This is a genomic window from Pararhodonellum marinum, assembly GCF_015354735.1.
Classification (GTDB): domain Bacteria; phylum Bacteroidota; class Bacteroidia; order Cytophagales; family Cyclobacteriaceae; genus Pararhodonellum; species Pararhodonellum marinum.
Window position 1 is genome coordinate 1 of sequence record NZ_JACEFJ010000016.1, and the last position, 57,671, is coordinate 57,671.

The following is a 57,671-nucleotide window of genomic DNA, read 5'->3' on the forward strand; positions in this document are numbered from 1 at the left end:
CTCCAAAATCCGTAAATCGTAAATCGTAATTCAAAATTCTACATCCCCCTTTCCCTCAGTCATAAATGATGATTTGCGATTTAAGAATTACGAATTAATCAATCGGATTTGATATGATCGAAACTTGCTGAAAACCCGCACTTTATTTCAGATTTGGGGAATCTAAACTGGAAAAAGAATTTATTTGGATAATTTTTGTACCTAAAAACCAATTATTTTACGCCCCATTTGCATCAGCATATTTGTATTTCAAAAAGGCAAATTTGATTTTTATCAAAATATAAATTCTTTTCTACTATTATATATTTATAAAACCATATTTTGTTCCAAAAAAAGGCCTAAAAAAAATTGTTCATTCGTTTTTGAAACTAATCAAAAACCTTTACTTTCCCGTATAGTTCGGATTTTTCAACTACCAATTATGTATATTTACGGAGCTTCCGGTCATGCTAGAGTGATGATAGATTTGATTGAAGACAACGAAATCATTCACGGCATTTTTGACGACAATCCAGATATTTCCACCATCCTAGATTATCCTGTTTTGGGACCTTTTTGCTATGACAGGATTCTTGATGCCCCTTTGTTCATTGCCATTGGAGACAATGTGGTTCGCTACAGAATCGCAAATCGACTCAGCAAGGAAACTTGGTATGGAAAAGTGGTGCACCGCAGTGCCATCATTTCCAAAAGAGCAGTGATTGATAAGGGTACCGTGGTGATGGAAGGAGTGATCATCAAAGTCAACTGTGAAATCGGCAAACAAGCCATCATCAATACAGGCGCATCCATAGACCATGATTGTATCATAGGAGATTTTGTGCACATCGCTCCCCAAACCACCCTTTGTGGTGGCATTACCATAGGTGAAGGTTCCCTTATTGGCGCCAATTCCATCATTCTACCGGGTGTAACCATCGGTAGTTGGTGCAAAATCGCAGCAGGCAGTACCGTTCACAAAGATGTTCCGGACGGAAATGTTTGGATAGGTAGAGACCTCAAGTCTGCAAACCTGATGGTAAATTCCAGATAATTTTCAAATCCCTTCAAAAAGTCCCAAAAAGGCTGATTATGAAAGTATTGACGCAGGATGAACAAATTATTAAACTTGATAATTTGAAGTAATAATGTCATTTATTCATTATATTTGTCCCTAAAGTAGGAACCATTGAAAACTAAGTTTATTTAACCAACCTCAATTTGAACATTTTTACCATGAACTTTTTGAAAAATCTAAATATCCTTCCGAGATGGATTATCATCGTCTTGGATGGGATAATCCTATTGAGTTGTGCCATCTTTGCCAACTTCATCCGCGTCAATTTAGAACTCTCCAAATTCAGTCAGGAAAACGTACTGCTTTCCTCCCTGGTATTTATGCTGGGTGGATTGCTCGTCATGATTTTTACCAAGAGTTACATTGGTATCGTCAGGCATACGGGCATCCGGGACGGACAAAATATCGTCCTGACCATTTCGATTAATTTCATTCTCCTTGCCATGGTCAACCTGATTGCGGTGCATGTGTTCGGGGAAAAATTCCTGATGCCCACTTCGGTGTTGATCATTGCGTCGCTGCTGTCCCTGATCGGATTGGTTTTTTACCGGCTTTTGGTCAAACAGTTATTCCAAACCATCAAAAAGGACCCGAGGAAAGAGGCCAAAGTCATCATTTTCGGAGCAGGGGAAGCTGGATTGCTGACCAGTTCCGTGATCGAAAAAGACCGACAGATCAAATACAAAGTAGTGGCCTTTTTGGACGACGATCCGAAAAAAAGCGGAAAATTTATCCAAGGCGTAAAAATACTTTATGGCACTGAGGCCCTGGAAAACCTGGTGTTGGAGAAAAAGGTGACTGACCTTATCATTTCTGCCCAAGACCTCTCGGTCAAAAGAAGAAGAGAAATCATCGATGAGTGTCTTCGCTTAAAGATCAATCCAAGGATTGTCCCCCCTGTACATCAGTGGGTCAATGGTGACCTGAACAGCAAACAGATCCGGGATGTCAAGATTGAGGATTTGCTGAGTAGAGAGCCTATCTGTCTCAACAATCCTTTGATCAAAGAAGAATTGGAAGGCAAGGTGGTCTTGGTGACCGGTGCAGCCGGATCCATAGGCAGTGAGCTTTGCAGACAGATCGTTCATTACAACCCATCCAAACTGCTGCTTTTGGATCAAGCTGAATCAGCACTTTATGACATCGAACAGGAAATTCATGCACTGGAATTAAATACCCCGATAGAGGTTTTGCTTGCAGATGTAAGAAATGAAAAGCGGATCGGCGAAATTTTCAAGGCCTTCGGTCCCCAGGTGATTTTCCATGCGGCCGCATACAAACATGTGCCCATGATGGAAAAGTATCCGGAAGAAGCCGTAAAATGCAACATCATCGGAACCAAAATCGTGGCCGACATGGCCGTTTTCCATAAGGCTGAAAAGTTTGTTTTGGTAAGCACAGACAAGGCCGTCAATCCCACCAATGTGATGGGTGCGACCAAAAGAGCCGCTGAAATGTACGTGCAATCCCTCAACCAATACCTTGAGCTGACCCATAAATCCGGATACCCCAAATTCATCACCACCCGTTTCGGCAATGTGTTGGGATCCAATGGCTCTGTCATTCCCCTGTTCAAAAAACAAATCAAAAAAGGAGGTCCCATCACGGTGACCCATCCCGACATCACGCGCTATTTCATGACGATCCCTGAGGCCTGCGAACTGGTTCTCGAAGCGGCGGTCATGGGACATGGGGGTGAAATCTATGTGTTTGACATGGGTGAACCGGTTAAAATTGTGGATTTGGCCAAGAAAATGATCCAATTGAGCGGTAAAATGCTGGACAGAGACATCAAGATAGTATTTACAGGTCTTCGGGACGGTGAAAAACTCTATGAGGAGCTCCTCAATGACGAAGAGCAGGTGAAAGTAACCCACCACCCCAAAATCAAGATTGCGAAACTCAGTTGTGGATCATATGAAAGGGTAGATACCCAGATATTGATCTTCCACGATATTTTAAGGAGAAATTCCGAAACTGACCTGGTCCGCCACATCAAGACGCTGGTACCGGAATACATCAGTAATTCCTCCAGGTTTGAGGTGTTGGATAGGATGAATTAGGTTTGTTCTTTCTCCCTTTGCCAAGCAGGCAGGTACTTTCATGGTGCCTGCCTGTTTTTTTATTTACGAATGTCGAATTTGGATTTACGAATGCCGAATTTGGAATTACGGATTTTGAGTTAAAAATTACGAAGCTTTCAGCTTTGAGCTTGTCATCAAAAATTGATTCTCTGTATGTATAATCTAATACCTTTAACAATTTTTACCTCTTAGCTCTGTTTTCCGATTCTCTGTTTTCTGATATCCTGTTTCCCTAACCCATTAGCTTCCAAATTCAAGCCCACAATTTTTACCATTTACATCCCACCTACAACCTATAACCTCTTACCATTTTAACATCCGTCATCCGACATCCGTCAAGTTTTTCCCAACTTCCTACTACCAGCTTCCAACTTCTAACCCACAATTTTTACCTTTTACTGACGGCCGGGCAGGTATCTCTTTGTACATACGGATAATTCTCGCTCCGAAAGGAAGAAGACTCCCTCCTTTGGCGGGCAGGCTTCACTCCGCTCAGAGTGACGGTAATTGGGGCGTCATGTAGCATTAGGACAGATCGTCCCATTGCATCATGCTGAGCCTGCCGAAGCCCGCCTGTTCTTTCGGGCAGGCCCGCCTGAAGGCCGGGCAGGTATCTTTTCGTATATACAGAGGATTTTCGCTCCGAAATGACGAAGACCTTTCGGCAGGCTCAAGGTGACGGTAATTGGGGCGTCATGCAGCAGTTTATGACAGTTCGTCCCAATACGTCATGCTGAGCCTGCCGAAGCCCGCCTGACGGCTGGGCAGGCCCGCCTGAAGGCTGGGCAGGCATCTCTCCGAAATTTCTAAGACTCCCTCCTTTGGCGGGCAGGCTTCGCTGCGCTCAGAGTGACGCAAAAAATGGTTTTTCCTTTGGTATTCCGTTTTTCTGTTCTTCTGTTTATCTATTTTCTATTCTCCCCACTTTCAGCTTTCAGGTTTGAGCTTTGAGCTTTAAACTCACTAATTCCCAAATCGGAACTCCCAAATCGAAACAAGCAATTCGGAAATTCCAACATAAAACACATTAATCAGTTTATATAATGCAAATTTAATTTTACCATGAGGCATTTCTTGTTATATTTGATTTGTTAGCAATACCTGTAAAACCCCGAGTATGAAGTCATTATACCCAATCGCCCTCTTACTGTACCTTCTTCCGTCTATAGCATGTTTTGGTCAGGACCTATATAGGGAAGCTTTGCCCAGAAAGCATACCGTATCATTTTACTTGGGTTCAGGCTTTATGTACGCAGACAATGGAGGCAGTCCAAGGACTTTTGACTTGAGGTTTCAACCCATGATGGCCTTTTCTTATGGCAAACAACTTACGCCAATGGTAAAGTTGACGGCTACCTTGGGTTTTCAGGGGGTAAGAAGCAATGAGGGTGTATTTTCAGAATCCATCTATCGGCAATGGGCAGAAGAGGGACAGGCCTATAAATTTACGGGCAATGCCACCATGTTTGACATCGTACCGGTCGCCTACCTATATCCGTTTGAAAACCACATGTTTCGAAAGCGGATCAACCTTTATGGAGGATTTGGTCTTGGCGTCATGAGCGTAAGCCGTACCCAATATGTATTCAATGAAACTGGCGACATCAGCCAAAACGCCTCCAATACTGCCCCTTACATTCCTGTAAGGATAGGCTTGGTCGTGCCATTCAACGGAATTTTTGACCTCGGCATACAAGGATCACTGATGTATACCTTTTCGGATGAACTGGATGGCAATGTGGGTTACAACAACCGCAATGACCACCTGGCACAGATACAGCTTACAGCCACCCATTACATTTCTACCACCCCATTTTGGAAAAAGTGGTTTATTCGACTTTAGGAACATGGCTTATGAAATTCTGTAATTTATAAAAACCTCAATTACTTCCTCCCCTTCTGATCCTCCGATTTTCAGTTCTTCGTATATCCTGTTTTCCTTTCTTTTAGCTTTCACCTTTGAGCTTCCAGCCATTTAATTTTATCTGAAATCCTATCCATTTCACCCACCTCTTACCTTTCACTTGCTACCTTTCACCCAATTATCACTGCTTTCACCTTTGAGCTTCGAGCTTTCCATCTGTTACTCTGTTTTTCAGTTCTTCTGATATCCTGTTTTCTTTCTTTCAGCTTTCACCTTTGAGCTTCCAGCTATTTAATTTATCTGAAATCCTATCCAATTCACCCACCACCTCTTACCATTTTCACATCCGTCATCCAGCATCCGACATCCGTCATTTCCCTACTTCCAGCTTCCAACTTCAAACCCACAATTCTTACCACTTACATCCCACATACAACCTCTTACCATTTTCACATCCGTCATCCAGCATCCGACATCCGTCAAGTTTTCCCAACTTCCAGCTTCCAACTTCAAACCCACAATTCTTACCACTTACATCCCACCTACAACTTCCTACCATTTTCACATCCGTCATCCAGCATCCGACATCCGTCAAGTTTTCCCTACTTCCAGCTTCCAACTTCAAACCCACAACTCTTACCACTTACATCCCACCTACAACTTCCTACCATTTTCACATCCGTCATCCAGCATCCGACATCCGTCAAGTTTTCCCTACTTCCAGCTTCCAACTTCAAAACCACAATTCTTACCACTTACATCCCACATACAACCTCATACCATTTTCACATCCGACATCCGTCAAGTTTTCCCAACTTCCAACTTCCAACTTCAAACCCACAATTCTTACCACTTACATCCCACCTACCACCCCTTACTATTTTCACATCCGTCATCCAGCATCCGACATCCAGCAAGTTTCCCTACTTCCAGCTTCCAACTTCAAACCCACAATTCTTACCACTTACATCCCACCTACTACTTCCTACCATTTTCACATCCGTCATCCAACATCCGACATCCAGCAAGTTTTCCAGCTTCCAACTTCAAACCCACAATTCTTACCACTTACATCCCACCTACCACCCCTTACCTTTCACTTCTTACCATTTTATCATCCGAACATCCGACATCCGTCAAGTCCTCTCCACTTTCAGCTTTTATAGGGTCCGAAATTTATTAAACACCCCAATTCCCTGAGCATCAAACACCTATTTATCAAAAAAAACAATTTTTTTTTCAAAAAGACCCTGTCCATCCCTTTTCAGTAAAAATCCCTCCAAATAAGCAGAAATACGGGTTTTTTGAGTAATTTGATATGCGTTAAAGACTTTTTTATAATTACGAAATGCATTTTTTATAAAACAAAATACACTTTTTATTTTGTATTATACATTTTATTGCTAAATTTGGATCATTAATCATCCACTTTTACGCTATACTTATGAATAAGCATTATTTAATTACCCTGGTGATTTTGGTTTTTTTGACTTCGATCACCCACGCGCAAAATTTCTACAAAGAAGGATTGATCCGAAAACATACCATTTCCCTACACATGGGACCATCCATGATATTTGCCGATAATTCCGGCGATCTATCCAATTTCGCTTCCAAAGTGCAGCCGGCAATGGCCATCGCCTACGGCAAACGGATCACGCCCACCGTAAGATTGAACGCCACTTTGGGCGCTCAGCGGGTGAGAAGCAATGAGGGCAATTTCTCTCAGGAAGTTCACCGAAACTGGGGTGAAGAAGGGCAGGCCTATAGTTTCAGGGGCAACGCCTATACCTTTGACATTGTGCCTACTGCTTACCTATTTCCTTACGAATGTCAGATGTTCCGCAAAAAATTCAATCTTTTTGCGGGCCTAGGTTTGGGGGTAGTGCATGTAGATAGAAAGCAATCCGTTTTTAGGGATGCCGGAGATTTGATGGAAGAAGTCAGCACTACGGCGGCTTATGTACCTGTTCGGATTGGATTTACCTTACCGATCAATGGCACCTTTGACGTGGGCATGCAAGGGACTTTGATGTATGGCCTTTCTGACAACTTAGACGGAAACATCGGCCACAACAGAGGAAATGACCACATGGCTCAGGTCCAATTGACCGTAACCCATTACATATCTACTTATCCATTTTGGAGAAAGTGGTTCTTTAATCTTTAAAATTTAGGTTGTGAGTTGAGTATGAGAATAAACTTTTTATGATTTTTTGTCGGATAATATGATCATTTTTTAATCTATTTTTTTTCTGTGATTTGAGTGACCCTAAAGGTCAAAAAGAAAAACCCTTGTCTGAATGTGGACAGGGTTTTTTTGTTCTATGGAGGGCAAAAGTAGGCATTGATCATTTTCCCCATATCCTGTCCCAGGCCCTTTGGGCGAGGGCTGAAACAGGATGTAGGGGCAAGCTGGAATGGTTGACTTCCTTATCCCGAAAGGTGGAAAATTTGAGGAGACTCAGTTTATAGGACATATTTGGAAAAAGTCTCCATTTGTATTGCAGATGTTTTCTGAAACTGTGAATGTCATGGTAAGGCAGTTCATGTTCACTTAGTAACCTTTCCTGGCAAAAGACAAATGTGGAATGATCCAGATACTTCTGGAAACCCAAATTGGTTCTATTCTGAAGCTGATCCTCCAACAAAGCCGCTGCCAAGGCCACAATTTTTTCTGCCTTAAAATCTCTGACCAACTTTTTAAATTTTCCCACATCAATCAATCCCAACCTCAGAAAGACCTGAATATCCACGAGCCACTTCAGCCTAAACCAGGCATGCAATCCACCGTGAATGATCAGATACAATAATTCGAATTCAGGAGAAAGCACTTTAAATTGAATACCGGATAGGGTAAGCTCCTCTGTGTTTGAAAGTATATGCTCCCTCATGGCCGAAGGGGCTACCACTTTCCAATGAAAAAGTTTCCAATGAAGCTCAATAGAAAGGCCTGTTTCTTCATTCACCAGGTTGATTTGGTTTAGATAGCCAAGCACCTTGTTCTGTTGGCTGATGGACTTTGGCCAATGGAAGTTCAGGGGCTTCAACCCTGCCTGTTCCAGCAATTCAATGGCCTGTGTAACATCCTCCGGGTTAAGCAGGAAATCGAAATCCTTGTAATACCGGTAAGTAGGATCTTTGTATAGCCTTTGGGACAGTAGGGGGCCTTTCAAAACAACAAACCAAATGTTGGCTTTTATTAAATCCTGAGCTACCTGAAAAAAAAACCGGAGTTTTTCCAGTTGTGTCACTTTCTCTGCCATTTCATCCCCCTGATGTGCCACCCCCAACAAATCATCAATCTGTCTGTGGCTGAGTCGGTGGCGGTGATACAGTTTTTCACGGGTCCAGGTCATTCTACAAAGCTAATTAAAAACTGGTATTTGGTTCAATCTAAGTAGAATGTGATTTGCTTAGATGATATATGGCCTTTGGACGAAAAAAGCCCTTTCCGGTTAAATTCGGCATTTGGCCGAAATATGCCTTACGGCGAAATATGGGCTGACGCTCGATAGGATCAGAAAATGGATGTAAACGAAAAGGTTTGAGATTTTTCTATTTTTCTGAGGATATATGGGCTGTCGGCCGATATACAGCCTTTGGCTGATATATGGGCTGTCGCCCGATATAGGATTTCGATACAGAGATCGGTTTCGATTTAAATATTAAGTAGGGTATTCCAAATATGTTTTTTCATTCATTATTCATTATTCAAAATTCGACATTCATCATTCCAAACCCGTAAATCGTAACTCGTAAATCAAAATTCGACATTCATCATTCCAAACTCATAATTCGTAAATCGTAACTCGTAATTAAAAATTCAAAACTCTGAAAAGTCCGAGCTTTACAGGCTGGATAAAAAACAAATTTGACTTACCCCAGGCATTGCTTGGGGCTTTGCTGTAACAGGCCTTCAGCCTGTTTTTTACTGCTTTCAGCTTTGAGCTTCACACTTTGAGCTATTCTAACTGTTCTTTAGAAATCCCGTCATTCTGTTTTTTCAATTTCAGCTTCCGGCTTTGGGCTTTTCTTGCATTCAGTTTTGAATCAGGAATCCCAAATAAATTTGGACATAAAAAAAGGGGTTAAACAACCCCTTTCTCATAATTTTATAGCAAATTAATAATCTATCTCAACTGTATTTTCTTCCGTAATTCCAAAATATTTAACCACTGCATCGTAATCAGAAAAATCCATTCTTCCGGGAACATTGATGAAATTATCAGTGGGAATGACCAAAACCCTATAAACTAAATCATCCCATAATACTGGCTCATTATCTATGTCAAACCCTGTAGGATCCCCTATAGTTTCCAAGAAAAAAGTTACTCTTCTGCGGGAAGTTTCTGTTGTATAATTTATACTCGTCTCGGGCGTCGCAAAAGTAGAAATAGGAATAGGTCGCCAAACAGGACCAGAACTACTCTCATACCATTGCATGTACACCAGCGTCATTTCATCATTTCTTAACCTTCTTCCAAACTGTGGAATGGCATCAAATTCATAAGGCTTTGAATAAATTATCGCAAAAGGATTATCATCCTGTTTTTCCAAAGTCACATTATTGAATTGCAATATGGTAATACCATCATTTTCTTGAAGTACACTAAAGAGCACATCACTTTCCATGTCATCTTTCTCGGACATGCACCCAACCGAAAAAAGAACCAAAATAAATAGTAAAGAATAATAAAAGTTCGGTTTCATAATAATCAAATTAATTGTTTACGACACAATTTTAGATAAAATTAATCAAAGAAAAAAGAAGAATTCTCTTTATTTTTTTTCAAAATTGTTAGAATATGATAATCTGTATTTCCTATATTCATATTTGAATTTAGATTAAAATTGATTTCTCTTTTCAATTTTTCAAAATCTATAAAATCAAGAAAATCGCAATTTTCAATATCCTTGAGTTCATTAATTAAAACTTCGTTTACCTTACTCTCCAATTCAATTAGTCCTGTTAACATGCCACTGTCTCTTTTGGAAAAAAACTGAAGTTGCTCAGGTTTAAAAAAATGGTTCAACATGTCCCTAACAAAACCTCTTCCCTTACAATCCTTTGAAACCAGAATGGCACTCGGAACCGCAAACATGTATTCAACTATTCTTTTGTCTAAAAGAGGATACCTATACTCCAATCCGTGAAGTTGACCATTGATATACCAATCTTCCAGCCTTTCTGCAATATGGCCATTGTAGAGGTAAAACCGGTGCAAATCATTCCTCGTTTTCCACTTGTAAAGCTTATTTTTGGGTACAGCCCGATTGATTTTGGCTTTTTTGAAAAACTCATAATATTTGTCATGAATTAATTTTCTTGGAACACGAAACCCAGTGGAAGCCACTATAACATGATAATAAATCATCCAAATAAATCTGGGGAAATTTGAAATTGGATAACATTGCAACAATGATTTCCAGTTTCCGGAAAAAAATAAATCCGTAAAAACTGCTTTATTGTCTATGCTGATAAATTCATCCCCTCCCCAGCCACTTAAAATTACTTCTACTCCATTTTGATCAGCCTTTTGCCTAACTCCCTCCTCTAAAATGGTATTGGACATATTCCATGGGTTTTTCAAAAATTCAACGTAGTCATGGGGAGATAGCTCATTTCCCATAAGGTCAATATTTAAGATTCTAGCAGATTCTTTCATCCAATCAGCCTCAAACTGCCCCGAATCTAAAAGTGATTGATCAATCCATGCAAAAGCTTTTGGTTTTGTACGTGGATAAAGCTTTTTTGTGATCGTAGCAATCAAGGCTGAATCTATGCCGCCACTGTAATGTACTCCAAATTCCGCGATGTGTTGAGACCTCACTTTGACTGCATTTTCCACTAAAGATCGAATTTCGAAAAAGTGTTGATCATAAGATTTGCCTTCAACCAAACTGATGGATTCAGGTTCCCAATACTTGATCAACCGGGATTTTTTGAAATCGTATTCCAAAAAATGACCCGGTAAGATACGGAAGACTTTTTTGGAGGGAAGTAAATGGTAATCTTTGGTGTAATGCTGATACTGCTGGACCAAATATTTCTTGAGCAAATTTTGGTTTATTCCAAGGATCTTGGATATGGAAACCCCGTCGTTTCCGAAAAGAAAACCCTCTGATAAAATCGCACAGCTTAAAGGTTTTGTTCCCAAATGGTCTCGAATCAGGAATAATCGATGTTTTTTTTTATCATAAATAAAAATAGCAAACTCCCCCAATAAATTACTTGCGAAATCAGTCCCTTCCCTTTTAAACAGTTCGAAAATCAATTGAGCCTCTGATTCTAATTTATCCTCCAAAAAAGGCAATAATTCAGGTCGGTTATAAAGGTTACCCTGAAAAAAAACAAAGACACTTTCATGCGTACCTTGATAAAAAGATACATTTTCCTTCAATTTAATTTTATCCTTTTGTTTTGAAAGGGGTGATTGAAGTAATGCAATATGGCCACCTGAAAAACTTACATCTTGTATATCAAATCCACGGTCGAGGTATTTATTTTTTAATTTTAAAAATATTCCTGAATTAGATGGAATTTCTTCAGAAACAAATCCAATAAACATCAATCAAACTATATTTAGGAAAAAAATCTTGATCCAGGTGCACCCTCGTTGGAATTTATATTTTTAGCAGGAGGGGGCCCTTCCATGGGATCCATAGGTACAAAGCCTTTAGTTTCCTTTTTTATGTCCAAAATTGTCACTTTTGGTTTATCCCAATGTTTCATGTCAAATAGAATTAATTTTTTACAAAGATATACATTTAATTAATATAAAAATTATAGTACTCCATTTTTAGATAAATTTTAAGCTAAGTTTATATCATAATAAAACATCAATAAACAAATAAAATTATAAAATCTCCTTCTTTTTTTACAATTTCTCCCTCATTTACTTCAAGCCAGGCATGTGCCAAAAATTCTCCTTTCTTATCTTTTCCAGCTCCGATATACAACTTTGAAGGGATTTTTTTTCCATTCAAAATCCACCTTACTGCCAACGAGGAAACTATACAAGAATTGGACCAAAAGGCAAACTTATTGGCACGGTAAATAGATTTTGATAGCTTTATCAGATACCCTTTATCCAAAGGATCAGTACTTCCTTCAATCTTTTTTGTTCTCTTCACCAAGAATTTTAAGGAAAACAGAATAAGCATTAACTTTGTTAAAAATAAGTACACTAAAGTTTTTAAAAACAACGCTATTTCTCCATTTTCCCATTTCCATATCTTATTGAACTGCTTCATTTTTCCTTGAAGGTTTGTAGGCAACTGCATGTCCATATTCTTCTTCACTATATTTCACTACTTTCAAACCGGAAAGTTGCAATTCCAATTCTATTTCCTCCTGCTTATAAAAATGGCAAAATTCCGGCATCAATGCATCACCCAACTCTACCTTGTTATTCCCACTTAGCCTAGAAAAAAAATTTCCAATTTTATGGATCCGATTTAAATTTAAGTAACGATGACTCCATGGCCAAAAGGAAATCATCAGAAATCCTTCAGGATTCAGCAATTCGTAAGCCTGCTTCAGGTGGGTAATTCGAAGATCCCTTCCTTTTATATGGGTATAAGCCCCCCATCCAATGATGATTCCATCAAATGTAAGGGTAGTATTTGGAAAAGCATCTCTTTTTACGTCTCCAATTGTAAGGGGCATCCCCTCCCTTAGAAAAAAATCATTGCCAAATTGCCTCAGCTCTTCATTATATTCGTAAGGATGAACCTCATAGCCTAACTTGAAAAGATTATAGGCTTCTCTTCCCCCTCCCACGGCTATTATCAAAATCCTGCTCCCTTTGGAAAAATATTCTTGAATGGCTTCCCGTTCCCAATTAAACAGAGGGGCCTTGTTGTGTTTATCCGATCGGTAGTGCTTTCTTTTGGTATAAATTTTTACATCGATTTCATGCAAGTCCTTAAGATCTAAAATTCCAAGGAAAAAACCAATGACCAAAGTTTGAAAAAAATAGATTGGCTTGTTTAGATAATGTATGGCCTTATATATGTATTTGAAAACCGAATTAAAAAATATAAATAAAGTAACCATAAGGAGATTAAATTTCAGAAAACCCGATTATACGGTTGATATTAAATTTTTTACAAATTTAGTGAAATTTAAAGGTAAGATACAATGAAGGTTCAAATTACCTGACTATTCAGTTTGTTTAAAAAAATATGCACCCTGCTTAGGTCTATAAATTTTATTAAAATCTGATATTAAGGCAATAATTTTACGTCTTATAATACCTGATAATAAGTAGATAAGGTAAGAAAAGGAGTTACCGTAAAATGAAATATCAAATTACCTGATCATTGGACCCTATTTATTTTTCATCAAATGTAAAAACAACTTGAACCTGTATTTAATGGGAATAGGTAACCCATTCAATTTTGATCTGTAAAAACTCCTTTCTGAAAAGTCATATTCTATCATTTCCTTCTTGAACTTTTCAATTAGTTTAACTATTCTGTGGTAATAAATATTGCATTTTGGGAAATGATCAATATGTTTTAAAATGGCATCGAAAAACAATCTGAATGCATTTGATTTCTCAAAATTATCTAAACTGGACCAGTTTCCATTTTTATGGATGCGATAGGTTGCCCATACTTCGTCCACATAATGCATTTTACCTTTTTCATTCAATAAAAAATATATTCCTAAATCGAGAAATGGTAAAGAAAAAATCCAATCTGGCAATTTCGACCCCAGAATATTTCTATGAACAATGGAAGGGGCATAAAATGGATTTTGATTCCCAATCAATAGATCTGTAGAAACTTCTCCCTGAAGTCCGAGTTCATTGATGTGGTCCAAAAAAGTTTTTTTTATGAGGTCCAATCTTTTTACGCTATGGCTGCTTAAAACAAAATCCGGATTCTGATCCAAAAAATCTACCTGGGTTTGAAGTTTTTGAGGATCTGTCCAATAGTCATCTCCATCCAACCAAGCCAGGTATTCACCCTGACACAGGGCATAGGTAGCTTCAAACATTTTGGCCATGCCAAGGTTTTTTTCGGGTAAAAACAATCGGATTTTTTCCGGGTAATTTTGCTTGTACCGAAGGACGATGGCCCTGGTCTGATCGGTGGAGCAGTCTTCACCGATGACGATTTCAAAATCAAAATCAGTTTGCTGCATCAACACACTGTCCAAGGCCTGGGCAATAAATGCTTCATGGTTGTAGGTGGTGATCCAAACACTGAGTTTAATTCTTTCCAACGGTTATTTTGATTTAGTGCCAAAATACATCCCACGTCCAAAAAGGCCTTTTTGATCATAATGCGCTTCAATACCCGCCTTTTGAAATGCATCTCTATATTCCTGATCCGACCAAAGGCCCATTTGGTGAATTTCCTGAAAATTCTCTATTCCGTCCTTTGTGCCCACCTGATAATGGATGTCGAATAAGGAGGTGTCTCCTTCCCTTTCCTGAACATACATCCATGCTATTTTAAGGTCAGGTTGGTCTGCATAATTGGCTACCAGATGCTTTTCCCAATATTGATCAGGATACAGCCATGGCTCAATCAACAAAAAACCGCCGGATACCAGATGGTTCACCATATTTTGAATGGCTTTGCTTAGGTTTTCTTTGGTTTGCACATATCCAATCGAACTGAAAAGGCAGACCACTGCATCATATTGCTGATCCAACTGAAATTGGCACATATCCCCATGGTAAAAAGTCAGATCAGGACAGCGCTTCCGGGCCACTTCCAATAAACCTAGATCCAAATCCAGCCCTTCGGCCTGCAAATGACGGGAAAGAAAGCTCAAATGCTTCCCTGTCCCACAACCCACATCCAATAAAGTTTTTGCCTCCGGCCGGTATTGCTTGATCAACGTAACCAATTTCTCGCTGGCCTCTTCATAATCTTTGAAGTGGTATAAGGCATCATAAAAAGTAGCAGTTTTTTTAAACATGGTAAATTGATTTGCTGGGAATACTTTTGCGTTTGTTACAGATTTTCATTTTTTACCCCTTTGTTTGGTTTCCAAAGGTTTAGCACATAGGCACATAGGACACATAGTTTTTTGATTCATTCATGTAAGGAGACCAAGCCTTCCTAAGCAGAAAACCACTATGTCAACTATGTTTCTATGTGATTAATCAAAGCAGGGAAAACCAATACCAAAAACTAAGATCCGAAACTAAGCATTTAACCAATAAGGGGGAAAGAATCCATTTTTTTTATCTGGATCCAAGCCTTTTTCCAAACATAAACTTCTGTAAATACCTTCATTATAAACTTGCTTTAACGAACATAGGGGGTGCTTTGTCGCTCCAAAGCGTCTTTTGAAGTCCGCCAGAGCGTCCCCTTCCCTGATCCCTCCACCCAAATTAAGGTAAGGAATATTTTGGGATTTTAGCTTTTTGATCGCTTCCCAGATGAGTGGGACACCCATGTCCTTTCCTTTAGACAATGAGACATTGGTTAAATATTCTCCGCAAAAAGGGGTAATGGCAAAGAGGGAAGCTGCTATTATTTTATCGGCTTCCATTATGCCAAATGTGAATACGTTCTCCACTCCCATCAGAAGATCCATGGTTTTCGCTGACCAGAAATTGACTTTACCAGCCTTTTTCTCTTTCATAAACGGATGAAGATGATCAAGGAAAAAAGGCAAAGTCAACTTTTTATCTTGTGTAATGGTAATTTCCAATTTATCGAATTTTTTTATTTGCCTTTTTCTGTTTTCAGAAAATCCTTGGTAAATGTCTTGGATGGATGGCTTTAAATCCAGTAGAAATAAGGTATTGTAACAATGTATTTCTTTAGGGTTCATTTCAATTGGATTTGAAAACAAAGGATTTAACCCAATAAAACCACAAATATACCCCCTCTCCTTAACAAAACTGCTCCAAACCTTTTCAAGATCCAATGTGTGAAGATCCCCGGCAAATCCGGAAAATCCATAAGGGGTCAAAATATCTGTATATCCCCTGTACACCCGTTCAGTAATGGGACAGATTATTTTTTGATTTCCCTTTTGGGCCACAAATAAAAAAGTAGGATAGCCCGTAGTCAAATGCATGGCCTGACAGTTTTCCCAGGTATGCCCAAAAGCATGCGGAATTCCCTCAAGGGCACTTTTCCACTCCGCAGGTTCAGACAAAGGGATTAATTTTCGGGTCATCGTCATGGAAAACTTTTCAGGGACCACTTAAGCATCTTTGATGTCACAGGCCTGCAACAGGGCTTTCACCTCAGATTTTGAATTGTGCATCAGCACATCAATGATGGACAAGCTCGGGATAAATTGCGGATAAGGTTGGGGATAAGGCTGAAACCGAACATCCAAAAAACTCAATTTTAGTCCATGCTCGTCAAATAAAGACTTATGATAGAGTTCCCAGCCCCCCCTCAAATTGAGGTATTGACCTGCCTTTTCTCTTTTGCAGATTTGAATGATGCGCTGTTGCCCTTTCCAGTGATCATGATTTTCGCGGTGTGAATTCATTACCAAGGGGGTATCAATTTCCAGGTAGGTTGTAATGGCCTCAATACTGTTATAAATGAAACAGGCAAGATTGTTTTCTTCATGATGGATGATATCTTCCATTAAAGGGTAAACCTGAGAGAATTCCCTGGCCTTTTTGTACGAAAACGCAATGGTTTTCAAGAGTTTGCTTTTCCATTTACCATCTTCCATTAGCTCCAGGTCTTTGATCAGTTTATTTTGAGAAACCTTTTCAACCGGAACAGTAAAACCTTGAAGATGTTGATTGACCACAATGGCATTGCGGTTTACCCAGCCTCTTTTGATGTAATTGACATCATCCAGCAAGACAAATTGATCAACTGAGGCTATCAGTTGGAAGTAACCAATGTAAGGGAAAAGATAGGGCTGCATGATGGCAATGCACTTCATATTTCTCCCTTTAAGTTAAATCCATGTTCTTCAATTGGCTTCACCACAAATGGCAATTTTGGCCGCACAGCCCCATGCCATTTGCCATACCATTGGATTTCACCTCTGTAATCCTCCAAGTCGAAAGAAAGGCATTCGTGCCATTCAAATAAGGTGGTGGTGGTATCCTTGACGACATAAAGACTGATAAAATAACTGCCATTGTTCAACAAATTTCCCGGGATCATGCATTCACTGTGAATCAGCCCTTTCTGGTAAACCGCTGAAGCAGATGGCACCACAAAAATGCATTCACCACCGTAGGCATATACCGCCAATTCCACGCTCAACCTTACCGCATCCTGCAGATTCCAAAATTGAAATACCACTTTAATGGGAGTTCGGATGTCAAAAATCTCATCCGGACTTGATAACTGAGGGATGATTTGTGCTTTTTTGACCTTTGCCCATTGGTTGCCTATCGCCTCATCAGGTCCTGAAAATTCTTTCAGCCATTGCAAGGCTTTTTTGTTGGAAGCATATTGGTTGACCACATTCGTCACCTCACCCATGTCCATCAGGCGGCCTTGGTCCAGCCACAAGGCCCGGTCACAGAGGTTTTTAACAGCTTGCAGACTGTGACTGACAAAAAGAACAGTTCGCCCGTCGTTTCGAGATACATCCCGCATTTTTCCCAGGCATTTTTTCTGAAAATCAGCATCACCCACCGCCAAAACTTCATCCACCACCAAAATCTCAGGCTCCAAATGGGCAGCCACCGCAAAGGCCAATCGCACATACATGCCACTGCTGTACCTTTTCACCGGCGTATCAATGTGCTGTTCAACTCCTGAAAAGGCGATGATTTCATCCAATTTACTCCTGATCTCTTGCTTGGTCATCCCTAGAATGGCACCATTGAGGAAAATATTTTCCCTGCCTGTCAGTTCCGGGTGAAAACCGGTACCCACTTCCAATAAACTGGCCATTCTGCCATCCAGTTTGATCTCTCCCAAAGTAGGGGTGGTGACCCTGGAAAGTATTTTAAGGAGTGTGGATTTACCCGCTCCATTGCTCCCCACAATGCCCAAAACTTCTCCTTGGTTTACCTCAAAATTAAGGTCCTTCAAAGCCCAAAAATCCCCTTCCTCAAAACTTTTTGGATCTCCATCAATTTTGGCATAAGGATGGGGTTTTCCCCGCAATTTGGCCCAGTAGATATTTAGGTCTTTGCTGAGCATGCCGGTACCGATCACACCCAAGCGGTATTTTTTGCACAGTCCTTCTACCTTGATTACCACTTCTGCCATAGCGCTCAAATCACATCCATAAAGCTTTTCTCAATCTTATTGAAAATCAACACCCCTATCGCCAAAGCCATTAAGGTAAAACAAATGCTATAGGTCAAATAAGTCATATTAAAATCTCCAACTCCTAAAATCGAATACCGGAAAAGCTCGATGATGGGGGTCAAGGGATTGGCCAGCATAAAAGTTTTGTATTTTCCTTCAAAAAAAGACAAAGGGTAGATTACAGGCGTGGCAAACATAAGGAGCTGAGTTCCAAAGCCCACGAGAAGTGCCAAGTCGCGGTACTTGGTGGTTAGGGAGGAAATGATGATCCCAAATCCCAATCCCAAGGCAGCTACCAAAAGCAAAAGCAAGGGCATCAGGGCCAAGTAGCCATTGAAGTAAAAAGGGACCTCAAGAAATACTTGAAAATAGACCAGCAAAACAAACAACAAGGCCAACTGAATGCCAAAACCGATAAGGGCAGAAACCACATTGGACAGCGGCATGATCAAACGGGGAAAGTAAACCTTACCGAAAATAGATGCATTGGCTGTAAAGGTAACTGAGGTTTTGTTCAGACAGGCGGCAAAATAATTCCAGATTACCAAACCGGAAAGGTAAAAAAGGGCAGGGGGAGCGCCATCAGTAGGGATTTCAGCTACCTTATCAAACACCACGATAAACATGATGGTGGTAAGAAGGGGCTGTATCAGATACCACAAAGGTCCCAAAATAGTCTGTTTGTAGGCGGACACAAAATCCCGGCGGACAAACATGAACAACAAATCCCGGTAACGCCACAAATCATGTAAGTTGAGGTCAAACCAAGATGCTTTCGGTTTAATGATCAAGGACCATTTTTTTTTGTCTTCCTGTTGCAAACTACCTGAATTTTACCATCGCTTCAAATCAATGTCTTATTGATTTAATTCTAAATTAAATGAAAAAATCAGATAATATTTAATTATTCGGTATTTCACTCTAACTGATTTTGCCTTTAAGTCCCATGCCAACTTTAACATTTCCTTGGACAATTGCTCGTCACGGGATTGTATCCAAATTTTCCTTGCTTTTTCTATACAATAGTTTGAGCACCAATTCTTTTGAATGTCCATAACTTGAGACTCATGAGAAGGTAAGTAATTTTCAACTCTCCTGATTGTTGCTACCAAATCTCTGGCATTCTGTCCATATTCCTTGTCAGGATAAGAAATGGCACCTCTCCTTTTTCTATATTCAGCAAGATATTCAGGAAGGTAGGCAATAGGGTAATGCTTGGCTATCCTCACCCACATTTCAAAATCTTCACCATACCTGACACCATAAAATCCTCCCAAATTTTCGTAAACCTCTCTTTTTACCAACATACTCACATATTGAGCAGGATGGTGTTTGGCCATCGTGATCAGCCCGTTTTCAAGTATTCCGGCCTTATCCTCATCAAAAATTGAATCCTTTATTTTCCTTCCAAATTGATTGATAAATGAAAATTTGCAAAAAGCAGCTCCTGCTTGAGGGTTCAATTTTATCAAGTCTTTTAATTTTTGGTAAAAGCCCACTTTCACACGGTCGTCTCCATGAAATAGGTGGATCCAATGTCCTTCTGCCCTATTGATGCATGTCTGAAAATTTATTAAGCTTCCTACATTAGATTCCTGCCTAAAATACCGAACCCTACCCTGACCGATCTTATCCACTAGGGCCGAAACATCCGTATCCGTGCTACAATCATCCACCACTTCAATCTGCATCATTTCCTCACCCATATCTTGCCTCAACACACTTTCAAGGGTTTCCACCATATATTCTGCGCAATTGTACACTGGAATCATCACAGAAAAAAAAGGCCTTTTGGTATTTTTTGGCAGCGGAACAATTTTGGGAGGAACCTCAGGAATACGATTCATAAGATTTACGAATTACGATTTACGATTTACGAGTTTGGGAATTTTGAATGTCGAAGGATGAATTACGATTTACGAATTAAGAGTTTGAGAATTTTGAATAAGGAATGATGAATTTCGAATTGGGATTTACGATTTACGATTTACGAGATTAGAATTTAGAATGATGAATTTCGAATTTCGAATTTCGAATAATGAATTACGATTTGCAAATTACGTGATTTGGAAACCATTAAAGTTTCGGATTCCAGACCGCTCCAATACCAGCCCTGAAAGGGCTGAACTTTTCAATAACCTCGGGTAAGCAAAGCGCGACCGTTGTGGTGAGCCTGTCGAACCGCGGGGATAGAACGATCCTACCACAACTGTTTCGGCCTCGAGTCTATTTTTGCAGATAATCTTAATGCCGAAACGATTGAATAATCTGGTTTTGGAAAATAAAAAAAAACGGGATACCGGAGGATAAGCCTGAATCTCAAAGCTGGAAGTTGAAAGTAGTTGGAAACAGGCTGAAGGCCTGTGACAGCAAAGCCCCAATGACGAATTACGATTTAAGAGATTGAGAATTTTTAATAAGGAATGATGAATGCCGGATATCGAATGATGAATTTTGAATTACGATTTACAAGAACTGGAATCGTTTTTAAATTTTCGACATCAAACCGCTCTATTAATCGAAAACCTATTTCAGGCGTCAGCCTTTATTTCGCCGATAGGCAAAATTCGGCCGAACTTGTCTAGGGTAGGTAGAGGCCATATATCAATTAGAAAGGATTTATATAAATTCAATCCCTTTTTTAAGCTATTTGTTACCCAATTCCCTTTATATTCTGCTTTGTATATGTTTCTGCAAATTGCCTGGCTAATTTTTTGTTCCTAAGACCTCCACTCATATAAAAACAAGAATAAAAAACATAAATCTTCACTAGATCAGCTGAATAATACTTTGAAAAATGCTTAAACATTTCAATGAAATCACCATTAGAAACTTTATTTCTCCATGGTAAACTCAAATTTGAAAACAAACCATAGAGCATATTTTCAACATTCTCGTCCAAAACAATGGCTTCTATGTTCGGCAAACCAATTGTTTTTTCTGATTTTAACAAAATCCTTTTTCCATTGAGCGTATTTATCGCTACACAAGTTGTCATTCCATCTGGATGTGTTAATGCGTGGTAGGCCGTATCGTGATAAATAATGATCCCATTTTTTTTCATAAATGGAAAAATTTCTAAAATATTCAAATGTTCCCCAGGATTAAAATGTGCAGTATCAATAAAACAAATATCTATTCCTTCTTGAGGCAAAACATCCAAATATTTACAGGGTACACCCCCTGTAGACAGTTTCCATTTTGGTTCAAGATCGGGAACTATCTGATGGACTAAAAAACCTGTCTTTCTATTTTTATCTTGCTTTTTTTGTACGTCTCTATACCATATAGTATTGTAATCAAAAGAATAGAGTTTGGTGTTTTCCATATCGCGAATCGCATTTAGAATCACACTTGAACTCCCTCCTGCACTTAAGCCAATTTCTACGATTACTTTCGGCTTTGCCTTACGAATAATTCCATTCAAAAAAGCCCTATCCTTATATGACATTTCACTTTTCCTATAATTTGTTTCCTCTATGGTTCCCTGTAATAGATTTTCAATGTCCGCAAGAACAACTTCATCATAAAATTCTATATCAGAAAAGTCTATTTCGTCATAATTTGTTTTCTGTTTGTTGTTCCACTTGAATGGAACAACATCAATGTCTTCCAAATTACCGATGTTCCATACGTTTTGAGGGGGCTCATCCGTTTTTAGATTCAGTTTTTTCAAAATTCCCTTTATATTTTGTTTAGGGGAATCGTGGTATATTTTCTTAAGTATGTTCAGCATATATTCTAATATTTTTATGGTTTGTTTTTAAAGGTTGTCAAATGAATCATACTTTTTTCCTTGTAAACGAATTACCTAAATTCTGTTTAAAATCAATCATATCAAAATCTAACATTATGGCAAATTAGAATAAAATTTAAAGAATTAGGTGTATGAGATCTGAAATCGGGTTAAAACTTTATACTAAACAGCCCTAAACAGCATATTCTGATTCCTCAATGAATGATGAATGGTAAATTACGATTTACGATTTACGAGTTGCGATTTACGGATTTTGGAATTTTGAATGTCGAATAATGAATTACGATTTACGAGTTATGAGTTACGAGTTTGGGAATTTTGAATGGCGAAAGATGAATTACGACTTACGATTTACAAATTAAGAGATTGAGAATTTTGAATTATGAATGATAAATTTTGAATTGGAATTTACGATTTACGATTTACGAGATTAGAATTTAGAATGATGAATTAAGATACATAATTTGGAATAGCCTACTAAATATTTAAACAGAAACCGATCTCTGTAACGAAATCCTATATCGGGCGACAGCCCATTTATCAGCCAAAGGCTGTATATCGGCCGACAGGCCATATATCATCAGAAAAATAGAAATCAAGTAAAATTCTCAATAAACCAACGTTCTAATACATCCTTCATTTCCAATATAGGAATATCCCTTGGCCTAAGCACCTTGGTTATCGTTGTTGATTCGGCCAAATGCAACAATTGAGGGAGATAAGCAGCTTCGGTTTCCGGCATGCCCTGAAGAAATTCCCAGCGGTAGATTTCGTTGCGCAAGGCCTCAAACTTTTTACTGCTTTCCAAAGGCTGGAATTGGACCTGCTTCACGGGACTGACCTCCAGCATAAGGATGTGGTGCAAGGGCTGCTTGTTCCCGCTTGGTTCAGGCATAGGGAAATAAAATTTCGCCTGGTCGGGAAGAATTCTGGAAAGGTTTTCGGAAGATTGTTCCAATTGTTTTAGGCTGTCTTTCCAGAGTTTGATGCGGGAAGAAAGGGCCCAAACCTGAGGACTGTTTTCTTCAAACAAAATAGGAGAAACGTCATCACTGACAAACTTGCTTCCATCTTGGCAAAAAGCGGTGGTCAAAGATGATTTGCCAGCGCCGGATTCCCCACAAAGCAGGATTCCCTGATTTTGCCAGACAAAACTGCTCCCATGCAATGGCATGATTTTTCGCTGATGGAGAATGGCACCATATACTGACCCGTGCAAATACAGGTAAAGGCTTTCCTTGCTAGCCTCAGGATAAGGAAATACGGAAACTTTGTTTCCGTCTTTTGCATAAAAACAACCCACTTCAGGAATATCCAAATAAAATTCCTCTTGATTAATGCCAAACCAGTCTGTTTGATGGATTGGTTTTTTTATGCTTGGCCTTTTATTGGTTAAGGCAACCTGCACCTCCTCAATGGGAAAAGACAGCGTCATGAAATAGCAAATTCAATGAAAGATTGATGTTTTAAGTTAAACCTAACGACCAAAGAAGAAAAAAAAAGCCATTGGAAAACCAATGGCTAAATATCGTTTACAAGATTAGATCAAAAGGGAGCATTGATAATATACCTCACAGATGCCCCAACGCCTCTCCGCATAAAGAAATTTTTTCCACCACTATATTCAGGGGTTAGGAAATCATATCCGGGTAAAAACTCAAAATTGAAATTAAATCGGGCAGTTCTGTAATCCATACCCAATCCACCCAACACCCCGAAGGTGGTATGCACCTCTCCGGCTAAGAAATGACTTTCTCTTGACCTTGTATAATCGGTTCTACCAATGTGTGCGCCCAATGCTGGGTAAATGGAAAAGGTACTTTCAAGATTAAAAAACAAGGGAATGTGGTATTGAATAGTGGTAATGGCCCCCAACCTTCTGTTTTCGTCATTCAAATGGTACAAATTCGGGAAACGGTAGCCCGCTGTAAAATCAATCGCCAAATTATCTGTGATTTTGTGATTGATGGAAGGGGCCAAGTGAATGTAGTACCCATGTCTTAGACCTATGGCCGTTTCACCGGCCAAACCATAGGTCTGAACATCCGCATACCGGTTACTTGAGAATTGAGCCTTCGCTTCAAATACAGTTGACAGGAAAAGGCATAAAATAAAAATCTTAATGGTTGGTTTCATTTTTGTATTTTGTAGGGATATAATCAAATTTTAATTTATTAGGTTTAAAAGCGCTTCCTTTTAATACTTACATTTTTTTCAATTATTCTCCAATTTTAAAACATAAAATTAAAGCTTAATATAGAGAAACAAAAGGAAATCAAAGAATTATTTTGTGGTCCTTAACGAACTGAAGATACCATTTTACCGATGCAAACAAAAAATTCTTTTTGTTTTTTCAATTTATAATTGATTTATTCATTTGAAATTTTTTATCACAAAAGTGAATTGCTGTTTTAATAACATAAAACTGTATCTGAAATTCATTTTTAAGCCCAAATTCAAATTCTGATCATTTTAAAAAATAGAATGGCATTAAAACTCCACACTAAAAAACAAAATTGAAGGGATGGAATTTAGGGAATAATTTATTTTTCATTGTGAGATTATTTTTTTGTTAAGTTTGCATTTATTTGAAGGTTTTTACCCCATAAAGGGAATAGTTCGTCAATAATGTATTTAGTATAAATCAATTGAATCTATGAAAGTTATCCTTGTCCGACTTCAGGCGGGCCTGTCCGACTTCAGGCGGGCCTGTCCGACTTCAGGCGGGCCTGTCCGACTTCAGGCGGGCCTGTCCGACTTCAGGCGGGCCTGTCCGACGCTGACTTCCAACTTCGGACTTCCAATCCTTTTGAAGAAAAATATTGGGTTCCTGCCAAAGAAGCGAATATCCATTTTTTTTTAAATAAGTCAATGATTATCAAAAAATCCGGTCTAATACTTCAAAAATTCTATCGAAATCCTGCTCTTGAAGGTTGGAACCACTCGGTAAACAAAGTCCATTCTGGAATAGCCGGTCCGATACCCCTGTACCAAAGTAAGGCGCTTTGGCAAAGACAGGCTGCAAGTGCATGGGTTTCCATAACGGACGTGCCTCAATATTTTCTTCAGCCAAGGCCATACGTATGGTTTCTCTATTGATTCCACCTGTTTCGCTTTCATTGACCAGAATTCCTGTTAGCCAATGGTTTGAAAAGAAGTCGGCGTTCGGCGCCTCCTGTAGTTTGATTCCCTTCTTGTTCCCAAAATAGGTTTTATACCTTTCAAAATTGGCCCTTCTTGCAGCCACCCGCTCATCGAGCACCTGCATCTGTCCCCGGCCAATACCAGCCAGCACATTGCTCAACCGGTAATTGTACCCGATATGGGAATGTTGGTAATGCGGAGCCTCATCCCTTGCCTGTGTGGCCAAAAAGCGGGCTTTTTTGATCATCCATTCGGTATCGGAAATCAAAGCACCTCCCCCACTTGTGGTTATGATTTTGTTTCCGTTAAAGCTCAATACCCCAAGGTCCCCAAAAGTACCGCATGCCTTACCTTTATAAGTAGCACCCAAAGCCTCAGCGGCATCCTCCACCACGGGAATTTCATATGCTTTGGCCAAGGCCATGATCTCCTCCATTTTGGCGGGCATGCCATACAGGTGGACAGGTATGATGGCTGCTGGCTTTTGTTTTTTACCGGAAACTTCTCCCTGTAAACAAGCTTGAATGGCCCTCTCCAATGATTCAGAACACATATTCCAGGTATCCGCCTCACTGTCTACAAATACGGGGATGGCCCCTAGGTATGCGATGGGATTGGCAGAGGCTGAAAAGGTCATGCTTTGACAGATCACCAGATCTCCGGGTTTTACCCCCAAAATAACCAATGACAAATGCAAAGCTGCCGTTCCGGAAGTTAAGGCCGCGGCATGTTTGGCCCCGGTATAGTGCTGCAGGTCTTCTTCAAAGCCATTGACATGGGGACCTAAGGGCGCGATCCAGTTGGTGGCAAAAGCCTCCTGAACCAATTTCAGTTCATTTTCTCCCATATGGGGAGAGGAAAGCCAGATTTTTTCTGGGGTGTTTGGCATGTTATAGGTGCTTTATTGAGGGTTGGTTTGGGTTTTAGGTGTGTTGGATGTCGGATGTTGGATGACCGATGTTAGATGACCGATGACCGAGGTTTGATGTCGGATATTGGTTGACGATTCTCGGATAGTCAGGGAAGCAGGTCAAACTCTGGGGATTTAAAACCTATGAAAATAAATTCTCTACAATCTTTTCTTCCGGGAGAAACATTTGCTGTTTTAGACTATTTAAATAATTTTCAAGATCCATCTTGTCTAATTTTTCCAAATGGGCTTGGAGCTGACTTTCGGTGATGACATGATAACCGGGATGGAATTCCTCAAAAACGGCATGAACTTGAAGGGGTAGCTCATTAATTTTTAAATAAAGTGGAAAACAGCCCTTAATGACAGATTCAATGGAAGTTGAGGAAGATATCGAAATGCAATATTTGGCTTCCTTAAAACTATCCTCAAGTGAAAATCGCGAAGAATCATGGACCACTACATTACTTAAAGTGGCAATTTGATCCAGTTTTATTTTGGGTAAATCGAAATCCGGGTGTGATCTTAATATGATCGATTTCTCGGGATTTTGGACTGCAAATTGAATGGCTATAGCTACGAATTTATTGACCTCTTCTTCGTTGATGTGTCCTGCTAGCTTTTTTTGGATGGCAAACAACACTTTGCTTTTAGGAAGAAGTTGTCCATTGGACAAATTGGGGTGGCCAGATACCTGTATGGTTAGATTTGGATTGTATTTGACAAATTCATTCCTGAAAAATTCACCCCAAACCAAATATTTATCGTAAGGCATATTTCTCCATCCCGCCTTGGTAGCCGTTTTTCCAAAAAACCCCCATTGGAGACAATAGGAATTACACCTATATTTTCTTGCTATCAAGGCCGATACATGCATGGTACTGAAACAGCCCTCCACAAAAAGGATTTTTTTCCCTTCAATAACTTTAGCCCAACCCAAGGCACGATCAACTTGCGTCGTAAATTCATGGAATTTATAGTATTGCTTGTGCCAAAAATAAGGAAAAGCTGGCCTTGGGAGGATAAAGTCTCTCCCTTTGGATGAGGGTAGCCTATTTCTTTCCCAAAGTAAATAAGCAAACTTCAAAGACTGATCCCTCAGACTTTTTTCCACTCCTTCCAAATAATTTTTAAACTTAAAATTGGGGATGAAAAAATAAATATCATTGTCTGAACTCGGCTGTTTTATGGAAAGCAACAAATAATAGACATACCGTGCCAAATCTCTTACAAAACTCTTTACTATGGAGGGAGAGGAAATGCGCTGAAAGTAGGATTTTTTAAAATCTAAAATATAAAAGTCACTTAGATTTTCTACCCTGTCATTTTCTATTTTACGAATAAAATCCGGGTTATTGATGACGCCATTCAGATAGGTCTTTACCACAATTTCACCTAAAAATATGCCTTTGTATTGCAGAGATTGAAGGTCTCCAATGATTTCATCAAAAACCACTGCATAAAAACGGTCTATTTTTTGAATTATCCTTTTGTCCATCTGCAAAGAAAAAATCTCCTTATTCTGGATTCGAAATTATACATGAAGATAACTAAATAGTCCAACTGTTTTGATGGATATGCAACTAAAATATTTATCCGAATTGCTGGATATATAAATGATGACTGAACTACCTTATTTTAGGTTCTGCACTTACAATATCCTAATATCAACCAAGTATCAATAAATATCGAACTTGAATGAAACATTCATTCCTGTGCACATTACGATAATTTCCGATTACTTATCACCCATTCAATAATCCAAATAATTTCTCAGCATCATAAAAATCTTTTTTCCAATCTATCTCATAGGAGGACAATACGGATAACTCCATCAAATAAGGATGTGGCCCTATCCTGTCTTTAAATTTGAGGTAATTCTCTTTTGAATTGATAAATGCTGCGCTGTTGATTTCGTATAAGACTTTTAAATCCTGGGTTTTTGGCCATTTCTCTTTTCCGTTTTTATTGATAATCGCAGCTTGCGCGCTGTCCCAAATGAAGTTTTGAAGTTTTTTTACCGTCATCAACGAATCAAAACCAAGGGATAGCTGATCAAAATAAGTGGCTATGAACCCATCATAATCATGGGCATCGACAAACGGAGAGGTGACGTGGGTCCAAAGTATCTGATCGTGTGAACAAACACCTGGGACATAATCAATCAAATCCGACAGAGAGGTAGTACCCAGGGATAATTTTTCCGGCCTTTCTACGACATGAATCCTAGGATCTTTCTCAGCATATTTTTGCGCGGTTTGAATGGATACGGGGTCATTGGTAGATACAATGATCTCATCTATGGACCTACTGGCAGCAAGCTGCTCTAGTTTAATGGCCAATAGCCCTCCTGTTTTTCCGGCAAAATCCCGGTTATTTTTATTCTTTATCCGCTCACTTCCTTTTCTGCAAGGAAGAAAAACACTGACTTGCCCCTTCATATCAAACTGTACACTGATTTTTGATCCAATGAACGGTATTCAGTCGGCGTAAGCGCATCGAGTTTTTTTCCGGAAGCTAAATATTGTCCAAACAAATGTTCATTTTCGTTGAACAGCTCCAATTGATTTTTGCTGCTATCCCCACTGTGGTATCCATCATATCCCACCACCCATAATTGCTCTGCCTGAAGTACATTCCCAATTTCCAAAGCAACAGCTGTCATGCTTTTTTGAAATACCTCGGAAAAGGTGAAGGTTTTTAATTCAAAGGTGCGCTCTAAAATTGGATCGGGGATATAAATGTTTATTTCTCTTGGTGAAGGGGGCAAAATAGCCATCGCATTTTTTGGGATCTTTCCACTCAACACCCTTTCCATTCTTTGGCCTTCATTTCCCCCTAAGCAAAAAAGCTGTTGGTTTTCAATCCCGATAAAAAAACTGGCATTTCGGGAACTGGTATGAATGACCAGCACATTTGGGTTTAATTTCAGAAAGGCATTAATGGCTTTCGTATGCTTACTGATCGATACTCCTCCCCCTACTACTAAAACCTGCTTCGTTGAAAAGCCAGGCTCAAAAGTTTTGAAGTGCTGTTTCTGTTGTAAACCCTTATCCTCCTTTTGTAATTTTTGAATGATGTTGTCATATGAATAATACCTTTTGCTGATCCATTCCATGACTATTTTTTGCGGTATGGAATTGGCACCTGAAACCATATAAGGCAAATTGGTTCCCCATCCATGGATCTGCTGTAATTTGGAAAATTCATCAACCACAGCGGATAAAGGATTAAAGTCAAACTTTCTTTTGCCCTGTGCAGACAAAACCGACAACAACAGTTCGGTTTTTAAATTACCAGCTCCTCTTCCCATTCCCATGATGGAACTATCTACCATTTCCACCCCACATGCCAAAGCAGTCAATGTGTTCACTAGGGCCAATTCAAGATTGTTGTGACCATGAAAGCCTAAGGGAACCGACACTTTGGATCTGATTCTATCAGTTATTTCTTTGATATCATCCGGGAAAATGCCCCCATGGGAATCCACCATATAAAAACAATCCACTCCATCTTTGATTTCAGGCAGCGTTTCAAAGAAACCCTTCTGGGATTTCCAGGTGGACATGTACATGACATTTACCCCCACTTCAAATCCAAGATCCTTGATTTTTGCCGCCAACAAAATAGCCCTTTGGATGTTTTTGGGCGCTACGGCAATCCTGATCAGACTAATCTTCCCAATACATGGCGAAATTAATTGGTCTATATCCCTTTCGGACACCTGTTTTTCATCAATCATGATGGCCAGCTTTTTTTTGGAAATGCTTGAAGCATGATCCAAGGTGTTTTTGGGCAAATAGTAGTATTCCCCAAAATACCCCTTTCTCTCCTTGGAGCGATATCCAATTTCCACATAGTCCACCGGCAAGCTGTTGATGGACTCCAGATAAGCATGGGTCAGGGGCCTATCAAAATCCCATTGGGTATAATAGCCTCCGTCTCTTAAGGTGCAATCGAGTAGCTTCATCAATTTAAATTGGGTTCAATGGAACAGGAGCTTAAAAAAAAGAAAAGATCTTTTCACATTGAGTTTGAGGGAGGTTTTATTCAACTGTAAAGAGGTCTGCCATAATTTTTTTGCAGCTTTCTTATTTCCTGAATCTTTTAAAATTAAATGGGCCCTGTGAAGACAACCATCTGCACAGCGGTACTTTTTCTCAGCAATAAGCTTTTTTTTATTTTTTGGAAGCTGTTTTTCTATGTTCAAGATGGCTAGGGCAAAATCGTTGATGTTTTGACCAAGATTGACTTTAGGTTTGGAAATAGACCCCAAGTGCTTTCGGTATGCTGACAAATAAAGGGGCGTGTAGGCAATGGGATAATTTTTTGCAATCCTGACCCACATTTCCCAATCCTCACCATATACCACGCTGTGGAAAGCTCCCAATGCTTCATACACGGCTCTTTTGACCACCATCGAGGCATATTGTACAGGTTGATCCAAAACAAATCGGTCCAAGGCATTGTCGAGCACTCCCTCCGATTCTTCATTGAATGCAGAATACTTCACCACTTCCCCGTTTTCATTGATAGATATATATCGGCAAAAGGCTGCCCCTGACTCGGGATAGCTGGTAAATAACCCTATCATTTTCTCGTAGAACCCTTCCAAAACCCGGTCATCTCCATGCAAAATATGGATCAAAGTTCCTGCGGCTTGATGGATACAGGTTTCAAAATTCCTTAAGCTGCCCACATTTTGAGGCTGACGGATATAGCCAATTCTTCCCTGACCTATTTGTTGGACCATCAAGCTGACATCAGCATCCGTGCTGGCGTCATCAATGACCATTATCTGCATGACCTCTTCACCTAAATCTTGGATCAGCACACTTTCAAGCGCTTCCTTAAGGTACTTGGAACAATTGTAAACAGGAACCATGACCGAAAACAAGGGCCTTTGGATACCCTCAGGCAGAGGTAAGATCTCGGGCGGCGAAGTTGGAATTCGCTCAGGCAAAGATTTCTCTTTCATTTGAATTTAAATACCTCAACCCATCCATTATCAAGCTTTCTAAAACCCAATATGACCAGCCACCCTTCCCAGGTATTCATGCAACACCAATTGAAGCAGTGTCAAGTTTCGAAGATGAGGAATCAACCAATAACTTTTTCCGCTGGGATGCACCTTGGTTTCAAATTGAGCCGGGGCAGGAATGGGGTTTAACCCTTGATGTCCGAAAAAGGCCATAGCCCTTGGCATATGAATGGCTGATGTCACCAAGATCACAGGCTGATCTTTGCCATACCGGCCTACATAATCTATGGACTCCTGTAGGGTGTGGGCAGGGGTATGAAGGGTATCCATCCTCACAGGATCCACTCCAAGTTCCAAAGCAGCAAAGTAAGCGCCCCCTGCAGAAGAACGGAAACCGTCCTGTCCTTTTCCGGAGAATATTATTTGGCTCTCGGGAAGGTTTTGATAAAGCCTTACGGCCTCAGTCAGTCGGGACAATGCGGTAGTTGAAAGCCTTTGATTTGCCGTCAAATTCAAATCCGGGACATGTCCACTTCCAAGGACCAAAATGTGAATAGGCTTATCAAAATGCTGCTCGGGAAAATCCAATAATGGTGGATATTGGTTTTCCAAAGAAGCAATCAGCCATTTGGGCAAAGGCTTAAATAAGCCAATCAGCAACAAAACGGATAAGGCAGTGACCCCTCTATGCCAGCCTCCCTTGCGCCAGGATATCCAAATCATCCATCCCAACAACAAAGCCAGCCAAAAGGCTGGATTGATCAAAAAGTTGTGGATGAGAAAACGCATGGTGGGAATTACGAGTTACGAGTTACGAGTTACGAGTTACGATTTACGAGTTACGATTTACGATTTACGAATGGGGAATTGGGAATGATGAATGATGAATGATGAATGATGAATTTAGCAATGAATTCTGCAAATTAAAGGGTATTCAATTACGAGGAAGTCTCTAATATCCATTAATATCCAAATATCCACCAATAGCTTAATTTATCAAATATTTTGACCAACTGGTGAATGATAAACCTTCAACAACTCCCCCTCCTTCATCAAGATTGGTTCTACATCTACGTCCCGAAGAAAGATCAGGTCTTTTTCAAATTCATACATCCTATAAGTGAAATCAAAATCAGGATCGGCATCCAACAAACGGATAGTATCTTCAGGGAAATTGGCTCCCCCTGCGGCAAAGCATTGGGTAAAGGCCACATGCCGAACATTGATTTCCGTGATGTAAGGTTTCCCTTTTTCATCTTCCTTGAAGTCAGCAGTGAAAAAGCCATGCGGTTCTGTCCCGGTTTCATCAAAGACTTTGTCCATGGCTTTTTTGGACAATTCCACCAAATGCGGCTCGTTCAATAACCTGCCAAAAGAGGTATTTCCGGTGATGCCGCTGGGGGCCACTTTGGCCATGATGTAATTGACCCTTTCCCCGCTGGCAGCCCGCAACAATTTTCCTTTCCAATACAGGAGCTTGCAGGCCAGGTTTCTGCCCGGAAGGAAGGTGCTGGCCAAAAACTGTTCAACCTCCGGATTGATCTGGATCCAGTTTTTTAAAGCCGCCTCATTTTCTACTTTCAAGGAACCCAGCCCACTTGTGCCAGAACTGCTTCTTACCCAAAAGGGAAAGCCCAATTTGTCAAACAAGCCTTTAAAGTCCCTTTGGCCCCGATGGAAGGAAACTGAGGCCGGTACCAGATCCATGTCCTCCAACAAATCGGTCATGCGGGATTTGCTGACGAGCAACTCGGTTACTTTAGGGTCTGGTATCAAGGAAGGACAGGGCAGTTTGCCCCCCTGCATTTTTCGCTTGCTCCATTCCATCACCTCCAATTCCGGCAAGATGATGGCATAATCAATATTCTTGGCCGTGATGATGGCCTCAATGTCCTTCCAGTAGGCTTCAGGATCTGAGGCAGGGGCAATCAGAAAACTTTCTTTGAAAAGATCTTTTCGGTACAAGCCCACTGCATGGGGATTGATATCTGTACCAAAAAATTCCCAGTCAGCATATTGGCTGTAGCGCTGCAGAGAGAGGGCAAAACTCCTGGGAGTAGGTCCGCCCACACCGGTGATTAATATTTTCATGATTATTGATTAAATGGATCTTTGTAGGAAATGGGTATTGCTAGTTGTTGGATGTTGGAAGACCGATGTCGGGTGTCGGGTGTTTTATGTCCAACTTTGATTGTTATAGATACCTAGATGGTACTTATTTGCATCAAAATGAAATCTGAGATTCATTGATATTTTATACCTTTAAGTTGAAGTTTAGTTCGTGCCGTCAAAGGGTTGCATGGGACGGTCTTTCGATTGATTTACTCCTTCTCTATAAAGAATTTTAAGAATAGTAAGCCAAAAAATCTTGAGATCGAGAAAAAAGGAAAGGTGTTTCACATAATAAATATCCAATTCAAACTTTTTAGCCCAAGTAATGGAATTTCTTCCGTTTACCTGTGCCCATCCAGTTATCCCAGGTCTTACCTCATGTCGAGTAAATTGGCTCTTACTAAACAGATCTCTATATTGAACCAATAATGGTCTAGGACCAATGAAGCTCATTTGACCCAATAAAACATTAATTAACTGGGGTAGTTCATCCAAGGATGATTTCCTAAGAAAACTTCCGAATTTTGTAATTCTCAAAATGTCTTTGTCAAAATTCAAATTCTCACCCTTAATGTCTTTCATGGTTTTAAATTTCAGGATTTTAAATATTTCTCCATGATAACCTAACCTTTTTTGAACGAAAAAAGGACTTCCTTTAAACTCATAAATAAGATAAAGTGATATTGCTATAAATATTGGAGACAACACCAATATTAATAGTAAAGAAAAAATAAGATCTAAAATTTGTTTGGAAAAATTCCGGTAAATGGTGTTGTCCAACGTTTATATTTCTTCAATTTCTCTAACTAGCATGAATGCTTCTGCGAAGGGCTTACTAATAATACTACCTCTATACCTTGCCAATGTTCTTACTCCATCAAGAGACCTGGAATGAGGAAATTCCTTCAATCTCGGTGGACTGAAACAATCAAAGGCCTCTATTTTTTTTTGTAATTGACTTTCTGAGATTTCAAAAAAGATGTTGGGAATAAACATGTCATCTCCAAAAGGTGCCGCCCATTCAGTTTCAGAAAGTGTTTCATAGGCCAGTATTTTTTTTACTTTGTGTGCATTAACAGGTCTCGCTGCCACCAAGGATGCTTCATACACGATCCTATGGTCTTTGTGAATATCTCCTCTATGGGGTACAAAAAGCCAATCAATTTTTAATGAATCAATCAATTTGGTCAATGCAATACTAATCTTGTAAGAAGGTTCTGCATCTAATCTTGGTGCAGGGAAATCAAAAAAGAAGGTGTCCCTTACCCCCAATAGTTTATGAGAATTTAATGCTTCCCTTCTCCCTCTCAATGTTCCTTCAATTGGAAAAATTTCAGGAGCACCAATATTTCCATTGGTCATGATGGCTACATAGACATTATCACCGTTATCAACAAGTTTTGTGATTAAACCTCCACAACCCAAGATTTCATCATCCGGATGAGGAGCAGCAATTAAAATATTTTTAGACATAGGAATAACGGTTACTTAAAAAACATCAGAATCACCCATAGAAATGTACCAATTTCTTAAATCCATAAATTTAGGATCCAAGGCAAAATGTGGTCTCGCACCCAGATATGTCTGTGGCAACACAGGCACAAAACCTATTTTTTCTAATTTTAGGTGATCTTTATCGAATAAATTTTTCCATGTTGTCACCCTATCAAATTTAACATCGTAGGATAGCAAGATTTGATGGATGTAATCTGGTAGAAGATCATAATCATCTACAAAACCTTCAACTATATTTAAATCAAATAAACTGGGCTTTTGGGAAGATGGATAAATTTTTGTGACAAACAATGCTTGATGACCATCGTTTTCGATGAAAAAATTTTTATACGTTACTGATGGCTTCTGCGTATACCTCCAATTGAGGTAATCCATAGAACGTTTTACCTTTATCTTGAACTCACTGGTTTTGGATTGGATGAACTCGACATGACTTTGGTCAAATTCCTTAAATTTCTCAACTTTGTTGGATGAATTACTCTTCTCAAAACTAGAAGCAGGACAGCCTAAAGTATGGATAATCCCGATATCTTTCCAACCCAAACTTTTTACAAACCCATAATGCGAATTATTATTTGGAAATCCCCAGATTGCTTTGCATCCAAGCTGATTTTCCAATTCGTCATATAATGCAAGAGAAAGTTTTTTAAAGATTCCCCTTCCTCCATATTCAGGGTGAGTCATTGTGGCGAGGGAGTGGGCGGTCAAAGTATCTTCCCCATCTATATCAATCAATAAGGGAGATACGGCATAGTGACCTACCAGCTTTTTGTCTTCCCACATCAACTTAATCATGTATTTTCCAGCAGGATTATTTTTAAACCTCCAATTCCATTGCTCCAAGGTCATTTTTTGCTTGAATACCAATTCAAACAATTCTATTATTTTAAATTCATCTCCTTGTTGATATCCTCTTAAATCCATCATCTAATTGATTTTAAATTTATTTTCACCTACAAATACAACCATTATTGTTTTTAAAATAATGCTGAGATCATAGGAAAATGACACATTCTCAACATATTTTTTATCCAAATTCCACTTTTCTGGCCAAGAAAGGTAAATAGATCCGGAAGTCCCTGCATTACTCGTAACACCTGGATATACTTGAAAGCGAAAATCTGTACTTTCATCTTTAAATTTTTCATAGGTACTTTTTAAACAAGGCCTAGGTCCCACAATGGACATATCTCCCATTAATACATTGAAGAATTGTGGCAATTCATCAATTTTGAATCTCCTTAGAAATTTTCCTACTCTTGTGATTTCAGGATCATCTGGAAAAGTCTGACCTGCAAAATTCCTTTGTTTGTGTGTCATGGTCCTAAACTTTATTATTTCAAATTGATGTTTATTTTTACCCATTCTTAGCTGAGTAAAAAACACCGGTCCTTTGGAATCTATTTTGATTAATAAAGCCGAAATCAAGAGAATTGGAGAAATTATAACCAAAATAATTGTGGTAAAAATTAAATCAAAAATTCTCTTAAAAATTGAGGAGTACATTAGTAATTATCTGGAATGGGGAATATATTTTTCAAGCTCTTTTTTCAGTCCTTTTTTTACAGGTAATTGCCATAGGAGTTTACACCAATCATGGTTTCCTTCAATTAAGCTAGGACCATCGGCAGTGATAGCCACATCCCAACCTATGGAGGTGTTTATCTTGTTGGACAATGCGGCCTTTTTGACCAGTTCAATTGATTCTTTGAAAAATGGCACTTGGAACCCCACAATCGATTCTGAAGTTAAAGGATGTACATAAACATCTTCTTTGGTGATGTCACTGTAAACTCCGGGACCTTCTACCATACCCGAATTTAGGTCGACAGGTGCAGCTATGTTTCCTGCTGCAAGGTTATCGATTATGGAATTAATAGTTATTCTAAGTCTTGCCCCTAAAAATTCGACTTCCTCTTGATTATTCAATTGGGTTATAAGTCTTAAAGTATTCAAACCAGAAGGAGAAAGCTTCATTAAATCTGGATGCTGATTAACAAATTCTTCCGCAATATCATTATTGGTTTCCTTCATTTTACGCTTTAATCTTTCAAAAGTCAAATCTTTGGTATCAACGCGAACAATCCCTCTTCCACATTGACCATAAGTGCTTTTTAATATTAATTTCCCTGAATTATTCGATCTCAATTTCTCAAAAAGCAATGGATCTTTTTCAAGCTCATTTAATGAGAAAGATAGATGGTTGATAAAATCCTTGAAATTCTTTATGAACAATGTCTTGTTGGAGAAAATTTCCCTTCCACTTTTCGGATTTAATCTGTTTATGGTTTCGTACATAAAACCAGTACCCGCCCATTCTTTCCTTTCAGAATCGCTCAATTCATAGAAATGAAATTGGAAATACTCTAGAATTGAAATATTATATTTAAAAACAGAAAAAAAATTATCAAAGAGTATTTGAAATCTATTTTTTCCTGATTTATTTCTGGTGTGATTTAGAAATTTCCAATATGTTTTGGCGTTGGTTACTTTAAAATAATAACCCAGATATATCAATCTCCTTAAATTCATGATTTAAATATTTAATCTGCTAAGTATTTTTGGATAAATAAATCTGCATTTTCCCTTTTGAAAAATCTTGAAGCTTTAATTGCGTTTGCAGAATAAAGATTCCATTTTTCTTTATCATGAATCAGGCTTAAGATAAAATCTCTCGCCCTCCCCAATTCTTCAGATTCAAAACATTCGGCATGTTGGTATTTTTTTGAATAGATATGAAGTTCTGAGTCATTTGACGCCAAATATAATGAGGGTATTCCATAACTCATCAAATTATAAGATTTACTTGGCACACTACCTTTTGAGGTTTTTTCATCTAAAATCACTACCCCTATATCAGCTGCTGATAAGGAGAATGGGAACATATCATCGGTTTGAAATGGAAGAAAATGACAGTTAGGCAATTGCTTTTCACTGACCATTTTTTTCAGAAAGGGAACTCTGGGTCCTCTTCCTATAATTTGAAATATTATTCCTTCATCATTTCTCATTAATTCGGCTAATTCCACCAAATGCTCTACATTATGTGATAGCCCAATATTTCCTGAATATTGTATGACAAACTTTCCTTGTAGATTATTTTTTTGAATAAAAGGATTCTCATGTTTATTCACTTTATTGTTTTCTTGAAATATTGACCAAATCGGTTGTATTAGTATTTTATCCTTATCTACATACTGGGAAAGTGCTTCTGACATATTTTCTCCAATTGTAAATAACTTATATGATTTTTTAAACGACTTTTTATTTAGATTTTTCCAAATCCGATAAACAGGGTGAGATTCTTTCATTCCAGTTATTTTGAATGCATCTGGAAACACATCCCAAATCACCATGCTGAATTTATTCGGCAGTATTATATTCAATAGGTAAGCCATTGGAGGTATAGAAACAAAAAACACTTCGTGCTTTTTAAATTTGGTTTTAAGTAGCCAAAATATTTTCCAACATCCCAATAGATAGGCCCATATTTTCTTATGGGCTGGTCTTTCCACCCATCTATTGATAAAAGTCACTTTTATTGCCTCGTCTAATTCTTCTTCTTGGATATGAATACTCCCAGTAATTAAACTAACATCTTCAAATCTATTAAAAAATGCATTGCAAAAACCCACCGTTAAATAATTGCTGGCTTGATTAACCACTACAATTTTCCTATTATTTATTTTCACTTTAAACTCTAAATTTCTTTAATCTTTATTTTTACCAGAGATTAAGTTTCCAAAACTCTCCATATTTAGAAACTCTATTTCTGGCCATTTTCTTTCCACTTTTTTCAATAATTCTTTTAAAGCCAAAATCCCTTTCTCTCTATTTTTAGGATCTATATGCCCACAAAAATTTACACGATGAGAACTGATAATCGCGGCTTTTCCCATATTGAAGGCTGCTTCTATTTGTTGGAAAGTGTAGTTTATCCAATCAAATCCTCTGTTTTCACAGGGTTCAAAAACCACATTTCTAACTATGTCGGTTAATCCTGTGGCCTTGTTTACCCCCAAAAAATTAAATTCCTTTTTAAATTTACCTTCGCCGAGATGTCTTGATCTATAGAAAGGTTTGTCTAAATTTTCAATCCCCAAATCAAGTAGAGATGACTCAAGTTCTTTAGGAAACTGTTGGGCAGGAGGAGTGAAAGAATTGGGTTTGAAACCAAAAACCTCTTGGAAGCATTTAATTCCGGAAGTCAAAATATTAGGAAAATCTTGAATTTCATCCTTGTTATAAAAAGCGAAAGCATTGGTATATCCAATGGTGGGGTAACCTGTCGAGGTAATGCTCGTATATGATCTGTTTTTCAAGGCTATGAGCACTTCAGGATCCTTATATTCCAGTTTTTCATTCAACACCTTTACATTCAAATGTTCTCTCCCATGAAATTGAGGCTGAAAAATCCCCTTCGACATTCCCTCTTGCCATAATTGCCAAGTGCCTTCATATTCCTTCCCTTGAAAAATAGATAGTTTTTCAAAAGTCTGGGTTAAAGGCTCATAGGAGTATTTGATGTAATCATCTTGCCTCATGCGCTCAAAATCGAGATTACAGGAAAGTGAGTAAGGAGTAAAAACAGCTGATTTCCCGTGTTGATCTTTTACTGATGTTAAAGTTTCATACAACATTTCCAGATCCTCTCTGGTCTCCAATGTATCATAGGCATCAAATCGGTTTCGGACTAATAAACCCGCCTTATTCATTTTTTCCCTTGCCTTTTTAGAATCAAGCCTCACATTGCCATAATCATCGACAGCTATAATCATAAGCTTCCTGTTGGTTTTCCAACCCAAGGTATTTTTTAAATAAGAGATGACTCGATTTTTCAATGATTAGAATATGTCAGTATAAAATTTTATAAAAAAAACTATAAGTAATTAATATTACTTAAGAGATGTTATTGCTTCATTTTTACAGTCTGGTAAATGATTACAATACAGTTTTATGGTTAATGTAGTTTGTCGTTTACCTCTATGTTTTTACATAAGATTTACAAATCTCAATATATTTAAGAGCCCTTTCATTTGGAGTATCAAATTTACTTAGCTGAATCTTCCCGTTTTCTACCAATAAATTCCAAAATTCTTTATTTTCGGCAAGGTCAATGATTTTATTTGCAGCCGATTTATAATCTTGAGGCTTATAGTAACAAGCCGCATCTCCACAAATACTCCTAGCAAATCCCAAATCAGTTGTAATAATGGGCTTTCCCATTGCCATTGCCTCAGGATATGAAGCTGAAAAACATTCCGCCAAGGTAGGCAAAAACATGATATCACATTCTTGATACAAGGAAGGACATTCCTCTGGAGGAATCGGACCAACATTGATAATTCCATTTTGGGACCCTATATGCCTTTCAAAGTCTTCATCTTTTAAGGTCAAGACAAATTGAAAATTTTGAAAACCTCTTTTTTGAAGTTCTTTTAACACAAAGGGAATGATTTCAAGATCCTTATGGGGATAATATGCTGAAACGGTCAACAAGCGAAACTCAAATTCTTTCTTTGGCGGTAATTTTCTAGAAAAAGGTTTTGGATGAAGGAAAAAACTACTACAAGTATTGGTAACGGTATAAACCTTGTCCGTATTCAAGGCCTTTTTTACCCTTTGGTTTACATCTTCTGTTTGTACGACATAAGCCACTGCGTCCCGTTTAAAAAATCTGAAATGTATTTTGCGCTTAAGCCATAGTTTAGCTCTACGAATTAATGACATCCTTTTTACAAAAGGAGATTCGGGATAAATATACAAAGGCAAATTAAAGCCGATGATTTGAGGGGCATGAGAGTGGAAATAGCTAGGGCCGGAGGTAACCATAATTACATCTGGCTGAATTTTCTTTTCCAATTTTTCAAGTTGGCCTTGAATCGAAGAGATATTTTTAAAGCCAATTGGACCAAAGTCAAATTCATAAAAGAAAAAGTTGGATGGAAAATCATTTTGGTTCAATGATTTCCCTACCCCTGGCCCTACCCAAACATGAAATTCAATCCCAGAAATTTCCTTACATTCATTTATAAACGAAAGAGCTACTTGAACCGCTCCACCAAAACGTTGGTGAGCGGTGTTGATAATTATTTTCAAACCCTGGAAGATATAAATTTAAAAAATTGGTCTGCAATCTTTTCAGATTCAAACTCCTGCATTTTGAGTTTTGCATTGTGGCCAAATTTTTCTCTTTGGTGCTGATTCTGCATCAATATTTTCAATTTTTCACTAAATAAAGATTTATTGCCAAGCGGTATCAAATAACCATTGTACCCATCATCTATCATATCCGAAGGTCCTGCCACACAATCATATGCCAAAACAGCCAAACCAGCATTCATGGCTTCTCCTAGCACATTTGGAAATCCTTCCGAACTGGATGCAAAGGCAAAAATCCTGCTTTTGGCATAGTAAGTATCCACGTCTGATTGAGCTCCTTTAAAAATAATTCGTTCCTCCAAACCCTTTTCTTTTATTTGGCTTTGGTATTTTTCAAGCAGATTCATTTTTTTGGCATTTCCCCCTATAACCACCAATTTCCAATCCTTTAACGCCACCTCTTCAAATATCTGAAGCAACTGATCAATGTTTTTGGTAGGAATCAAACGTCCCACAGTTAAAACAATGTTTTCTTTTGGAATATCATTTGACAATTCAATTGTTCTAATGGGGTTTCCAATCACCTCAATTCGCTTGTTCCAGTTCAGGTTCTTGGCTACCTCTTTTGCAATCCCCGTTTGGGCGATAAAACCACTGGCCTTTGGATAAAGTCGGTTTCTCAGAATGTTTTGAATTTTCCCAAGGTTTTTATTAGGCTGACTCCTGTCAGAAACATAGACAGGATAGGGTAATCCCAAAAGTGACATCAACACCAAATTATTCCAATATTCTCCAAAACTTAAGACACTGCTGGGTTGAAGGCTTTGCACTTTCCTTCTTAAAAAAAACATGGTCTTTAAGGTATACCAGGTTCGCTTGTTGTTGTCAAATTCAAAATCCGGAAAATGAATTCGAACTTCAACTGGTAAGGGATAAGCTACTTCCCGCTTGATCCCGATCAGAATAAGATGAACCTCAACCAAAGGTTTTTTTGAAAAATAAGTGGCCAATAATGCCATCACCCGTTCCATACCTCCTAATCCCAATGAATGGATGATTAGAACAATTTTCATACGCTACTTTTATCCAATTCTTTTTTATTAAATAACTCGATTGAAATTATTTACCCCAATTCATAATTTGAAAAAATCAGCGATGCAGGATATACATTGGACAAAAACATCACCTTTTTTTTTAGTTTATCAAAAACTAATATTAAAATAAAACGGTTTGAAGTCCACATTAACCTGTCATCTTGGAGCTTCTTCTTTTAAAACATATCTAAAATAAGTACTTTTTTCTCTGCCATTTGGGACTTCAAGATTATTAACAGCTGTTTTAATCTCAAAAGAAGTGACCTCATCCAAACCTTCCAAAATCAAAAAACTGGTATTGTTTTGCTGAAATTCATTTATTGAAGTGCTTAGCTTCAATTTAATATTTCTATTGGATTGCCGAACACTTCTGCCTAGATCAACCGTTCTAGCTAACTGGGCCGCTCTTCTTGTCGGTTGATGGGTTGTTACTGTACTATTATCCAAGTCTAAAGCATGCATCTGTTTGAAACTTTCAAAAATCAATTTAAAGGATAATTTTTCTGACCTGCCATCTTTGAAAGTCAAGTCGGCATCAATATTTACAACAATGGGTAACTTATCTCTATCATTGTAATGATGGAGATCATTGAACCTGATCTGCAATAAATTGGCACTCTTATCTTTATTTTCCTTCGCAATTATAGTAGAACTGCCGAAGTTTTTTAAAAAGTAAGGACTTAGCGGACTTGAAGTATATTGTTGAATTTTTTGAATAGAAGTAAATTGCTTTATTGACCTGTTTTTTTGACTACTCGACGCAGCATTGAAAGTGAAACTTCCATTGCCAATCAGTTCATTTTGGGATAGAAAATACTTCGATCTAGGATAATTTAAACTCACAAATCCATTTAACTTAAAAGTATTGTCTTTATAAACAAGAGAATCATATTCCATATTGTCATTTCTATCATAGGTAAAAAAAAACGTATCTCTATCCATTTCACCAACCTCAACTTCATTGTTTTCTACCCTTAAATTTCCGTTTATTACGGCATTTCTGAAATAGAACACAGTTTGATCCGGAGGAAAAGAGGAATCTTTATTTGGTTTTGTAAGGACCCTTCCAATGTGTACCTGATTGTTACTAAAGCGAAAATGAGCCCTTGAAACATGGGTATAGGTAGAAAGTACAACAGTTTTAAAAATATTATTTTTGAAAATGTAACTGCTTGAAGCATCCTCTCCTCCTATACTGGAATCAATTATTCTAAAATAGGAATTTTTTCGATCAATAGATTCCAAAGGATCCCCTAGCCTCTTGAGTAAACCTAATTTAACCAAACCCTCCTTGTCAAAAATAAATACATTCCCAGTTGCAATTACATTTCTAGCACCTTTTAGCTTCAACAGGGAAATGGTATTCCCACTTTCATCGGAAGGCAATCCCCCCACGTTTAAAACCTTGTTGTTGTATACCCAAAGGGAGTCAGAAGCCGAGCAGTAAAAGGCGTTGTTACCAATTCCGGGTCTTAGGTTTAACAGGTTTTTAAAAGAATTTCCTTCTATCCTGAAATTTTTGCCTTTTGCAAAAACAAGTCCAAAATACCCATTCTCTATACTTTCTATCAAAGCTGAATTTTCAATGGTATTATTTTTTACCGTGACAAGATCCCTGGCTCCATACGAAGATTTATTTGAAATGTTGCCAGGGAGTCCGCTTAAAGGAAAGAAAAAAACGGGGCCGTAAATATCCTTAAATGAATTGGATTCGATGTTTATAGCTCCATAAGGGATATTGGAAATCCTTAAAAAAACTACAGGTTGTTCAAAATGAGAGTTGGTAATGTCAATATTTTTGATACCTAAATCTAAAAACTCTTTCAGGGATTTATTTCTTCCGTTGTGACCATACCGAAGTTCAACAGCTCCCAGAATTTCGCAATTATTCACTTTGATCTGTTCGATTCTAGGTTCCCCTGCAAAGCTTCGGATGGTGGAACTCAGGGCCAATCGGTAATATTGTTCATCTGGAGTTTGGCCTTTAAGATAATCTTCTGTAATGATCCCAATATTCTCAAAGAACAAGTTATTGCCTGCTTTACTTCTAAAATAGGCAGAAGTGGGGTGATGCTTGGTCATTAATATCAGACCTGAGGTTTTTGGATCTTTGCCTGTCAATCTGATGTCCTGAAGGGTTGCAAAACCTTCATTTGGGGACATTGCAATCGGGTATAGTTTATCCAAATGGACCGGTTTCCCCAATTCGATCAATTCCCCTAGTTTAATGAAATTGTCTACAGGATCATCCCCGCTGACCATCCAGCTAAGATGCATTTTATCATTCAGCCAATCTCCTTTCAATTTCACATTTCCCTCCATGCAGGATTGGCATTCTCCCAGTATTTCTCCTCTTTCACCAATCAAAACAGCATTCTGAACACCACCTCCATTTTGAAAAATCAAATCACCTTTGACCACATAGGTTTTTCCATATAAATCCAATGATGAATCAATCACCAGAGACTTGCTTTCTTCAACCAATACCTGATATTTGGGTTCTGCCTCAACAGAAATTAATCCTCCAACATTGGGAACAGTAACCAAAAGGAATTTTAAATAAAGCAGTAGATGCAGAAAATGAATCATGTTTTATTAAGCCTGTTTCCTTTTAATTAGTTTCTTAATTAAACCAATTGGTTTGAAAGGGGAATGATATTTTAAAAAATAATTTATCCTTGCGAGAAGCAATTCTCATCTATTGAAATTAATAAAGGATGAAAATTTGCTTAAAATATTAGTCAAACTACTTATTGCTATCATTTTTCATCTGTTCCGATACCAAATCAACCATCCATCCTTGGGGATTAAATTCACCTTCATGCCAAAATAAATTCTGATCCCAATAGCCCTTGCATTTGCTCGAACCTGTAGTCCCAAATCCATAGCTTAATTCCACAATCATGGGTTTTTGCTCCTCGTTGTAGATAAAGTCAAAAGCCACTGTTTGAAGACGCAATCTTGCAGCCACATCAAAGGCAATTTTCAATACTTCATCATCAATGGTTCCATATTCAAATTCTGTACTTCCAGAAGCCCTAAAATCATTTTTTCTAACCAATCTCTTCATGCCATAGGCCTTTTTTCCTATGACTATGAGTCTAATATCATAGCCATTGTTTGGGAGAAATTCCTGAAAATAAACATAACCCCTTTCTTTACCCATGGTTTTTGAAAATTCAGGCTCTTGATAAATTCTAGCGACTCCTTTTGCCAAATCAGTTAAGGTGCCTTTACCCTTCCTAAATTTTCTCCACCTTTCTTGAAGGTTTTCAAATGCATTGTACTGTTTGAATCCTGAACCAAAGGCTTTGTTCACTATGTCTTGGGCTTCATTGGAATTTTTTACAAGCCGAACATTGGCAGCAGAGGCGCCCCCTCTAAGTTTAAAAACTTTTGGGAAGGTTGTTTCCATGATCCATTTGAGCGCTGTTTCTTTTTCATAAAAGACAAATGATGGAATGATGGGAGCTTGGATAGCTTCTAACAGGTATTTTTGTCCTACTTTATCATCAAAATGCCAAGCTGTATTAAAATCAGGAAAAACAGTGATACCCGCTTGTTGGCAAGCATTCAGCAATTGTTTGGCCATTACTATGTCCTTTGAATGACTATGGCTATGGTGCCACATTAAAGCCTTGCACCCATGTAATTGATGCATGACTTCATTGCTGTAACAATCTATTTTTTTAAATGGAATCCCATTTGCCTCACAATATTTGATCCAAATTGGGTTAAATCCCCTGTCGCTGTTACTGATGCCTATCATACCTTTCAAGAATTGATATCAGAATATCTCGATGGGATTCGCATCGGGTTAGGTTTAACAGGTATCTTTTCTTTTTTTCGGATAAAAACGATGGGATAACTTTTTTGTTAATTAAAAATTTCAGGTATTTATTCCCAATAGGTTCTATATAATTTTTATAGGTTTTCTCTTTACTTAAAACCATTTTATCGAATTCGTTTTTTAACTTCAAATCATCTGAAATAATTTCATTGATTTTTTTCAATTCATTATTCACTTCCTCTTTTCGGATTTCATCATGGACCAAAATTCCTATCTCTTCATTGCACTGATCAAATGTAGTTAATTCAATTCTTGTTTTTTCATCGGAGAAATGAAGCTGAACTGTCATCCCTATATTCCATGGAAGGTGGTTTCTCTCTGGGTAATCAAATATAAAATTGCCTAAAGAATAAAATATTGGACAACCTTTGTACCACTCAAACCCACTGATGCAATGGGGGTGGTGGTTCACCACTGCACTTGCCCCAGCATCAACAAAAAACCTGAACAATGATTTCATTCTGGGACTTGGATAAGGGTAATGTTCATGTCCACCATGGGTAATAACCAAAACCTTATCCGCTTTCATTTTTGCAAATTGAATCTGATTGTAATTTCCAACTGGATCCAACGGGTTAGCTCCGGGAGTTTGGTTAAAAGTAGTAGACCATTCATTTTCAGCGAAATTGATTACCGCCAAAACATATCCATTTTTTTCAAAATAGTAAGGTTTGCTCGCCTCCTCGAAGTTTATTCCCGCCCCAATGGATTTTAAACCAATTCCATCAATGGATTTGATGGACTCGGCCAAACCCTCTTCTCCATAATCCATGATGTGGTTGTTGGCTAATGTCAATAAATCAAATCCCCCTTTTTTCAAAACATGGATGGTATCGGGATGGACTTTGATACTGGGACCTGTTTTAAGAATAGGTTTGTTCGAGATAGTGAGAGGAGCTTCCATATTGGTAATGGCCAAATCACTACCTTTAATCTGATCAACTAACTTGCCAAATAACAAATCAAAATTTCCCTTTTTGGCAGTTTCTTCAACTCTTCCTTTGGGACAAAAGTCACCTGACACAAAACAACTGATCATACTTTATTCTCAATCAAATTACCCAACTGATCTGAAGTCATAAACTCTACTTCAGGCCATTTTTGGATGATAGTCTTTAACAATTCTGACAACTTTTTCAGTCCATCTTCTGCATTTAAGGGATTCAAGGACCCGATATAATTTACCCTGTGGGTACTGACTATCGCTGGGACTTTCCATAAAAAGGCATTTGTAATCGACGAAACACAGGTAGAAACCTCATCATGGTTAGGGTTAAGTGAGGGTTCAAATGAAGCGTTCCTGATTAAATATCGCTGCCCTAATTGATTTTTTTGACCTAAATAATGTTTTTGTGTCTTCAATTTATCACCAAAATCTTTTGGTAGTTTTTGGGTTCTGGTGCCTTGAAAAAATTGTATCCCCTGTTTAGCAGCCGCATGTTCAATATTATCATCCCATATATAATTAGGTGCAATAAATGACTTGGGATAAAAATTAAATATGCTTTTGAATAAAGAAACTGCGTCATTCAAAATTTCTGATTTATCGTAAGAGGTTTCCCTGTCACCACCGTCAAAGGCCGCTTGATAACTGCCCCTTTTTGCTTTGGCTACATGAGAACTTATTCCTGAAAACTTATGGTCAAAAGCCAGTTTAGTTTCCGGAACACCATTTTTCAAGTCCCTCATCCACCGGGAAACATTCACATGTTCTCTACCATGCAATTGAGGCCAAAACAATTTTCTCTCAATTCCTTCTTTTAATGTAGAAAAAGCATCAGATTGGCTCTGATACTTTGAGTAAGAACTGGTAAATGGCTCATAAAAATATTGCTTGAAATCCCTATTTTCTATTTTATCGAAATTAGGATTGGCGACTATGGTATTTGCTGTAATTAATGCAGGATGGCCATTTTTATCTTTAAATTTTTCAAGCGTTTCAAATAATCGAGTCAAATCAGCAGCATTTTCGAGTGCATCATTCAACATGTAATTGCATCGATCGACTGGAATCCCTTCGGACCTTAGATTATTCAATGCCACATTCGAAGGTGTCCTTATACTTCCCCAATCATCACTTTCAATAACAAGAATTTTTCGATTGGTTTTCCAACCTAAACTGTTGATTAGGCTGTTTCTAGAAAAAAAATGGTTCATGGATTATTTGATAATGTCATTTAGGGATATGGATTCTGTACCGAACAAAAGGGCGACGATCGGATTACTGGTAATGGTTGCTACAGATATGGTGTACAATCCTGTTCTTATGGTAACTACAATAAATAGGAAGAAAAAAGGTGACAGCACCCAAAATAGTTTCTTGATCGATCGTTCATCCAACCTGTTTTGAACAAAATAAATCAAAGGAATCAAGCTGACCATAGCAGCCATATTCATAAATCTTCCTCCCGAAGGGATATTGCTCAATAATTTAGCAAAAGAAAAGAATAGAAACGCAAAAGAAAATAATTTCAAATAAAATCCATCCCTGGTAATTTCATCTTTAAACTTCCAATAAAAGAAGACCATGCAAATATTAAGTGACCAAAAAAGGGCAGGTCTATAATACCTAGCATACCAGACCTTTTCGGAAACTTTTGGTGAAAACTCATCGGCTGCCGCAGAATTGTCCTCTTCTTTTTCTATTCTATAACTAGAGGATCTTTCATTGATTGCTGACGGAGCAAATCGTTCAAAATAAGAGTTAAATACAGCTATATCCAGTTGGGCAAAAAACACAGTAAAAAGGAAAGCATAAAAATAAATATTGAGCCTATTCCCTGCAACTAGGTATACAATTAATATAGCTAGAGGAAACAAAAAGGAATAATGGACCAACCATGTGAAAAAACAGATAAGCAAACCTACTCTTTTGTTTTTTTGCATAAACATCAAGTATCCATACAAAAACATGTGCAGCGCAGTCCACATTCTAAATCCCCCCAAATCCCAAAATGGAATCACCAAAAACAAACATAAAATTAAAAGTTTTGGAATTGGTTTAATTTTACCTTTTAGCTCATGAAAGACAATGGCAAAATTTCTTGAGAAAAAAAATCCAAAAAACACGGCATAGACTGCGGTCACTATTTTCTGCTGGTCTGTAAATCTGGAAATGACAATCGCCAAAAAAGTCCTTAAAATATCAATTTCACCGGAATCCCGATAATAATTTAACGCAACCCCATAATCCATTTCAAGCTGATGCAACTGAACAATTTCGGCGACATACCGATTGATATCGCTACCTTGACTCTCTCTGCCAATTTCAAAAGTATAGCCATAGAATATAATAAAAGCCCACAGAATATTCTTCATCCATACTGCCTTATTTGCCTTTATGGCATACATAAAGCTGCCAAAAGGCCAGATCAGGAATAATGACCAATGAAGATATTTTGAGTGGGTTCCCATTTAGTTCAGTAAACTTGTAAATGCTTGGGCCACATTTTCAATTTTGTATTGCTCAGGATTTTCGATTTTAAGTTGATTGGTATAGTTTCCTATTAGAAATTCATCCACCAATTCCTTGTTTAAAGCTCCGGTTTTGATGGAAAGTACGGGTTTTTTCACGATCAGGTAATCAATCAATTTGCTGGGCTTTTGTCTTGGTCCGGCATTCTCAAAATTAACCAAAAAATCCATCTTAGATAACTCGTACAACAGTTCTTCTCTGGGTATATAATCCAGCACCACAATTTTACCCTTGGATTTGCTTTCAAAAGAGGCAACTAGCTCTCTGTTTTTGGTATAAATATAGAATTTAAATTCTACCTGTTGCCCCAATAAATGGGACAAAAACTCCTTAGGATCTCTTCTTCCCGGTATAAAAATGCCCGCATAGGCAAAGGTGGGTACTTTATGTTCAATGGGTCCTGGATACAAAGGAAATTCATGAAAATCAAAGCCCTGTGGGATGACTTTGATTTTGCTATGAAACTCAGGATAATAAGCCGGAATGGCTCCTGCTGTGGGTACCGTAATGTAGTCTACTTTATTAAAACACCATTTTTCCACATATTTAAAATAAAAAGGGGATTTGAATGAATCATTCTCAGACCCCATAAAGGGATCCCCACAATCCGCCACCCAGGTTTTGGCAATGGTTTTTTTCTGTTTATCCCAAATCCTTGCTACTCCCCAATGCACAGGATGGGGGACGGCGATAGAAATTAAAAGGTCGTATCCAGATTCCTTTTTTAGAGCATTTTTAACCATATTCAAAAGTTCAATATCAGGATACTCCAACCACAATTTGGAGAATCGACGTACCGCCCTAGTCCATAATTTTATAACTCTATTTCCTTTGATTTCCTGGGCTTTCCATTTGGGTTTACCCAGATCCTTGATCCGGATGTTGTGCTTTTTTTCAAATTCAGCATGAATACTTTCATCTTTCGGGGTAAGCACAGTCACCTGATGTCCTTGCTTGGCAAATGCTTTAGCAAGTTCTGTGCTTCTAAAGGACCTAGGGGAATTGGTTGGATAGAAAGACCTGGAGAGAATTAATATTTTTTTCTTCATGAAATGTTATTTCAGCCTTCCCAAAAGGAAAAAAGCATTATAATTATCACAAGTGGATTTTAAGCAGGACTATTTTAATTGTGAGCGAAAATGGATAGGTGTTGAACAAACTCCTTAGTATAAATTCTATATTAGAATCATACATTAATAGGTTGTATTAAAAATTTGAGAAAATTATATGCTTTGCACCTTCACTTCATTATAATTTTTCCGTAGAAAATCATTGTGAAATTTTGCAATGACTTAATCTATGTTCTTAAAAATCTTAAGATCTATATTATAAAAATCAAATAACTTTTTAAATATTAAATTATTGGCTCCTTTGTTAACATTTTCATCAGCCAATTTGTATTTGTCTTTAAAAAGGATCGGAATAAAAAACCCAGGATACTCTCCGGCAATACTAACCACTTTGGTCATTTTTTTTAAACTCATCACTTTTAACCAAAGATCATCAGCGGTAAGCGCAATTTTCTTTAGGTTTTCTAAATTCAATACTTCATCATGAAGTGAATTCGGAGGATACAGTGTGCCTCCAACCCCTACAATCAAATTAAGAAAGGAAGGTTTTGAATTCGATTTTTCATATTTCCAATCATTATATTGGGATACTTGATTCTCCGAAATTTCAATTTTCCTTGTTACGGTACAGATGATGGATTGTGGGTATTTTTTATAAAAGCTTTTTAATTTTGCAATCAGATCGGGTGGATAAATGACATCATCATCAATGGTAATTAATGTCGCCTCAGGGAAATTTTTAAGTGTATAAAAATATTTTTTGTGCGGTTTCAAATTCTCATCGCAAAAGCAAATTTGCAAACCTCTTGTTTGAAGTTTCAATAAATTTTCGGGTAGCGATTGTAATCCATCAAATTCTCCTTTATATAGCCAAAGCAATATCTTGTCGGGCTGTTCTGCCTGTCTTAAAATTGATTCAATAGTTAACCAAACTTTTTCAATTCTACTGGGAAAAGTGGTTAAAGAAACGATAGTAAGATTATTTTTGCTACTAAAGTCTTTATTTAGTCTATTGCCCTTTAACCATGAAGTCGCCTTATAATATATAGGAATCCATAAATTAATAACACGGATCAAGCCTCTACGGAATAAGCTTTTTGAGTCTAAATCAAGGAAAAATATCTTATACAATAACTGCATTTCTAAAAAATATCAAATACTTTATAATTTTTCTTTAAAATAGTTTGTGTTCCTAGGTGTCTAAATATCCCAAGCGATTTTCTGGTGTAAAATTGTGGAGAACCAATTAATCCCATCAAAATCAAAAACGATGATTTAATTTTTTTTTCATAGATGGCAAGGTAAAAGCTGTAAATGGAGTGTTCTGAAATTTTCTCTTTTATATGTCTTTTTTGGCTATTGTTCATGTATTTCATGAACATTTTTAAGCCATTGACTGTGTTTAGATTCCACTCTAATTTATTAGAAACACGGGATACTCCCTTGTCATGTTTTCTATGCACTCCAAAGACTTCCCCATGGTTGTAAAAATCACCAAAAGTCGATAAATACAACCGCATAAATTGGTCGCCACTTTTAGTCAATTTAAGTTCTTTCGGGAATTCTACAATGTTTCTATACATCATTGTTAAGGTTGGAACACCTAGGCCAAAAACAGCATCTTTGGAGATTTTTTGACTTTTAAATGATTTTAAATAAAAATCTTTTTTATGATAGGAACCTGATAAATCTTGTATTTTAGCATTACCGTAAGTAAGAATGACATCCTCATATCTCTCCAAAAAATCTACTTGTTTTTGCAACTTAAATGGATCAGTCCAATAATCATCCCCTTCGCATAGCGCTATGTATTTCCCCTTTATCCATGAAAAAAATTCTCTTCTCATGGCAGTTTTGGTTTGACCATCTTGCCGGTATGAGTTTTCCTTCTGAAAATAAACCTTAATCAAATTCGGGTATTTCTGCTGATACTCCTTAATTATCGTCTGTGTACCGTCTGTTGAGGCGTCATCATGGATCAACACTTGAACAGGAAAAGTGGTTTTTTGCATCAAAATTCCCTCAATACAATCCCGAATATAATCTTGATGCAGGTAAGCCATAGTACGGGTACTTACTATCGGTAAGGCACCTTCTGGCCAGTTTTGGTCAGTAATAGGAATTGGTTCAGGAAGCGGGGTATAGGTATATCTATCTGTTCTTTTTGAGTTCATTATCGATTTAAAAAAGTTTACACTGTGGCAATTGGGGTAACTGGAGAACCAACGGCTCCAGTAAGTCTAAGGGGTGGTGCGGTCAGAAGAAATCTTGATCTCCTGTGTGCTTTTAACCATTTCGCCAAATCAGCCAAAAACCACAATTCGCCCAAATGCACCCCTAACCTAAATAAACAGAGCTCATGAATGGGGAGGTTGGTGCCTTTTTTTCCTTTGGGCACCTGTTTTCCAACGGCCTCTATAGCCAAATTATCAGAAGCTATTGCAGCAACACCACTGTCCACAATCCAATTTAACAATTTGTCATCAAAGCCATCCATCACGGCACAGGCATCTTTGATGGAAGGATCAGGGTTACCTTTCATGCGCATGATCATCTGATCCAGTCCCGTCCAGAAGCAAAGGATGTCTCCTTTTTCCACCTCTACTTGATCTCGCTCCATGATGCGCATCAGGTCATCATAGCCCACTTCCTTTCTGGGAAATTCACCATATTCAGAAAAAAGATCCACCAATACCCCTCTTCCCTGCACACCATGAACGGCCATGTTTTCCATACCCAAGGCTTTGGCTGCTGTTTCATGTTGGGCATTGATCACTACATCCTCCCCTGCCCTAAAGCCATTGTAATAGACCGGCTGGGGATTTCCATCACCAAAAACATCAAACAAAGCTCCGCGATGCGCCAAGCTGTCCCATTGGGTAGAATATTGGGTATGCAAAAGGACCACATCGTCTGATCCGATATCGGTATGGTTGGGATCGTTTTGGTTCCACATGTAATTGAAGTAAGGGGCATCATTTCGGATAACTGGCTTCAAGACCGGCGGGAACCGTACTTTGTTGATGACTTGACCTCCGGGATAGTCCAAAGGTAGACTTAAACAAAATGTTAATCCCTCCTTTACTTCTGCAATTCCCTGCAATACTTTTTGGCCATTGATTAGGTTTAGTCTGCCTAATTGGTCCTCCTCTCCCCAATCTCCCCAAGTGGAATTATCAGGTCTGATTTTCCAACGTTTCGCCATTAATTCTTACTTTTTTTTAGCACTTCTTCTACCATCAATTTTGAAACACCGACGTAGTTAATTGGATCAAGCAACTCATCCAATTGCTTAAGGTTGAGAACTTCCATGATTTTGGAATCCTTTAACAATGCATCTCTAAGGCTGATTTTATTTTCAAAAGCTAGGGATGCAGCAGTATAGACCAGATGGTGTGCTTCCGCTTTGCCCAGTTTTGGAGCTAATCCCATCATCACCGATTCGGCCATTAGCAATCCCCCTCCTAATTCCAGATTTGCTTTCATGGTCTCTTTACCTACCCACAAATTTTCCAATATAAACCGAGAATGAAAAAGAGACCCGGACATCAATACAAAGGCTTCAGGAATCACCATCCACTCAATATTCATTTGTCCCACCCCTCTTTCATGTTCCTGTATCATAGCAGTCAATTGGCTTCCTGCCAACTCTCTGAGTCTTGGTGCAATGGCGATAATAGGTTCACATGAAATCGGATTTCTTTTTTGCGGTAAGGTTGTACTAGCTCCTCTCCCTGCCTCAAAAGGTTCGCTAAGTTCTCCGATTTCAGACCGCATCAAAATAGCAACCTCATTTGCGATTTTTGCTAAAGTGGCCGATAACAAAGCAAAATAGCTCACAAGCTCCGCCCATCTATCTCTTGCAGTATGCCAAGTGATGGAAGGCGTTTCCAATCCCAAGTATCCCATCATAATCCGCTGTACTTCCAAACCTTTATCATCCAAGGTGGCAAAGGTCCCTACTGCACCGGCACATTGACCTACCAAAAGCCTTGATTTAATTTCGTTAAGTCTTTCCTGATGCCTAAGCAGTTCATCCAGCCAAACTGCTGTTTTATAACCAAAGGTAATGGGTGCGGCAAGTTGCTGAAAAGTTCTTCCTGCCATGACAGTATGCATGTGATCCGTACTTAAATCTGACAAAGCTTCTACTATTCCCTTTAAGTCATTTTCAATAAGCTCCAATCCTTCCTTCATTTGTAACACCGTCCCTGTATCCAAAATATCCTGGGTAGTAGCGCCATAATGAATCCATTTCGCCGTTTCAGGATCACAGGCTTTATTGAGTTGTTTAACGAAAGGGAGAATTGGAAAACCTACTTTATCAAAATCTGCTTTCATCTCCTCCAAATTGAGGTTTTCCAATCGGGCAGCATCCTCAATCAGGTTTTCAATTCCATTTGGTATAATCCCAAGCTCGGCTTCTGCTTTGGCCAGGGCTACTTCTGTATCCAACCACTTTTGAAACCGGTTTTCATCACTGAAAACACCTCTCATAGAGGGTGTACCAAACATGTCTTTATAGTATATGGAATCAATTATTGATGATGGCATTAAAAATAAGTTAGGTTATGATGTTATAGTAATTATTTACTCTGTTATTGAATGTAGATACTTCTCTTAGTTATATCCTCATTCTTGTCATCCAATATTTTTATTTTTGAAATGGCTGTCTCAATTTTACTGTCTAATTCTGAAAAGGTCTCTCCTGACACAATAAATGAACCCAATCTGTTACCGCTTGCCATTTCGCTAGTGATCTGATAATTCCTATTCTTAAACAAACTGTACGAATCGATGATTTTGTTTTCTTGCAGTTCTTCGAGGCCAACAATAGAATCAAGTATGCCAGGATAGGCATATAAATAAATATCAGCACATTTCGTTTGAGGAGATTGATAGGTATAATTGATGGGTTCTCCCAAAAAAGATTGTATGGATACATTTAAGACATCAACTCCAGTCAGCATTTCTATTATTTTATAATTCTCACCCCCTCCCACTCTAGGGGCAAACTCAATTACAAATATTTCATCGCCACGAACTATCGCCTGCATAAAAAACATCGTATTGTTTAATCCAAAAGCATCTTTAATTTTTATTGCTATTTCTCGCGCTTTTTTTGATACATGCTGATCAATATCTGCCGGCCAATAGGAGCCTATTATCTGCTGAACGTCTTTTTCATCAGAAAGTATTTTTCTTCTTTCCCTGGTCATGATGATCTGCACATCATCATTTTTTATGACACAATCAACACCAATTTCCTTTCCTTCAATATATTCTTCAATTAAGAATTTCCCATCCCTGCTAATCTTAAAGGCAATATTGGCGGCATTCAAAAGTTCAGCACTATTATCAACTTTTCTGACACCTTTTGAGCTGTTACTATCTGAAGGTTTAACAATTAAAGGAAAGCTCAACTCTAAATCGTCAATGGCCTCAATTGATTCAAAAGTTTTAAATTTAGCTGTAGGTATATTATTTTCTATTAATACCTTCTTCATTAAAGTTTTATTGGATACCAACAGAGCTGTTTTAAAGCTATATGGGGAAAATAATTTCATGTGCTCTGCTACATAACAGGCTGTGACGTTTGCTTGATCTATACAGGCGCTTATTACTAAATCAGCATGTTTATCTTTTGATATCTCCAGGACTTTTTCTTTATCAAGAGTGCTTTCACGAATATGTTCGTCTGAATTGATTAAGGCAGGTGCATTTTCCAAAAAATCAATTAAAATGGTATGATAATCCCGTTCCTTTAATTTATTGATTAAACTTTTGTGCGGATAGGTTCCCCCTAAAACAATGGCAACAGATTGATTCTCCATCAGGCTTCCGAATTAATTAAAAAAGGAATATTTCAGTTTTTCTTTCTGTTCCTGTGGAACAATTACAAGTGGCGGCAAGTCTTTTCTCATGCCTTTCCTAATTTTAATCTCCAGAAAAGCTGCCTTTTCTCTATTGTTGGAAAGATGCTCAAGGTGATCGATAAGTGTCTTTTTATTCGCGATCACTTCTTTAACACATGAATATCCCATATCCTTTGCTATTTCATTCACATTTATTTTTCCGGTAACCGCGTTTTGTCCACCAACTGATTCATGTACTCCATTATTCAAAACAATGTGAATTAAACTTTCAAGCCCTTTTGATTGTCCAATTACCGCCATGGCTCCCATATGCATAATTGCTGAGGCATCTCCGTCAAGACATACCACAAGCCTTTGTTTTTGACCAAGTGCGATGCCCGCGGCGATACTGGAAGTATGTCCCATTGCCCCCACATTCAGAAAATCATTTTCATGCCCTTCACCTCTTAGCCTTCTTACCTCGTACAATTCACGGGTAGCTCTGCCGGTTGCTGCCACATAAATTGTATCTGAAGGCAACGTTTCCACTATTGAGTGAATGGCTTCTTCCCTACTCATTAAATCAGTCCGATCTTCAAATCCACTTTTTTCTCCTCTCTCCAGAACCCCTTTTGGAACCAAGAGCGCTACGGGACCACCAATTGATCTTGCTTTAGCGACGGCCCATTGTATACTTCCTTGAACATCCTCAAAATTATGGGATAATTTTTTCCAAGGGATATCCAAATCATCCATTAAAATCGGAGTAAGTTGTCCTTGCTTAGTATGTTGAGGATGGTCTTTGACACCAGGTTCTCCCCTCCAGCCTATCAGTAAAATCATTGGGATGCCATATACGCTTTGATGGGTGAGGGATATCAAAGGGTTAATGGCATTGCCTATGCCGGAGTTTTGCATGTACACCAAAGGGATGGTATCTGTAACCAAATGATAGCCGGAAGCCAACGCAATGGCATTTCCCTCATTTGCTGCCAAAACATGCTTTTCTTGGGGCCATTTTTCTTCTACATATAAGCAAAAATCATTCAATAAGGTATCAGGAACTCCGGATAGAAATTCAATATTATGGTCTTTCAATAACCTGGCAAAGTTGTTCAGATCAATCATGTGTTTTAGTTTAATAAGAAATAAAGCCTGTCAATATTTGACTCAATTGACCATATTGCATCAATGGTTTTCTCGATTTTATCTTTTTGACAACCTGCAAAATTGCTTAAGTCTACAAATTTTTGGGTAAGTTCATGATCACTCAGTGGATTTTCAGGCTCACCTTTAGGGAATTCAACTAAATTAGAATAAATTTTCCCACTGTTTAATTCGATTTCAAGGGCCGCAATGCTTTTTTCAGGAAAGGCTTGAGAATACTCCGGATCAGCAATTACAATCACTTTTTGTGTTAGTACCTTAATCGCTTCATCATGGATGAATTTTTCAGAGAATTCATTAATTCCAGCTTTTTTGTTATAGATGGAAGTTGCCACTGAATAAGGAATACTCATTTTTGCTGAGGAAACATTGGGTACTAGAATGTGATCATGGGTATGAACTGCCAAATC

General features: G+C 38.2%; 48 protein-coding genes (1 of these 48 running past the window's edge). 4 read left to right on the forward strand and 44 right to left on the reverse strand.

The features are described 5' to 3' along the window. The first annotated feature begins 421 nt into the window (after window positions 1-421). From H1A14_RS20410 to H1A14_RS20425, 4 genes are all read left to right on the forward strand, one after another. On the forward strand, window positions 422-1,033 hold the full coding sequence (locus H1A14_RS20410) for an acetyltransferase (RefSeq protein ID WP_194778158.1): 612 nt from the start codon (window positions 422-424) through the stop codon (window positions 1,031-1,033). A gap of 182 nt (window positions 1,034-1,215) precedes the next feature. Further along, entirely contained in the window at window positions 1,216-3,120 is a 1,905-nt protein-coding gene (locus H1A14_RS20415) for a polysaccharide biosynthesis protein (protein WP_194778159.1), read from the forward strand. 1,138 nt (window positions 3,121-4,258) lie between these two features. Next, window positions 4,259-4,984, forward strand: coding sequence for a DUF6089 family protein (locus H1A14_RS20420; protein ID WP_194778160.1), 726 nt, complete (start codon window positions 4,259-4,261; stop codon window positions 4,982-4,984). Window positions 4,985-6,449: 1,465 nt separating this feature from the next. After that, entirely contained in the window at window positions 6,450-7,175 is a 726-nt protein-coding gene (locus H1A14_RS20425) for a hypothetical protein (RefSeq protein WP_194778161.1), read from the forward strand. Window positions 7,176-7,356: 181 nt separating this feature from the next. Here H1A14_RS20425 and H1A14_RS20430 read toward each other — a convergent pair whose 3' ends face one another. From H1A14_RS20430 to H1A14_RS20645, 44 genes are all read right to left on the reverse strand, one after another. Next, on the reverse strand, window positions 7,357-8,364 hold the full coding sequence (locus H1A14_RS20430) for a nucleotidyltransferase family protein (RefSeq protein WP_194778162.1): 1,008 nt from the start codon (window positions 8,362-8,364) through the stop codon (window positions 7,357-7,359). A 766-nt stretch (window positions 8,365-9,130) separates the two neighbouring features. Further along, a complete protein-coding gene (locus H1A14_RS20435) occupies window positions 9,131-9,718 on the reverse strand; it encodes a hypothetical protein (protein ID WP_194778163.1) in 588 nt (195 codons plus the stop codon). A gap of 41 nt (window positions 9,719-9,759) precedes the next feature. Next, a complete protein-coding gene (locus H1A14_RS20440) occupies window positions 9,760-11,409 on the reverse strand; it encodes an asparagine synthase-related protein (protein WP_194778164.1) in 1,650 nt (549 codons plus the stop codon). A 439-nt stretch (window positions 11,410-11,848) separates the two neighbouring features. After that, window positions 11,849-12,262 carry a lasso peptide biosynthesis B2 protein gene (locus H1A14_RS20445; protein ID WP_194778165.1) on the reverse strand — a complete coding sequence of 138 codons (414 nt, stop codon included), beginning with the start codon at window positions 12,260-12,262 and terminating at the stop codon, window positions 11,849-11,851. Further along, window positions 12,246-12,974: a class I SAM-dependent methyltransferase gene (locus H1A14_RS20450; RefSeq protein WP_194778166.1), complete on the reverse strand. Its 729-nt coding sequence runs from the start codon at window positions 12,972-12,974 to the stop codon at window positions 12,246-12,248. Before H1A14_RS20450 ends, H1A14_RS20445 begins: the two co-directional genes overlap by 17 nt. Before the next feature lie 366 nt (window positions 12,975-13,340). Beyond that, window positions 13,341-14,243: a glycosyltransferase family 2 protein gene (locus tag H1A14_RS20455; protein WP_194778167.1), complete on the reverse strand. Its 903-nt coding sequence runs from the start codon at window positions 14,241-14,243 to the stop codon at window positions 13,341-13,343. A gap of 3 nt (window positions 14,244-14,246) precedes the next feature. Continuing rightward, window positions 14,247-14,948, reverse strand: a complete 702-nt coding sequence (locus H1A14_RS20460) for a class I SAM-dependent methyltransferase (protein WP_194778168.1) — start codon at window positions 14,946-14,948, stop codon at window positions 14,247-14,249. A 228-nt stretch (window positions 14,949-15,176) separates the two neighbouring features. Further along, on the reverse strand, window positions 15,177-16,163 hold the full coding sequence (locus tag H1A14_RS20465; RefSeq protein WP_194778169.1) for a hypothetical protein: 987 nt from the start codon (window positions 16,161-16,163) through the stop codon (window positions 15,177-15,179). A gap of 27 nt (window positions 16,164-16,190) precedes the next feature. After that, window positions 16,191-16,898, reverse strand: coding sequence for a WbqC family protein (locus H1A14_RS20470; RefSeq protein WP_194778170.1), 708 nt, complete (start codon window positions 16,896-16,898; stop codon window positions 16,191-16,193). Continuing rightward, window positions 16,895-18,187, reverse strand: a complete 1,293-nt coding sequence (locus H1A14_RS20475) for an ABC transporter ATP-binding protein (RefSeq protein ID WP_194778171.1) — start codon at window positions 18,185-18,187, stop codon at window positions 16,895-16,897. The genes H1A14_RS20470 and H1A14_RS20475 overlap by 4 nt, the downstream gene beginning before the upstream one ends. Window positions 18,188-18,192: 5 nt before the next feature. After that, window positions 18,193-19,020, reverse strand: a complete 828-nt coding sequence (locus H1A14_RS20480) for an ABC transporter permease (protein ID WP_228527905.1) — start codon at window positions 19,018-19,020, stop codon at window positions 18,193-18,195. Window positions 19,021-19,086: 66 nt separating this feature from the next. Then, on the reverse strand, window positions 19,087-20,076 hold the full coding sequence (locus H1A14_RS20485) for a glycosyltransferase family 2 protein (protein WP_194778173.1): 990 nt from the start codon (window positions 20,074-20,076) through the stop codon (window positions 19,087-19,089). An 806-nt stretch (window positions 20,077-20,882) separates the two neighbouring features. Next, window positions 20,883-21,965 carry a class I SAM-dependent methyltransferase gene (locus H1A14_RS20490; RefSeq protein ID WP_194778174.1) on the reverse strand — a complete coding sequence of 361 codons (1,083 nt, stop codon included), beginning with the start codon at window positions 21,963-21,965 and terminating at the stop codon, window positions 20,883-20,885. 616 nt (window positions 21,966-22,581) lie between these two features. Beyond that, window positions 22,582-23,421, reverse strand: coding sequence for an ATP-binding protein (locus H1A14_RS20495; RefSeq protein ID WP_194778175.1), 840 nt, complete (start codon window positions 23,419-23,421; stop codon window positions 22,582-22,584). Window positions 23,422-23,531: 110 nt separating this feature from the next. Further along, on the reverse strand, window positions 23,532-24,122 hold the full coding sequence (locus H1A14_RS20500; RefSeq protein WP_194778176.1) for a hypothetical protein: 591 nt from the start codon (window positions 24,120-24,122) through the stop codon (window positions 23,532-23,534). A 742-nt stretch (window positions 24,123-24,864) separates the two neighbouring features. Then, window positions 24,865-26,019 carry a DegT/DnrJ/EryC1/StrS family aminotransferase gene (locus H1A14_RS20505; protein ID WP_194778177.1) on the reverse strand — a complete coding sequence of 385 codons (1,155 nt, stop codon included), beginning with the start codon at window positions 26,017-26,019 and terminating at the stop codon, window positions 24,865-24,867. Window positions 26,020-26,182: 163 nt separating this feature from the next. After that, a complete protein-coding gene (locus H1A14_RS20510) occupies window positions 26,183-27,538 on the reverse strand; it encodes a hypothetical protein (protein ID WP_194778178.1) in 1,356 nt (451 codons plus the stop codon). A gap of 247 nt (window positions 27,539-27,785) precedes the next feature. Continuing rightward, the gene (locus H1A14_RS20515; protein WP_194778179.1) at window positions 27,786-28,481 is read right to left on the reverse strand and encodes an acylneuraminate cytidylyltransferase family protein; all 696 of its coding nucleotides are present in this window, start codon (window positions 28,479-28,481) and stop codon (window positions 27,786-27,788) included. Further along, the gene (locus H1A14_RS20520) at window positions 28,478-30,010 is read right to left on the reverse strand and encodes an aldolase catalytic domain-containing protein (RefSeq protein ID WP_194778232.1); all 1,533 of its coding nucleotides are present in this window, start codon (window positions 30,008-30,010) and stop codon (window positions 28,478-28,480) included. Before H1A14_RS20520 ends, H1A14_RS20515 begins: the two co-directional genes overlap by 4 nt. A gap of 15 nt (window positions 30,011-30,025) precedes the next feature. Continuing rightward, on the reverse strand, window positions 30,026-31,018 hold the full coding sequence (locus H1A14_RS20525) for a glycosyltransferase family 2 protein (protein ID WP_194778180.1): 993 nt from the start codon (window positions 31,016-31,018) through the stop codon (window positions 30,026-30,028). Between the two features lie 39 nt (window positions 31,019-31,057). After that, complete coding sequence (locus tag H1A14_RS20530) at window positions 31,058-31,810, reverse strand: YdcF family protein (RefSeq protein ID WP_194778181.1); 753 nt, start codon at window positions 31,808-31,810, stop codon at window positions 31,058-31,060. 207 nt (window positions 31,811-32,017) lie between these two features. Beyond that, window positions 32,018-33,112, reverse strand: coding sequence for an ATP-grasp domain-containing protein (locus H1A14_RS23255; RefSeq protein ID WP_228527906.1), 1,095 nt, complete (start codon window positions 33,110-33,112; stop codon window positions 32,018-32,020). A gap of 183 nt (window positions 33,113-33,295) precedes the next feature. After that, window positions 33,296-33,913 carry a sugar transferase gene (locus H1A14_RS20540; protein ID WP_228527907.1) on the reverse strand — a complete coding sequence of 206 codons (618 nt, stop codon included), beginning with the start codon at window positions 33,911-33,913 and terminating at the stop codon, window positions 33,296-33,298. 3 nt (window positions 33,914-33,916) lie between these two features. Next, complete coding sequence (locus H1A14_RS20545) at window positions 33,917-34,606, reverse strand: PIG-L deacetylase family protein (protein ID WP_194778182.1); 690 nt, start codon at window positions 34,604-34,606, stop codon at window positions 33,917-33,919. A 15-nt stretch (window positions 34,607-34,621) separates the two neighbouring features. Further along, entirely contained in the window at window positions 34,622-35,575 is a 954-nt protein-coding gene (locus tag H1A14_RS20550; RefSeq protein WP_194778183.1) for a GNAT family N-acetyltransferase, read from the reverse strand. Then, window positions 35,576-36,154: a sugar transferase gene (locus H1A14_RS20555; RefSeq protein WP_194778184.1), complete on the reverse strand. Its 579-nt coding sequence runs from the start codon at window positions 36,152-36,154 to the stop codon at window positions 35,576-35,578. A gap of 6 nt (window positions 36,155-36,160) precedes the next feature. Then, a complete protein-coding gene (locus tag H1A14_RS20560; RefSeq protein WP_194778185.1) occupies window positions 36,161-37,180 on the reverse strand; it encodes a sugar-transfer associated ATP-grasp domain-containing protein in 1,020 nt (339 codons plus the stop codon). Window positions 37,181-37,191: 11 nt separating this feature from the next. Further along, window positions 37,192-38,340 (reverse strand): glycosyltransferase family 4 protein, encoded by a 1,149-nt coding sequence (locus H1A14_RS20565; protein WP_194778186.1) that lies wholly within the window; start codon window positions 38,338-38,340, stop codon window positions 37,192-37,194. A gap of 18 nt (window positions 38,341-38,358) precedes the next feature. Continuing rightward, window positions 38,359-39,426 (reverse strand): hypothetical protein, encoded by a 1,068-nt coding sequence (locus H1A14_RS20570; protein WP_194778187.1) that lies wholly within the window; start codon window positions 39,424-39,426, stop codon window positions 38,359-38,361. A 205-nt stretch (window positions 39,427-39,631) separates the two neighbouring features. Further along, entirely contained in the window at window positions 39,632-40,747 is a 1,116-nt protein-coding gene (locus H1A14_RS20575; RefSeq protein WP_194778188.1) for a glycosyltransferase family 4 protein, read from the reverse strand. Then, complete coding sequence (locus H1A14_RS20580) at window positions 40,744-41,823, reverse strand: glycosyltransferase (protein WP_194778189.1); 1,080 nt, start codon at window positions 41,821-41,823, stop codon at window positions 40,744-40,746. The genes H1A14_RS20575 and H1A14_RS20580 overlap by 4 nt, the downstream gene beginning before the upstream one ends. Before the next feature lie 177 nt (window positions 41,824-42,000). Further along, window positions 42,001-44,433, reverse strand: a complete 2,433-nt coding sequence (locus tag H1A14_RS20585) for a hypothetical protein (RefSeq protein WP_194778190.1) — start codon at window positions 44,431-44,433, stop codon at window positions 42,001-42,003. 157 nt (window positions 44,434-44,590) lie between these two features. Continuing rightward, window positions 44,591-45,613, reverse strand: a complete 1,023-nt coding sequence (locus tag H1A14_RS20590) for an ATP-grasp domain-containing protein (RefSeq protein WP_194778191.1) — start codon at window positions 45,611-45,613, stop codon at window positions 44,591-44,593. Beyond that, window positions 45,597-46,733 carry a CapA family protein gene (locus H1A14_RS20595; RefSeq protein WP_194778192.1) on the reverse strand — a complete coding sequence of 379 codons (1,137 nt, stop codon included), beginning with the start codon at window positions 46,731-46,733 and terminating at the stop codon, window positions 45,597-45,599. The genes H1A14_RS20590 and H1A14_RS20595 overlap by 17 nt, the downstream gene beginning before the upstream one ends. Next, a complete protein-coding gene (locus tag H1A14_RS20600) occupies window positions 46,730-47,851 on the reverse strand; it encodes a hypothetical protein (RefSeq protein ID WP_194778193.1) in 1,122 nt (373 codons plus the stop codon). Before H1A14_RS20600 ends, H1A14_RS20595 begins: the two co-directional genes overlap by 4 nt. Before the next feature lie 3 nt (window positions 47,852-47,854). Further along, window positions 47,855-49,012, reverse strand: a complete 1,158-nt coding sequence (locus H1A14_RS20605; protein ID WP_194778194.1) for an EpsG family protein — start codon at window positions 49,010-49,012, stop codon at window positions 47,855-47,857. A gap of 96 nt (window positions 49,013-49,108) precedes the next feature. Continuing rightward, the gene (locus H1A14_RS20610; protein ID WP_194778195.1) at window positions 49,109-50,218 is read right to left on the reverse strand and encodes a glycosyltransferase; all 1,110 of its coding nucleotides are present in this window, start codon (window positions 50,216-50,218) and stop codon (window positions 49,109-49,111) included. Window positions 50,219-50,461: 243 nt separating this feature from the next. Further along, a complete protein-coding gene (locus H1A14_RS20615; protein ID WP_194778196.1) occupies window positions 50,462-51,379 on the reverse strand; it encodes a glycosyltransferase in 918 nt (305 codons plus the stop codon). A gap of 2 nt (window positions 51,380-51,381) precedes the next feature. Beyond that, window positions 51,382-52,413, reverse strand: coding sequence for a glycosyltransferase (locus tag H1A14_RS20620; RefSeq protein ID WP_194778197.1), 1,032 nt, complete (start codon window positions 52,411-52,413; stop codon window positions 51,382-51,384). Window positions 52,414-52,430: 17 nt separating this feature from the next. Continuing rightward, the gene (locus H1A14_RS20625; RefSeq protein ID WP_194778198.1) at window positions 52,431-53,444 is read right to left on the reverse strand and encodes a cyclase family protein; all 1,014 of its coding nucleotides are present in this window, start codon (window positions 53,442-53,444) and stop codon (window positions 52,431-52,433) included. Beyond that, window positions 53,444-54,793, reverse strand: a complete 1,350-nt coding sequence (locus H1A14_RS20630; protein ID WP_194778199.1) for a class-II fumarase/aspartase family protein — start codon at window positions 54,791-54,793, stop codon at window positions 53,444-53,446. Before H1A14_RS20630 ends, H1A14_RS20625 begins: the two co-directional genes overlap by 1 nt. A 44-nt stretch (window positions 54,794-54,837) precedes the next feature. After that, on the reverse strand, window positions 54,838-56,073 hold the full coding sequence (locus H1A14_RS20635; protein WP_194778200.1) for an ATP-grasp domain-containing protein: 1,236 nt from the start codon (window positions 56,071-56,073) through the stop codon (window positions 54,838-54,840). 12 nt (window positions 56,074-56,085) lie between these two features. Then, window positions 56,086-57,222, reverse strand: a complete 1,137-nt coding sequence (gene aepY, locus H1A14_RS20640) for a phosphonopyruvate decarboxylase (RefSeq protein ID WP_194778201.1) — start codon at window positions 57,220-57,222, stop codon at window positions 56,086-56,088. A gap of 5 nt (window positions 57,223-57,227) precedes the next feature. Continuing rightward, window positions 57,228-57,671, reverse strand: the 3' end of a protein-coding gene (locus H1A14_RS20645; RefSeq protein WP_194778202.1) for an MmgE/PrpD family protein. Its footprint extends 906 nt past the window's final position; 444 of the gene's 1,350 nt are visible here — the last part of the coding sequence; its start codon lies beyond the right edge, outside the window — the gene reads right to left on this strand; the stop codon is at window positions 57,228-57,230.

Excerpts from the sequence above, each read along its gene's own strand:
- H1A14_RS20410 (WP_194778158.1), top strand. The coding sequence starts at position 422 with ATGTATATTTACGGAGCTTCCGGTCATGCTAGAGTGATGATAGATTTG.
- H1A14_RS20415 (WP_194778159.1), top strand. The coding sequence starts at position 1,216 with ATGAACTTTTTGAAAAATCTAAATATCCTTCCGAGATGGATTATCATC.
- H1A14_RS20420 (WP_194778160.1), top strand. The coding sequence starts at position 4,259 with ATGAAGTCATTATACCCAATCGCCCTCTTACTGTACCTTCTTCCGTCT.
- H1A14_RS20425 (WP_194778161.1), top strand. The coding sequence starts at position 6,450 with ATGAATAAGCATTATTTAATTACCCTGGTGATTTTGGTTTTTTTGACT.
- H1A14_RS20430 (WP_194778162.1), bottom strand. The coding sequence starts at position 8,364 with ATGACCTGGACCCGTGAAAAACTGTATCACCGCCACCGACTCAGCCAC.
- H1A14_RS20435 (WP_194778163.1), bottom strand. The coding sequence starts at position 9,718 with ATGAAACCGAACTTTTATTATTCTTTACTATTTATTTTGGTTCTTTTT.
- H1A14_RS20445 (WP_194778165.1), bottom strand. The coding sequence starts at position 12,262 with ATGAAGCAGTTCAATAAGATATGGAAATGGGAAAATGGAGAAATAGCG.
- H1A14_RS20460 (WP_194778168.1), bottom strand. The coding sequence starts at position 14,948 with ATGTTTAAAAAAACTGCTACTTTTTATGATGCCTTATACCACTTCAAA.
- H1A14_RS20465 (WP_194778169.1), bottom strand. The coding sequence starts at position 16,163 with ATGACCCGAAAATTAATCCCTTTGTCTGAACCTGCGGAGTGGAAAAGT.
- H1A14_RS20470 (WP_194778170.1), bottom strand. The coding sequence starts at position 16,898 with ATGAAGTGCATTGCCATCATGCAGCCCTATCTTTTCCCTTACATTGGT.
- H1A14_RS20475 (WP_194778171.1), bottom strand. The coding sequence starts at position 18,187 with ATGGCAGAAGTGGTAATCAAGGTAGAAGGACTGTGCAAAAAATACCGC.
- H1A14_RS20485 (WP_194778173.1), bottom strand. The coding sequence starts at position 20,076 with ATGAATCGTATTCCTGAGGTTCCTCCCAAAATTGTTCCGCTGCCAAAA.
- H1A14_RS20490 (WP_194778174.1), bottom strand. The coding sequence starts at position 21,965 with ATGCTGAACATACTTAAGAAAATATACCACGATTCCCCTAAACAAAAT.
- H1A14_RS20495 (WP_194778175.1), bottom strand. The coding sequence starts at position 23,421 with ATGACGCTGTCTTTTCCCATTGAGGAGGTGCAGGTTGCCTTAACCAAT.
- H1A14_RS20500 (WP_194778176.1), bottom strand. The coding sequence starts at position 24,122 with ATGAAACCAACCATTAAGATTTTTATTTTATGCCTTTTCCTGTCAACT.
- H1A14_RS20505 (WP_194778177.1), bottom strand. The coding sequence starts at position 26,019 with ATGCCAAACACCCCAGAAAAAATCTGGCTTTCCTCTCCCCATATGGGA.
- H1A14_RS20510 (WP_194778178.1), bottom strand. The coding sequence starts at position 27,538 with ATGGACAAAAGGATAATTCAAAAAATAGACCGTTTTTATGCAGTGGTT.
- H1A14_RS20515 (WP_194778179.1), bottom strand. The coding sequence starts at position 28,481 with ATGAAGGGGCAAGTCAGTGTTTTTCTTCCTTGCAGAAAAGGAAGTGAG.
- H1A14_RS20520 (WP_194778232.1), bottom strand. The coding sequence starts at position 30,010 with ATGAAGCTACTCGATTGCACCTTAAGAGACGGAGGCTATTATACCCAA.
- H1A14_RS20525 (WP_194778180.1), bottom strand. The coding sequence starts at position 31,018 with ATGAAAGAGAAATCTTTGCCTGAGCGAATTCCAACTTCGCCGCCCGAG.
- H1A14_RS20530 (WP_194778181.1), bottom strand. The coding sequence starts at position 31,810 with ATGCGTTTTCTCATCCACAACTTTTTGATCAATCCAGCCTTTTGGCTG.
- H1A14_RS23255 (WP_228527906.1), bottom strand. The coding sequence starts at position 33,112 with ATGAAAATATTAATCACCGGTGTGGGCGGACCTACTCCCAGGAGTTTT.
- H1A14_RS20545 (WP_194778182.1), bottom strand. The coding sequence starts at position 34,606 with ATGTCTAAAAATATTTTAATTGCTGCTCCTCATCCGGATGATGAAATC.
- H1A14_RS20550 (WP_194778183.1), bottom strand. The coding sequence starts at position 35,575 with ATGATGGATTTAAGAGGATATCAACAAGGAGATGAATTTAAAATAATA.
- H1A14_RS20555 (WP_194778184.1), bottom strand. The coding sequence starts at position 36,154 with ATGTACTCCTCAATTTTTAAGAGAATTTTTGATTTAATTTTTACCACA.
- H1A14_RS20560 (WP_194778185.1), bottom strand. The coding sequence starts at position 37,180 with ATGAATTTAAGGAGATTGATATATCTGGGTTATTATTTTAAAGTAACC.
- H1A14_RS20570 (WP_194778187.1), bottom strand. The coding sequence starts at position 39,426 with ATGATTATAGCTGTCGATGATTATGGCAATGTGAGGCTTGATTCTAAA.
- H1A14_RS20580 (WP_194778189.1), bottom strand. The coding sequence starts at position 41,823 with ATGAAAATTGTTCTAATCATCCATTCATTGGGATTAGGAGGTATGGAA.
- H1A14_RS20585 (WP_194778190.1), bottom strand. The coding sequence starts at position 44,433 with ATGATTCATTTTCTGCATCTACTGCTTTATTTAAAATTCCTTTTGGTT.
- H1A14_RS20590 (WP_194778191.1), bottom strand. The coding sequence starts at position 45,613 with ATGATAGGCATCAGTAACAGCGACAGGGGATTTAACCCAATTTGGATC.
- H1A14_RS20595 (WP_194778192.1), bottom strand. The coding sequence starts at position 46,733 with ATGATCAGTTGTTTTGTGTCAGGTGACTTTTGTCCCAAAGGAAGAGTT.
- H1A14_RS20600 (WP_194778193.1), bottom strand. The coding sequence starts at position 47,851 with ATGAACCATTTTTTTTCTAGAAACAGCCTAATCAACAGTTTAGGTTGG.
- H1A14_RS20605 (WP_194778194.1), bottom strand. The coding sequence starts at position 49,012 with ATGAAGAATATTCTGTGGGCTTTTATTATATTCTATGGCTATACTTTT.
- H1A14_RS20610 (WP_194778195.1), bottom strand. The coding sequence starts at position 50,218 with ATGAAGAAAAAAATATTAATTCTCTCCAGGTCTTTCTATCCAACCAAT.
- H1A14_RS20615 (WP_194778196.1), bottom strand. The coding sequence starts at position 51,379 with ATGCAGTTATTGTATAAGATATTTTTCCTTGATTTAGACTCAAAAAGC.
- H1A14_RS20620 (WP_194778197.1), bottom strand. The coding sequence starts at position 52,413 with ATGAACTCAAAAAGAACAGATAGATATACCTATACCCCGCTTCCTGAA.
- H1A14_RS20625 (WP_194778198.1), bottom strand. The coding sequence starts at position 53,444 with ATGGCGAAACGTTGGAAAATCAGACCTGATAATTCCACTTGGGGAGAT.
- H1A14_RS20630 (WP_194778199.1), bottom strand. The coding sequence starts at position 54,793 with ATGCCATCATCAATAATTGATTCCATATACTATAAAGACATGTTTGGT.
- H1A14_RS20635 (WP_194778200.1), bottom strand. The coding sequence starts at position 56,073 with ATGGAGAATCAATCTGTTGCCATTGTTTTAGGGGGAACCTATCCGCAC.
- aepY (WP_194778201.1), bottom strand. The coding sequence starts at position 57,222 with ATGATTGATCTGAACAACTTTGCCAGGTTATTGAAAGACCATAATATT.